The sequence below is a fragment of the Niallia sp. FSL W8-0954 genome (genome assembly GCF_038005605.1).
GTDB lineage: Bacteria > Bacillota > Bacilli > Bacillales > Cytobacillaceae > Niallia > Niallia circulans_A.
Window position 1 is genome coordinate 115344 of the sequence record NZ_JBBOTN010000002.1, and the last position, 57671, is coordinate 173014.

The 57671-nt window shown below is 31.3% G+C and carries 61 protein-coding genes (1 of these 61 only partly in view); 7 read left to right on the plus strand and 54 right to left on the minus strand.

Annotation, left to right across the window (positions count from 1 at the left end):
* The first annotated feature begins 118 nt into the window (after window positions 1-118).
* Complete coding sequence (locus NX902_RS25040) at window positions 119-304, plus strand: hypothetical protein (protein ID WP_341123898.1); 186 nt, start codon at window positions 119-121, stop codon at window positions 302-304.
* Between the two features lie 589 nt (window positions 305-893).
* On the opposite strand, the gene NX902_RS25045 is transcribed toward NX902_RS25040, so the two are convergent.
* The 14 genes from NX902_RS25045 to NX902_RS25110 all read right to left on the minus strand — a co-directional run bounded on the left by NX902_RS25045 (window position 894) and on the right by NX902_RS25110 (window position 7930).
* A complete protein-coding gene (locus tag NX902_RS25045; RefSeq protein ID WP_341123882.1) occupies window positions 894-1208 on the minus strand; it encodes a hypothetical protein in 315 nt (104 codons plus the stop codon).
* A gap of 21 nt (window positions 1209-1229) precedes the next feature.
* Window positions 1230-2825, minus strand: coding sequence for an NlpC/P60 family protein (locus tag NX902_RS25050; RefSeq protein ID WP_341153316.1), 1596 nt, complete (start codon window positions 2823-2825; stop codon window positions 1230-1232).
* Window positions 2826-3086: 261 nt separating this feature from the next.
* Window positions 3087-3368 (minus strand): hypothetical protein, encoded by a 282-nt coding sequence (locus tag NX902_RS25055; protein ID WP_144545662.1) that lies wholly within the window; start codon window positions 3366-3368, stop codon window positions 3087-3089.
* A 15-nt stretch (window positions 3369-3383) separates the two neighbouring features.
* The gene (locus NX902_RS25060) at window positions 3384-3839 is read right to left on the minus strand and encodes a hypothetical protein (RefSeq protein WP_152112338.1); all 456 of its coding nucleotides are present in this window, start codon (window positions 3837-3839) and stop codon (window positions 3384-3386) included.
* A gap of 265 nt (window positions 3840-4104) precedes the next feature.
* A complete protein-coding gene (locus tag NX902_RS25065; protein WP_016204214.1) occupies window positions 4105-4359 on the minus strand; it encodes a hypothetical protein in 255 nt (84 codons plus the stop codon).
* Window positions 4360-4474: 115 nt separating this feature from the next.
* Window positions 4475-4801 (minus strand): DUF4257 domain-containing protein, encoded by a 327-nt coding sequence (locus NX902_RS25070; protein WP_016204213.1) that lies wholly within the window; start codon window positions 4799-4801, stop codon window positions 4475-4477.
* A 295-nt stretch (window positions 4802-5096) separates the two neighbouring features.
* A complete protein-coding gene (locus NX902_RS25075) occupies window positions 5097-5342 on the minus strand; it encodes a hypothetical protein (RefSeq protein ID WP_328283185.1) in 246 nt (81 codons plus the stop codon).
* Between the two features lie 30 nt (window positions 5343-5372).
* Window positions 5373-5546, minus strand: a complete 174-nt coding sequence (locus NX902_RS25080; protein ID WP_016204211.1) for an aspartyl-phosphate phosphatase Spo0E family protein — start codon at window positions 5544-5546, stop codon at window positions 5373-5375.
* Between the two features lie 40 nt (window positions 5547-5586).
* On the minus strand, window positions 5587-6207 hold the full coding sequence (locus NX902_RS25085; RefSeq protein WP_144545656.1) for a thermonuclease family protein: 621 nt from the start codon (window positions 6205-6207) through the stop codon (window positions 5587-5589).
* A 185-nt stretch (window positions 6208-6392) separates the two neighbouring features.
* Window positions 6393-6566: a hypothetical protein gene (locus tag NX902_RS25090; RefSeq protein ID WP_186325669.1), complete on the minus strand. Its 174-nt coding sequence runs from the start codon at window positions 6564-6566 to the stop codon at window positions 6393-6395.
* Window positions 6567-6578: 12 nt separating this feature from the next.
* Entirely contained in the window at window positions 6579-6767 is a 189-nt protein-coding gene (locus NX902_RS25095; protein WP_047944802.1) for a hypothetical protein, read from the minus strand.
* A 65-nt stretch (window positions 6768-6832) separates the two neighbouring features.
* A complete protein-coding gene (locus tag NX902_RS25100) occupies window positions 6833-7132 on the minus strand; it encodes a hypothetical protein (protein WP_047944801.1) in 300 nt (99 codons plus the stop codon).
* 55 nt (window positions 7133-7187) lie between these two features.
* Window positions 7188-7415 carry a hypothetical protein gene (locus NX902_RS25105; protein WP_341123879.1) on the minus strand — a complete coding sequence of 76 codons (228 nt, stop codon included), beginning with the start codon at window positions 7413-7415 and terminating at the stop codon, window positions 7188-7190.
* Window positions 7416-7627: 212 nt separating this feature from the next.
* The gene (locus NX902_RS25110) at window positions 7628-7930 is read right to left on the minus strand and encodes a hypothetical protein (protein ID WP_016204207.1); all 303 of its coding nucleotides are present in this window, start codon (window positions 7928-7930) and stop codon (window positions 7628-7630) included.
* A gap of 147 nt (window positions 7931-8077) precedes the next feature.
* Between NX902_RS25110 and NX902_RS25115 the strand changes: the two genes are divergently transcribed.
* A complete protein-coding gene (locus tag NX902_RS25115; protein ID WP_171510432.1) occupies window positions 8078-8422 on the plus strand; it encodes a helix-turn-helix domain-containing protein in 345 nt (114 codons plus the stop codon).
* Window positions 8423-8560: 138 nt separating this feature from the next.
* Entirely contained in the window at window positions 8561-8692 is a 132-nt protein-coding gene (locus NX902_RS25120; protein WP_341161092.1) for a hypothetical protein, read from the plus strand.
* A 4-nt stretch (window positions 8693-8696) separates the two neighbouring features.
* On the opposite strand, the gene NX902_RS25125 is transcribed toward NX902_RS25120, so the two are convergent.
* On the minus strand, window positions 8697-9506 hold the full coding sequence (locus NX902_RS25125) for a Shedu immune nuclease family protein (RefSeq protein WP_341123878.1): 810 nt from the start codon (window positions 9504-9506) through the stop codon (window positions 8697-8699).
* 114 nt (window positions 9507-9620) lie between these two features.
* Here NX902_RS25125 and NX902_RS25130 point away from each other — a divergent pair, with 114 nt between their 5' ends.
* Window positions 9621-10094 (plus strand): hypothetical protein, encoded by a 474-nt coding sequence (locus NX902_RS25130; protein ID WP_341153315.1) that lies wholly within the window; start codon window positions 9621-9623, stop codon window positions 10092-10094.
* Between the two features lie 311 nt (window positions 10095-10405).
* Window positions 10406-11047: a hypothetical protein gene (locus NX902_RS25135; protein WP_341123876.1), complete on the plus strand. Its 642-nt coding sequence runs from the start codon at window positions 10406-10408 to the stop codon at window positions 11045-11047.
* Window positions 11048-11411: 364 nt separating this feature from the next.
* Here the strand turns inward: NX902_RS25135 and NX902_RS25140 are convergent, their stop codons facing one another.
* Entirely contained in the window at window positions 11412-12392 is a 981-nt protein-coding gene (locus NX902_RS25140; protein ID WP_341123875.1) for a helix-turn-helix domain-containing protein, read from the minus strand.
* A 134-nt stretch (window positions 12393-12526) separates the two neighbouring features.
* Window positions 12527-12850, minus strand: coding sequence for a hypothetical protein (locus tag NX902_RS25145; protein WP_341123874.1), 324 nt, complete (start codon window positions 12848-12850; stop codon window positions 12527-12529).
* Between the two features lie 283 nt (window positions 12851-13133).
* Here NX902_RS25145 and NX902_RS25150 point away from each other — a divergent pair, with 283 nt between their 5' ends.
* Entirely contained in the window at window positions 13134-14297 is a 1164-nt protein-coding gene (locus tag NX902_RS25150) for a tyrosine-type recombinase/integrase (protein WP_341123873.1), read from the plus strand.
* Between the two features lie 526 nt (window positions 14298-14823).
* On the opposite strand, the gene NX902_RS25155 is transcribed toward NX902_RS25150, so the two are convergent.
* The 29 genes from NX902_RS25155 to NX902_RS25295 form a co-directional block, all read right to left on the minus strand.
* Window positions 14824-17787: an SIR2 family protein gene (locus tag NX902_RS25155; protein ID WP_341123872.1), complete on the minus strand. Its 2964-nt coding sequence runs from the start codon at window positions 17785-17787 to the stop codon at window positions 14824-14826.
* Between the two features lie 262 nt (window positions 17788-18049).
* Complete coding sequence (locus NX902_RS25160; RefSeq protein WP_341123871.1) at window positions 18050-18289, minus strand: hypothetical protein; 240 nt, start codon at window positions 18287-18289, stop codon at window positions 18050-18052.
* A 139-nt stretch (window positions 18290-18428) separates the two neighbouring features.
* A complete protein-coding gene (locus NX902_RS25165; protein ID WP_341123870.1) occupies window positions 18429-18596 on the minus strand; it encodes a hypothetical protein in 168 nt (55 codons plus the stop codon).
* 396 nt (window positions 18597-18992) lie between these two features.
* Window positions 18993-19640 (minus strand): hypothetical protein, encoded by a 648-nt coding sequence (locus NX902_RS25170; protein ID WP_341123869.1) that lies wholly within the window; start codon window positions 19638-19640, stop codon window positions 18993-18995.
* A 4-nt stretch (window positions 19641-19644) separates the two neighbouring features.
* Complete coding sequence (locus tag NX902_RS25175) at window positions 19645-20991, minus strand: hypothetical protein (RefSeq protein ID WP_341123867.1); 1347 nt, start codon at window positions 20989-20991, stop codon at window positions 19645-19647.
* A gap of 13 nt (window positions 20992-21004) precedes the next feature.
* Entirely contained in the window at window positions 21005-21340 is a 336-nt protein-coding gene (locus tag NX902_RS25180; protein ID WP_341123866.1) for a hypothetical protein, read from the minus strand.
* A 71-nt stretch (window positions 21341-21411) separates the two neighbouring features.
* Entirely contained in the window at window positions 21412-21942 is a 531-nt protein-coding gene (lepB, locus tag NX902_RS25185; protein WP_047944161.1) for a signal peptidase I, read from the minus strand.
* A 22-nt stretch (window positions 21943-21964) separates the two neighbouring features.
* Window positions 21965-22258 (minus strand): hypothetical protein, encoded by a 294-nt coding sequence (locus NX902_RS25190; RefSeq protein ID WP_047944123.1) that lies wholly within the window; start codon window positions 22256-22258, stop codon window positions 21965-21967.
* Between the two features lie 213 nt (window positions 22259-22471).
* Window positions 22472-23305 carry a hypothetical protein gene (locus NX902_RS25195; protein ID WP_341161093.1) on the minus strand — a complete coding sequence of 278 codons (834 nt, stop codon included), beginning with the start codon at window positions 23303-23305 and terminating at the stop codon, window positions 22472-22474.
* A 26-nt stretch (window positions 23306-23331) separates the two neighbouring features.
* Window positions 23332-23739, minus strand: a complete 408-nt coding sequence (locus tag NX902_RS25200) for a hypothetical protein (protein ID WP_341123864.1) — start codon at window positions 23737-23739, stop codon at window positions 23332-23334.
* A gap of 15 nt (window positions 23740-23754) precedes the next feature.
* Window positions 23755-24066 (minus strand): DUF2325 domain-containing protein, encoded by a 312-nt coding sequence (locus NX902_RS25205; protein ID WP_047944126.1) that lies wholly within the window; start codon window positions 24064-24066, stop codon window positions 23755-23757.
* A 96-nt stretch (window positions 24067-24162) separates the two neighbouring features.
* Window positions 24163-24609, minus strand: coding sequence for a response regulator transcription factor (locus tag NX902_RS25210; protein WP_047944127.1), 447 nt, complete (start codon window positions 24607-24609; stop codon window positions 24163-24165).
* A gap of 164 nt (window positions 24610-24773) precedes the next feature.
* Window positions 24774-25322 carry a hypothetical protein gene (locus NX902_RS25215; protein ID WP_341123863.1) on the minus strand — a complete coding sequence of 183 codons (549 nt, stop codon included), beginning with the start codon at window positions 25320-25322 and terminating at the stop codon, window positions 24774-24776.
* A 20-nt stretch (window positions 25323-25342) separates the two neighbouring features.
* Window positions 25343-25900 carry a hypothetical protein gene (locus NX902_RS25220; RefSeq protein ID WP_047944130.1) on the minus strand — a complete coding sequence of 186 codons (558 nt, stop codon included), beginning with the start codon at window positions 25898-25900 and terminating at the stop codon, window positions 25343-25345.
* Window positions 25893-26573 carry a hypothetical protein gene (locus tag NX902_RS25225; protein ID WP_047944131.1) on the minus strand — a complete coding sequence of 227 codons (681 nt, stop codon included), beginning with the start codon at window positions 26571-26573 and terminating at the stop codon, window positions 25893-25895. The genes NX902_RS25220 and NX902_RS25225 overlap by 8 nt, the downstream gene beginning before the upstream one ends.
* Window positions 26561-27211: a hypothetical protein gene (locus NX902_RS25230; protein ID WP_341123862.1), complete on the minus strand. Its 651-nt coding sequence runs from the start codon at window positions 27209-27211 to the stop codon at window positions 26561-26563. The genes NX902_RS25225 and NX902_RS25230 overlap by 13 nt, the downstream gene beginning before the upstream one ends.
* 285 nt (window positions 27212-27496) lie before the next feature.
* Window positions 27497-28225, minus strand: coding sequence for a hypothetical protein (locus NX902_RS25235; RefSeq protein WP_341118253.1), 729 nt, complete (start codon window positions 28223-28225; stop codon window positions 27497-27499).
* A gap of 10 nt (window positions 28226-28235) precedes the next feature.
* The gene (locus tag NX902_RS25240; protein ID WP_341161094.1) at window positions 28236-28802 is read right to left on the minus strand and encodes a hypothetical protein; all 567 of its coding nucleotides are present in this window, start codon (window positions 28800-28802) and stop codon (window positions 28236-28238) included.
* Between the two features lie 262 nt (window positions 28803-29064).
* Window positions 29065-30879, minus strand: a complete 1815-nt coding sequence (ltrA, locus tag NX902_RS25245; protein WP_144545618.1) for a group II intron reverse transcriptase/maturase — start codon at window positions 30877-30879, stop codon at window positions 29065-29067.
* A 573-nt stretch (window positions 30880-31452) separates the two neighbouring features.
* A complete protein-coding gene (locus NX902_RS25250) occupies window positions 31453-32370 on the minus strand; it encodes a hypothetical protein (RefSeq protein ID WP_341123859.1) in 918 nt (305 codons plus the stop codon).
* Between the two features lie 93 nt (window positions 32371-32463).
* Window positions 32464-34263 (minus strand): group II intron reverse transcriptase/maturase, encoded by a 1800-nt coding sequence (gene ltrA, locus NX902_RS25255; RefSeq protein WP_341123858.1) that lies wholly within the window; start codon window positions 34261-34263, stop codon window positions 32464-32466.
* Between the two features lie 692 nt (window positions 34264-34955).
* Entirely contained in the window at window positions 34956-35756 is an 801-nt protein-coding gene (locus tag NX902_RS25260; RefSeq protein ID WP_341153313.1) for a hypothetical protein, read from the minus strand.
* Between the two features lie 277 nt (window positions 35757-36033).
* Window positions 36034-37899, minus strand: coding sequence for a group II intron reverse transcriptase/maturase (ltrA, locus tag NX902_RS25265; RefSeq protein ID WP_171510404.1), 1866 nt, complete (start codon window positions 37897-37899; stop codon window positions 36034-36036).
* A 748-nt stretch (window positions 37900-38647) separates the two neighbouring features.
* Window positions 38648-39586 (minus strand): hypothetical protein, encoded by a 939-nt coding sequence (locus tag NX902_RS25270; RefSeq protein ID WP_213086491.1) that lies wholly within the window; start codon window positions 39584-39586, stop codon window positions 38648-38650.
* Window positions 39587-39922: 336 nt separating this feature from the next.
* Window positions 39923-40246, minus strand: coding sequence for a hypothetical protein (locus NX902_RS25275; protein WP_152116068.1), 324 nt, complete (start codon window positions 40244-40246; stop codon window positions 39923-39925).
* A 1272-nt stretch (window positions 40247-41518) separates the two neighbouring features.
* Window positions 41519-42334 (minus strand): hypothetical protein, encoded by an 816-nt coding sequence (locus NX902_RS25280; RefSeq protein ID WP_341118258.1) that lies wholly within the window; start codon window positions 42332-42334, stop codon window positions 41519-41521.
* Window positions 42335-42353: 19 nt separating this feature from the next.
* Window positions 42354-42911, minus strand: coding sequence for a hypothetical protein (locus tag NX902_RS25285; protein ID WP_341118259.1), 558 nt, complete (start codon window positions 42909-42911; stop codon window positions 42354-42356).
* Window positions 42912-44856: 1945 nt separating this feature from the next.
* Window positions 44857-45948 carry a DnaA N-terminal domain-containing protein gene (locus tag NX902_RS25290; RefSeq protein WP_144545608.1) on the minus strand — a complete coding sequence of 364 codons (1092 nt, stop codon included), beginning with the start codon at window positions 45946-45948 and terminating at the stop codon, window positions 44857-44859.
* 355 nt (window positions 45949-46303) lie between these two features.
* Window positions 46304-46573, minus strand: a complete 270-nt coding sequence (locus tag NX902_RS25295; RefSeq protein WP_016205235.1) for a hypothetical protein — start codon at window positions 46571-46573, stop codon at window positions 46304-46306.
* A 564-nt stretch (window positions 46574-47137) separates the two neighbouring features.
* Between NX902_RS25295 and NX902_RS25300 the strand changes: the two genes are divergently transcribed.
* Window positions 47138-48300 (plus strand): IS3 family transposase gene (locus tag NX902_RS25300; protein WP_341161095.1). Its coding sequence is split into 2 segments (ribosomal slippage): window positions 47138-47414 and window positions 47414-48300, totalling 1164 coding nucleotides; the frame shifts between segments, so codons are not numbered across the junction.
* A gap of 68 nt (window positions 48301-48368) precedes the next feature.
* On the opposite strand, the gene NX902_RS25305 is transcribed toward NX902_RS25300, so the two are convergent.
* The 8 genes from NX902_RS25305 to NX902_RS25340 all read right to left on the minus strand — a co-directional run.
* Window positions 48369-50087, minus strand: coding sequence for an LPD1 domain-containing protein (locus NX902_RS25305; RefSeq protein WP_341123855.1), 1719 nt, complete (start codon window positions 50085-50087; stop codon window positions 48369-48371).
* A gap of 60 nt (window positions 50088-50147) precedes the next feature.
* Complete coding sequence (locus tag NX902_RS25310) at window positions 50148-51152, minus strand: DNA cytosine methyltransferase (protein ID WP_341123897.1); 1005 nt, start codon at window positions 51150-51152, stop codon at window positions 50148-50150.
* Window positions 51153-51163: 11 nt separating this feature from the next.
* Window positions 51164-52246: a DUF6094 domain-containing protein gene (locus NX902_RS25315; protein ID WP_341161098.1), complete on the minus strand. Its 1083-nt coding sequence runs from the start codon at window positions 52244-52246 to the stop codon at window positions 51164-51166.
* Window positions 52247-52326: 80 nt separating this feature from the next.
* Complete coding sequence (gene ltrA, locus NX902_RS25320) at window positions 52327-54126, minus strand: group II intron reverse transcriptase/maturase (RefSeq protein WP_341123854.1); 1800 nt, start codon at window positions 54124-54126, stop codon at window positions 52327-52329.
* Between the two features lie 798 nt (window positions 54127-54924).
* Window positions 54925-55329 carry a single-stranded DNA-binding protein gene (locus tag NX902_RS25325; protein ID WP_016205240.1) on the minus strand — a complete coding sequence of 135 codons (405 nt, stop codon included), beginning with the start codon at window positions 55327-55329 and terminating at the stop codon, window positions 54925-54927.
* Window positions 55326-55985 (minus strand): JAB domain-containing protein, encoded by a 660-nt coding sequence (locus tag NX902_RS25330; RefSeq protein WP_341123853.1) that lies wholly within the window; start codon window positions 55983-55985, stop codon window positions 55326-55328. The genes NX902_RS25325 and NX902_RS25330 overlap by 4 nt, the downstream gene beginning before the upstream one ends.
* Before the next feature lie 46 nt (window positions 55986-56031).
* Entirely contained in the window at window positions 56032-56391 is a 360-nt protein-coding gene (locus tag NX902_RS25335) for a DUF6018 family natural product bioysynthesis protein (protein ID WP_144545596.1), read from the minus strand.
* 201 nt (window positions 56392-56592) lie between these two features.
* On the minus strand, window positions 56593-57671 hold the 3' portion of the coding sequence (locus NX902_RS25340; RefSeq protein WP_144545594.1) for a DUF418 domain-containing protein. The gene runs 58 nt beyond the window's last position; the window shows 1079 of its 1137 coding nt (coding positions 59-1137); the start codon falls outside the window, past its right edge — the gene reads right to left on this strand; the stop codon is at window positions 56593-56595.

The window sequence follows — 57671 nt, forward strand, 5'->3', positions numbered from 1 at the left end:
AAACATAAGAAATAAAGAAATGAGGTTATAAATGATGAAGATAGAATGGAAAAAAGAAACTATTATTTTTTAAACTTGAAGAGAATCAGAGGTATGGGCTGATACTTTAGCAAACGAAATACATGGTAGAACAATAAATGGATATATAACACCAGATTATAAAATAGCATATGCTCTTTCATTTTTTCTAGCTTCTAATCCTGATTATGTTGTTCATACAGAAAAGAGTTTCAATATTCATCCAGGATTAAAGGTAGAGGATTCATTTATTTATAAAGTTTGGGTAACTTTTAATAGTAAATAAATCATATATGAGGTGAATCTATATGATTAATACCTACTGAAAGCTTCTACATGTCAGCAAAAAATTTAGATTTTCTTTCATTCATTTATTTTTTGACGCTTTAACTTTTTTCAATTTAGTTTACTTCATTGGAAAATACATTGAAAAAACTTCTTGGATAATTAAAGGAAATTACTACTTAAATTCTCCATATTGAACATGGATTTGTAATATCGTATGTTGAAAAGAAACTCAAAAATGGAATTTTTATCTGTTTTCGAGTTTCTTCTCTTTAAAGCATCTAAATTTCCTCGTTCGTAGTAACATTTAGTTTTTTTAATAGTTAGTGTTACTTCTTTTACAAACGATATTTAGTTATTCAACACTTAGAAAAAACAATGAAAAGTTAAGTAATAAAATTTATGCAAATTTTGTTGCTTCCCAAGTACTTCTCACTGTAATTATAAATTTATAGATGAATGATTAAACAAAATCATTAGTAATTAAAATAGTCTTTTATTAATTATTTTTTTATGGGTGGAGGGTAGAAATATAATGAGATTTATCAACCTCATTGTATTTAAAAATTTTTAGAATTCATAGCTATCTTCTATGTTTGCATTTCATATATGTCTTCGCTACAAGTTAAACAGCTTCCATAAGCATCAGGTTTCACCCCTTTAAATGTCAGTCTTGCAGAGACTTCAATAGCAGAGATTTTAGATTTGCAAGGAATGTAATTAACTATACATCCTCCAATTTGACAATAGGAAGTTTGAACAATCCATCCTAATTCCCCATCATATAAAACATCAAAGACATATTGTTTTGATTCAATTATCAACTGAATTTGATTCTCTATTCTTACTATTTCATTTGCTAATTTCTTTGCATTATCTATCATTTTGCTATTTTTACTATCCATTTCCCATTCCTCCTCATATAATTAATGGGAAATTCTTTTAACTCTTCCATTAAACTTTTGATTCCAATAGCCATTAGACATATCTGCAATTGCAACTCCGGTAGAGCTTTGGGCGCCGATGAATTTCCCTTCTCCTAAATAAATCCCAACATGCCCATCTTTTTTATAAGTATCAAAGAATACGAGATCTCCTGGTTTAGCAGCTTCATAATTAACCGCATTCCCCATTTCTTTAAGAGTGTCTGTTGTCACTCCGGTTCTATTGCCTAAGGTTACTCCAACTTGTTCAAATGCCCAATGAACAAAGCTAGAACAATCAAAATACCCTCTACTTATATCCTCTTTGCTCCTTCCTCCTCCAAATACGTAATAAGAATTATTTATCCACTTATATCCTACTGTTGTAACATCAATCCCACTATTATTATTGATATTTAGATCGATTGTAGATATGTCCTTTTGGAACTTAAAGCTCTCTGCTAACTTTATAACTTTATCAACATACCAATCTGCATGGTTATAGGCCCATATTGCCTTCTCTTTGTTATTTTCAAATCCATGAGAAGCTAAGTAATACGCTGCGCTTGCAATGCTGTCCGCTGGATTCCACGGGTCTGCTTTTCCATCATTATTAGCATCAATTCCAAACCCGTTTCCTCTTTTTATGGTTTCTAAATCGGTGATGTCTATATCTTCAGCTACTAATCCTCCACCAATATCGTACTTAGATCCTACCCATGAAGAAGGCATAAATTGCATAGGTCCTATGGCTCCAACACTGGATTCCATGGAAATATGAGTGGAAAAGGAGGTTTCTACAGCATGTATAGCCGCTAAGTAATACCATGGTATGTTATATGTCTGTTCACCATAAAGATAATATGGCATATATTCTTCTGGTACCTCTTTAGATGATGTAATGCTTTTTTGGTAAAAATCACTTTCAAATCGTTCTCCATTTACCCTGGCATTTTCATTAGTAATAGCGGCTTCAATCATCTCTTTATCCTTTGATAAAGTTTTGCTTTTTAATTCTAATTTTTCTTTTTTTTCTTTATAAGTATCCTCTTTTTCCTTCAATGCATCTATTAACTTACTGGAAGCTTCCTGTTGTTGTTGCAATTGTTCATTCAAATCGCTAAATTCATTGAGTAATGTTTGTTTTTCCATTAAATACGTAAAATCTCTGTTCAAATCTTCTACGAAATTAAAGTTCTTTACGTTCTTCTTTATAATAATATCTTCATTTATCCCGGCAAAATTATCCGAAAGAAAGGGTAGATCATTCACCGAACTTTTCTTTTTTTCCCGATATTCATGTTCTTTCGCGGCCAGTTCATCTTTAACTTTTTTTACCTGCTTTTTATTTAAGTCTATTGCTGTTTTTAAATGATTTAGTTGCCTTTTTTTTAAAACTAATTCATTTTGGGTTATATTTATAGCCTTATCCATCTTTACAATTTGTTCTTTCAAATTTTTATTATATTCATCAATCGAATCAATCGTTGTTATTTCTTTTTCACTCTCATTTGCAGCAACATGGATTGGTCCATTTATCAACCCTATGGATAACCCAATAGCAGAAAGAAAAGTGATACTTTTAATTTTACTACTCATTTTAACCCTCCCCAAAAAATAACCCCAAGAATACATAGAAATGAATGTCTCTCTATGAATCTTGGGGTTATCCCATTTGAATTTTCAATTTGTTCAACATATTCATGTATTAACACTTTAAATAATCAATTAAAATTAGGATTAATTGAGGTAATGCTAGCACAATGCCCATATTCAGACCAAAAAGTACTTTTCCTATACACATTTACTTCTCACTCTCTATCAAACCTTTGTTAAATCAAGTGATTACTTTCTCAAACATTACTCTTTGGTAGATAAAGCTACTGCTAGAATCCCCAAATACCCTTTTGTCGAGCTATTTCTTTTTTGAATACGGTTTATCATCTCAACAAGCGTTTTTTTCTCTTCTCTACTACTTTTTTCTATAATTAATTCTGCTAATTCTTTACTCTCAATTTTTTTTTTAATAAAGGGTATTTCAATATATTCATATTTACTTAATTCATATCTAATTACCATATCTGTATAATCTGTAGGAAATTGAATAAAGTCGTTTTTAACTAATTCTGAAGATAGAGACATTTGTTTCTAAGCCCCCTATTCTACTTCAGCAATTGTGTCATTAATCGCATTTGCAAATTCTTGTAAATTCCCTCTTTCCAGTATAGAAATCTCAATAGGTAAAGCTACCCCTCCATTATTCGATACATTTAACGAACAAGTATAACTGTTAAACAAGGGAACAATACCGATAAGAATAAGGACTAATCCTATGAAAAAATCACCATTAACAAAAGAAGGAAGTCCTAATATGAATGTAAAAAACAGACCAAACAAAAATCTCTTTAGATGAAATTTTGTTGATGTTGAAACACTAGCTATGTTCTTTAAGGACATAGTAACTTCATTTTTTCCTATAGGCATTAAACCTAAAACGGTATTGCGATCATACCCTTTAAACCGTTTATTAGTTAATAATAAATCTGTTGTTAACCATCTTAATAAAACATTCGTACAGTATGTGCCTTCTTTCAGTTTTTTCTCTCTTTCCATGACGCTTTTTCTCCTTTCAACAAAAAAATCCCCCTAGAATAAGACATACAGTTTATATGTCTTCATCTAGGGGGATTCCCTCTTCGTTATTTATATAGGTAAATTATAGCAACCATATAACGAAAAGTCTAGTTGTTATTAATTTTCATTAATTAAATGTTCCTTTATCCTATAAGCACTTTTATTTTCTTATTTTCATAAGAATCGTGCTTATGTACTTATCAAAAACAAAACAAAAAGAAGAGATTATTAATCTCTTCTCTGTTCAGTAAGATGATACTTTTCTTAATCGCTTAGGGGATCTTCTATGAAATATCCTTCTATCTTCCTGTAAGGAAGCTGCTTGCTCTTTATTTGAACCTATTGATTCATAATATCTTTTTTTAGCTTCATTAAAAATCTCTTCTATAGCCTTAGTTATCTTATCCATTTGGCGTTCAGTAATACAATCGTCTAACTCTACCATTAAATCATTAACTTGTTTTTTTTCTTCTTCCGTTAGGATATCATTCAGTTTCATGATTTCTCTCCTCTCGTCTATCTTACCTCGACTATATTCTATGCTCTTCTGCACTATACTACGATTATTGTTATAAATATTATAACATATCGAAATCATGTTGAAAAAATAAACACTACAGATCCTGATTTATCTTTCTGTTTATTTCCTCTATTCTGCTTTCCTTCTTTGATTGAAGTGATTCTTCAACTTTAATAATTGCATTTTCACCTACATATCCACCTAAGATTGATGTTAAAATTACTCGTTCCGTTCCATTTGGATCACTGAATAAAATCGTAACAATAGCTCCAACAGCTCCAAAACAACCATCCAATAAGAAACCCGGATAGAATGTAAGTTTATTATTCCTCGGTTTTTTTATTGTCCCATACCTCTTTGCGTGAGTTAAAACTCCCATACCAAATCCAATACAACCAGCCAAAATTATTTTATTTAACATGCCTATTCACCTCTCTTGAAAAATTTGCGCAAACACAAAAAAGCCTTTGAGGCAATAGACAATAAATACATGCGTTACATGTATTATGCCTATTAGCCCAAAGGCTGCGTGTTTATTAGTTAAGACGCTAATCCTAAATAGGATTGCCAAAAAAGAAAAAAGAAAAAAAGGTTATACATTTATTATACGATTTTCTTTCTTATAACACTACACAATTTAAAAAGAGATAGTAAACCTATCCCTTTTACTAGATATAAATTTTCAAGTCTAAGAATTTTTATTATTTGATCACTTCTCACCATAAATTAAAATCCACATAATTTTTTGCTGACTTTAATGTAGAAAATATTAGTCGTACGTCTCCCGCTTCTTCTAATGGAACGTACTCTCCTCCTATAAATGGATAAAACATACCAATTATCCAACCGTCCCCATCTGGATTTTCTAGAACCAGATACTTAGGTATTTCATCACCATAATAAGTAATTGTTTTATGATAGCTAAAGAATCTATTAACGTCTTCTTCTCTCCAATCTATCATTATGTCCCCTCCTAAACTATTCTTACCCTCTTAACAAATTCTAACTTCTACCGATTCATTTTGGTTCATTTGCTGATATCTTAGTATTAATTCATCTAACTCTTTACTCTTCTTTATTGCTTCGGGAGAATTAAATCCCTCTGAGAATGCAATTTTTAACATTTCTTCTCTTACCCGCTCTATTTGATCTCTTAGTTTATACATGAGTATTCCTCCAATTTTATTGTTTTAGAATATCTTTGTATTACTTAACAAAACCATTTAAGTCAGTATCTGCATAACCAGGGATGCTCCAAATATTTAATTGTTTTTCTTTTGCTATATTTTCTGCATCCTTATAGACATCAATAAATTCATATTCATCAAATAAGTAAGCTAATTTAACATATCCCTCTTTTAATAAATATGACTGAATACTAATTTGATCTAAAAAGACATGCGCCAAAATTCTTCCGTACTTATCCTTTTCATCAGCATTAGGATCCAATTGATAGGTAATTTCCTTTCCTTCTATAAGGTTAGCCAGATATTCCTTACCTTCTTGTCCAAATGGCTCATTCTTCCCTTTTGTAATTTCAGGTCCATTTATTCCGATTAACCTCAAAGCGGTATACTTATCTGCTTCCAAAACTAAAGTGTCAGCATCTATCACTTTTTTTACTATAGCTTTGTGTTTTTCTGTTTTAATATCAGCTGCCTTTTCACTAGAACGATTGACATCATTAAAGTACTTCTTAAACGAAATCTCCTTTTCTACCTGATTATCAGTCTTGTAGTTCTCTTTAGACTGGTATGTAACTAGGCTATCTGTTGAACATCCACTTAATAAAAATAAAATAAATAAAGTGGAAATAATCTTTTTCATCTAAACCCCTCATTTCCAAAAAAGAGAGCACTCCAATATACTAAGACTTTACTTAGTAATTGGGGTGCTCCCATTTCTCAATATATTATATTCACTCTTCTAATTTCCTATATATTTATAATAAGGATAAAAATAGAAAAATTCAACCCAAAAAAAACTAAACTCTCCTTTCAGAAAAGGCAAAGCTAAATTGCTTCTATATCCTCCATGATTTTCTTAGTTTTTTCATTATTATTGATTCCACTGGCCATGGAATACCACCAAACTAAATCTTTTCTTCTTTTCTTATTATCTATTCTTGCTAACTCCATAACTAATTTAGTCACAACTTCTTTTTCTTCTTCAGTATAACTAATCATTAAATAATCCTCCTATATAGATACTTTTTTGGTATTTATATCTGCTAGTAATTCATTTTCCATTAAAGTTAATGACAAAAGTGTTAAATCATCTATTTTTTCATCATCTTTATTTCGTGTGATCCCCTTTTCTTTTAGGAATTCGATTATTCTTTTTCTCTCTCTTTCCACTCTTATATGTATTTCACGATCGTAATACATCTCAGTTCCTCCATTTCACCTGTACCAATTATTACTAATATGATTTCAAAAAAATATCAGAATTTTTAATTTTCTTCATAGTAATCATCAGAGAAATCTGGTACATCCTTTTGGTTTTCACAAATATTTTTAATCTTTTCGATATCAAATAAATAAGAAACCTCTTCGCTAATATCATAATCAAACTCATTTGCAACAAATATAGCCGCTTCTTCATTTTTATAGATCATTAAACGAAATGAACTAAACTCCGATTGTGCCTCTTCAACATATAATCCATTATGCGTGGAAAATTCATATGTTTTAAAACATGAAGTTTCAACTTTAAAGTTCACCTGTTCTACAGTATTTATTAAAGTTTCCATTCTTTTGCCTCCCTTTTTATTAAAAAAACCAATGATAAATGCCAACTGATCTCTTTTAGAAAAATGAAATCTGTCCTGAAATACTTACTTTAAATGTAACCTCACTTTTCTCCCTTGTTTCCTCATTAATTTCAAAAGGTGTTTTTTCGTAGCAACCAAAATGAGCCTTCTTATTGTTAAAACGAGAAACATAAAAATAATCCTTACCATTTTCAAATAAGTAATAACTCATTCCAGGCACTAAGTTAGCACTATCTGCTTTTCCTAAATATTTCCCCTTCATTAATTACATACCGCTCCTTTCAGTGATAAACACAAAAAAGCCTTTGGTCCTTTTATTAACCTAACAAAAATATTGTTAAGTAAAAATCAAAGGCCCAAAGGCTTCGTGTCTATTAGAATATGCTTATCATAAAGATAGCTAAAAATAAAAATTACAAAAAAATGTATATATAAATTCTAGTTGATTATTTTGAAAAAAGCAATAATTACTGATTATTTACCACTTAATTTCTTATATTGGTGGGAATTTACACAGAACTCTTTTATTATCTTTTCTAGTTGCTCCTTTGTAGGATGAACAATACTCTTAGTTGTATAAATTTTTTCAATAATTAGTCCCCCACCATACACTAGCCTCACTTCAACAGTTCCGGTTAGACTAAATCTTGTGACTTCAACTCTTAATCCATACTCATTATCCTGAAGATAGTATGTAGTTTTCTTAATTTTATATTTACCATGCGAAAATGGTATAATGGTTTCTTTTTTCTTAATATAGTAGTTTTCTTCATTCATGGGAAATCCTTTCTGTTACTTATTATAGTAATGTAGAAATTCACCTGTCTTTTAATACTTATAAATATTATTCTACTTATTTTTTTGAATATAAACTACTGTATAGTATTTCCATTGTTTTTTACCCTTATAGAAAGAGGTGAAAAAATGAATAACTTAGTAAAAACCATTGGAGAAAGAGTCCGTTATTTCAGATTATATAGAGGTTTTACACAAGAGGAACTAGCTGAAAAGGCAAATATTCACTATACATATATTGGTGGTATTGAAAGAGGAGAAAGAAATATCTCCCTGGAAACGCTTAACAAAATTACGGAAGCTCTTGAAATTTCACCTACTGATTTATTTGCACAAAACTACTTAAAAAAAGAAACTGATAAGACATTACTATTAAAGCTTCATCAGGAATTATTAAGTACAAGAAGTACAGAAGAGATAATAATTGTCCATCAATTAACCCAAAACATTTTGCAATTAATAGATAGAAAATGATATTTATAAAACATTTGTAGTTAATCCATATTTCTTTATGTAAGCAGACATAACCGTTTAAATAGATGAAATGGTTTTAAAAAGTAGTTGTCCTGTAAAAAGGATAAAACAAAAGTATAAGAGCCTCGATACATTTCAATGTCCAGCAAGGCTCTTACAGTTAATTTTATTGATTTCTATACTTTAAAAGGTATTTCAGCAGCAGATTTATATCATAAAGAGTACCAAGAATGTGGATATTTATTTAAAAGTTTAATAGTAATTTCATGAAGTATTATAACTTTGTTTTATTGGACTTAAACCTCTGCCTAGTTTCTTCGGTATATTTGTTATTATGACTTAGAATATTTCCTACTTCCCATTTTTCTATTTCGTAACCTTGTTCAATTAGTATTTTTTTTTGTTCTGCCTCTAATTTTAAATTTGCTGGCGTTAAATAAGCAAATATACTTGTTTCTAAATTAGAAGGAATCGATTTCACTTGATACCCTTCACGCCAATGGGATAGAATCATTTTCCCATAGTTATACCATGCTGATGTATATTCTGAAATTAACGAATCAAAAGTCATTACTCTTATGTCATCATTTGTCTTTTGTGCAAACATCCTTGTTCTTCTAATATCATTTTCCTTTTCAGAGTTTCTACCATATATTAATACATATTTAAACCTAATTGGTCGATCTTCTAAGGGTTTTTTTAGAGGGGCTATTCTGTTTAATATTTGTGTAGGATTTTGTTCAATATACGCTTTCCATTCGGTTATTTGATCCATTGCATTATTAAATTTGGCACTAAACTTGATTTGTTCGTTATTATTTGTAAATATTTTTTTCTTGGGGTCTTCTAATTCCACCAAGACTAAATGCCAGAAATCTGTCGATTTAGTTAGAAAAGCAAAATCTGAGATAAGTCCATCACTTATCTTAAATTTTGTTATTATACTATTAAAGTGCAAGTGATGGTTTAATAAAAAAGGGGTCGAAATAAGTTCTGTATTTTCTTCAAGAAAATTTTGTATATGATTTTCGTTTAATGAAATGTCATCTAATTTATGTTTAAAACGTTCAATCAAATCACTCAATATTTTCTCCTCTTTCCATTTTAATATATTCTAATTATACAATAACCTATATACAATATAGTAACTTCAAGAATGACTAAAATAAAGGCAAATGAAAACAAGGAGGAGCTAAATATGGATCTAGAAAAATTATTTAAAATGTGGGTAAATCATCCAAAAGAAGGCTTTGGAAGAACTAATTTAGATTTTACAGATGAATGTTGGAAAAAAGTTATAAAAGATATTCAGATTTGGGAGAGTAGTGACAATAAAGTAGCAAACGAGTTTGCAAAATATTTGAAGTATACCGGCACATTAAGAAGAGTTCACCTAAATCTTGAAAAAGTGAATTTTAATAATCATTATGTTTCATGGACAGCAGCTGAAAGACTAGAAGATATATACTGGTTTAAATCATCGATTCCTCATACAATAATTACAGCAGAAGCAACAAAAGAGAATCCAGGGATTAGTGTTAAGGGGTTTATATCAGCTATGAAATTGGAGATTCCAAATTTTGAGTTAAACTCATCGGCTATCAGAGAAGAGCATGAAGTGATTTTTCCATTACAAGAAAAAACAATATTAAGAATAGAAAAAATAAAATAGAGGTTATATTAATAAAATTGATAGGAGAAATTCATGCTATAAAAAGTCGTTTTCCTATATTATTAATGTATCGACTTTTTTATTAGCATATTAGGGCAATAGATTTATGAACCAAAACAAATTTTCATTGGATCACTCCCTATCATATCGTAATTTATCATTAGAATTACTTGTTCCACTAACCTTCTTTTAGTGGATGAAAGATTTCTAAACCACTGGTTTGATTCTTTTTAACTAACTCCCTTCATTTACGATATTTAGTATTATTTTAAAGTTTTCATAAACAAACACTTGAAATGAGGTATTTCAATATGAATAAATATAATTTAGTTTGGTTACTTTCTGAATATAGACTAGAGTTAATTACACTATATTCTAACGAAGTAGAAAATTTTATAGAATCAAAATTTGATGAATTTATACAACAAGCAGATGAAGCAACAAAGGGGCTAAGCGAAGATGAGAAACAAAATTATTATGAATATTATTATGATGACTTGGCATTAGTACGGGATGAATATCCAAGTATTCTAAGATACTCAATTATTACTGCAACATATTCTAGCCTTGAGCGAGCATTATTTAGAATACATTATCAGCAATCAAAGGATAGACATGGTTTCAAGAAATACAAAAAAAACAATTCCGATCTAGATGCCATATTAGAATATATAACAATAGAAATGGAAATAAATATCCTTCATTTAGCAGATGAATTAAATTTTATACAAAGCTTAAATAAAGTTAGAAATAATATCGTTCATAGTAATGGAAGAATATTTGATGATAATAATCCTAAGCGAATTGAAAAAATTATTAATAAAAGTTCTAACCTAGAAATAAACTCAGGACAACTTGTGGTTAAGAAAGAATATATAGATGAAATGTTATTTCACGTTAATAATTTTCTGACGTCAATTTATAAAGAATTAGAAACAAAACATCCCTTCTAAAAAATAGGAGGGTTAATTCTCACCTTTCTAGATTCATGCATTTTGGTGTAATATGAATTCACCCTACATTTTCTTCTTATTTTCCCTCCAGATAAATTTATCTAAGTAACCAAAAATATTTTTTTATAAATGTTATATTTAGTGGTAATTCTCTGAGGTTTATTTCAATTTAACATGCTCCTTTAGTGCTATAAAAAAACTGCATATGGCAGCTTTTTTAAGTCTGGGGTGATTGTATATTATGTATATGAACGTTAAAATTAAGATTAAATTCATGGAACCCCAAATGGTTTCAATTTGTTCATTTTAAATCTCAATATATCAATTACCGCTGCCTATAAATATGTTTATCCAGAAAAAGATATTAGTTATTTTCATTAACATATTCTACAAGAATTTTAGAAACCAACTCTTCCAAAGTCAAATTTCTCTCAGACGCAATTTGTTTCAAAGAATCTTTAACATGAGATGGTATCTCTATAGATAACACGTCATATTCAGAATCTATAAAAATCCCTTTAATCGTTGAGATTATGGAACCTTCCACCATATATTCCTTAATAATTTTTATCGTATCTTCATCTAAAGTATCGTAAGGGAAACAATATGGTTTAATTTCTAACTCTATCTTTTCTTTATTTATGTTCATCTTCATATTTGTTGGAGTGATATATTCATAACATTTATCTAAGAAAGAGTATATATTAGATTCAACATTATTTTCGTAAGGGAACTCAAATTTAGCAAATTTCCTTTTGGAAATTATCGAACCTCTTTCAATTAAATAAACCGGTTTAAAACCATATTGCTCAATTTTCGTATATGGAATCTTATTTCCACTAGCAGTTAGTAAAAAGTAATCTTCATCTTCCCCAACCATCAATCTGCCATGTTCTTCACTTCTTTCATGAATAAACAATTGAAACCAACCTTGTTTATTTGGTTTGGAATAAAACTCTTTGTTATTTCTACTTCTAACATTTTTATAATTTTTTTGAAAACGTTCAAGCTCCGTTTGTTTAATAAAATATAATTCCCTACCTCTATAAACTTTTTTCTCTGCAGTAAGTTTACCATCCTTTATATAGTTAAATACCGTTACAGTAGATACACCTAATTGTGTAGCAACTTCACCGGTGCTAAGTCCTGGCTTTTTTAATTTGTCTTTTACCTCTTCTACATCATCAATATAAAAGTACTTCGTATTGTCAATTTGCCAACTTTTTTCATTCACTGCAGTTAATATGCCTTGTCTGGAATATGATAAAACTGTGTTCTCAGCAACACCTAATAATTCCGCAGCCTGTTTTGTAGTAATTTGCTTTTTCTTATCTTCTTGGCACATTTTATTCTCCCCAACTAATCATTATTAAAATAGTGTATACATATCATTTAATATTAACACAATATTATAATCTATTTATATGTTACCATTTACTATAGTCAATATTCAATTGGGGAATAATTCTAATTTATGTATTAATTCTCACTTTGTTTACAATACTCACTAGCATTCTCTAAAAAATCTGTAATACATTCTTCTACCTTTTTTCTTGTTGGTTTTTCTAATGTAATACTTTTAATAGTTTTATCAATAACTACCCCTCCTCCCCCTATCAATAATTTAATCTCCACTGTATCTTTTTCTCGACTCAAACTTCCTCTTTTATCTACAAATCTACTAACTTGCACTCTAAGACCATATTTGGATTTTTGTAAGAAATAAGTTTTCACTTGCACTTCATATTTACTTACAAAAAAAGTACTTTCATCTAATGCTCGGTATAAACTTTCGCTAATCAAAAAATCCACCTCTTCCTTTTATCATTAAACAGATTATAATATATATCTTAATATTAAACAAAGGTTTAATGTATATTTTATATAAAGAATATGATACCTACTATTTTATATTAAAACGTATTTTAAGTATTATCTTTATTTATATGTATATATAGTAGACAAATAAATGATTTTTCTACTAATATAGGAGTAGATATTAAATGTATTTAAATTTACTTAATAATGAATTACCTACAACCAGATAATTACTATACTTTTAAAAAATGACAAAAGGGGTGTGAAAATGCTAGAAAAGGAAATTTCTTTCCATTCGAATAAAAATTCGTTAGAATTTACAGGAAGTCAGTCATCCATCGCATCGTTTTCAAAAACACTAAAAGATCCATCAGTATTTCAAAATTTACCTGACGAGTTAATCATTATGGAGGATGTATCTAAAAATAAGGAAATAAATGACTTGGAAATGATGTATTTATTTTTACACCAAAAGAAAGATATGGATATACGAAAGAATAAAATGGAGAACACCATCGAAGAGTACAGCAGAGATTTACTTATCATGTATAAACAGATAATAGAAAATGCTTTTTCCATTGGATTAGATTTAAACGCACAGCAAAATCCTTATCAGATATTCAAACTACTCAATCATGTACATATTAGAAAATTTCAAGAGTGGTTAGCTGCAGCTCCGTTAGGGAAGGGGAAGAAGCCATACGCAGTTTCTACACTGAGTCGTAAAATGGTAGTTCTTAAAGGATTTCTTTCTTTTTTGTATAAAACAAAGTATATAGAAGTTCCGCTGCATGAAAAAATGTTGAGTAGTAATGTGCGGGATATTGATCGGCCAGATAGGGATTTAGGAAAAAATGAGGTAGTGCAGATATTGGACTATTATAAAGACCATCCCATTGTTCATTGTTTACTAGCAACCTTAATTACAACAGGGCTTAGAATAAACGAATTATGTCATAGTAAAATATCGGATATTTCTTATGTGGATGGAGATTACTGGTTATATGTATTAGGAAAAGGGAGACATGAAAGAGAGGTACTCTTACATCCATATATAATAGAAGAAATACGGAAATTTCGACGAACAAGACGGTTAGATTTTATATTAGATGGTAGTGATAATTCGTATATTTTTATGACGAACAAAGGGAAACCATACAATTATAAGTATTTATCTAATTATTTAACAAAAAAAATTAATGAAGCGGATTTACCTTTCATCAAAACAAGGAAAAATCCAATTACACCACATACACTAAGACATGCTTTTGCACAAATTAGTTCTGATCAAGGGGCGAGTTTGGATCAAATTAAAATTGCATTGGGGCACAAATCGATTCAAACAACATCTATTTATCTGCAGAAGAAATCAAGAAGAGAAAACAATGCGGGGCATGCTTGGAAAAATTCAAGAATAATTAACTCATTGTAACTAAATTAATTATTTTTACATTAGCTCTGGTAAACTTAAATGTTGAAAATATAAAAAAGGGAAGCCTATTCAGAAAGGTTTCCTTTTTTATATTTTCAAACTTACTCTAAAAAAAAGTTTCTATATAATGCTTTGATTAGATAACCCACTGTTCCAATTTTTTGACTCCGTAATTATAATAAAGTTCCTCAATCTCAATTGAAAAAATTTTCATGCCAAACCCCTTTCGGTCTCTTGGCCAGTTTTGTTAAACCATATTGCTCGAAGTCAAAGAAGATGGCTCACATTTCTTGTGATTGTCTTTTAAAAGCAACAGCTTCTAAATCCAAGTGTAATCTATCATAAGTAACTATCATGAGATTCTAGTAGGGAGTATCCCTTTATCATGCCAAATGTAATCCATGTTGCCTTTTAGACTGTACTAGTGGTATTGGTAAAATTTTTCTGCAAAACTTGCAACGATAACGTTAACGCCCATTATATTTACCTAATCGAACTACATGATTTCATTAAAAGAAGGGCCTTTTCAAAATCTTCTTACATACAGTTCATTAAAAATATCCTTATATTTTTCAAACGTTTGATTTCCCAATCTCTTTTCGAATAAGTTATATACAGATTCCTTGAATCCTTCTCTCTTCATTAAAGTTTCTATTTCTTCTTCTTTTAAATATAGAAGTAAATCTATATCAGTTAATTTAGGATTTTCCATATTAAACACTAAATCGAAATATTCTGAGTAGCCATCAAAGGAATGCACATACTCTTCAACTTCTTCTTTTTTAAGGCAATCATTTCTATATAAATCTGTTAATATATTTAGGTTTCTTTCTACAGGATCTGGATGTAACTTTATATTCTTATCTTGAGTACGAATTTTTTCTACTGTATCTTCTATTATAATTTTATTAATATCTTTGTCTGCAATAACAACATTGTTAATCAAAATGACATAGTAAAAATATAATTCATTAAAATCTAACGAACTTTGCTTAGTCTTTATTTCTTCTAATAAACTTTTTATTACTTCTATTATTAATAGTTTATGATCCTCATTTAAAGCATTAACTATCGGAACCAGTAGTTTTCCTAAAATTTCATATAAAAAATTATAATGGTTTTCTTTATAGGATTTCTTTACTAAATCTATAATATTAGATATTACATCTCTTTTTATAGGATATTCATTATAATCGGTATATATATTAGTCAAATTTCTATAAAATCCATTTCTATCAAATTCAACTATTCTCTTATTCTGTAAGTATGTTTTTAAATATTTCTCCAAATAATCTGATACAGTCTTTTGGAACAATACTTTTTTATTTGCTACCGAAACTATAAATTTATTTAGATATTTAAATTCATTTAGATAAATTTTTTCATTTATAAGTAACACTAATTTATTTGCGATATCATTTGCCTTTTGAATACTTAGGTTCGATTTCGAAATTAATGTTAATAAATTAAAAAGATATACCTCGCTTTTTTCTTTGTTTTTATTGTTTAATATATTTTCAATTACTGTATCTAAAACTTTCATAATATACTCAAAAGCTTTAATATTAAAGTTTATTTCTTTAATATTATAGTCTATCAAAATATTTTCTAAATCACTTGTCTTTAATTTTGTTACTATTATATACACTTCAAAAAGATCCAATTCTTCTATTTTATTTGCAGAAATTCCGCTGAAGAAACCTTTCGTGTTAGGGTTATTTTGAGTGCTATAACTCGCAAAAACACCTTCTATAAAACTTAAATATAAATATTTGATCTCTGTATATTTATTTATGCATAAATAGTTAGACTCTATAAACATCCAAATATTACTTATTATATGGAAATTTTTATCTATCGAACTATTAAAAGAAAAACCGCCTTTCTCAACAGTACGTTTAGTCTTCTTTAACGTATCTACTTCTTTATTTAACTTATTTTGTACTTTATATATTAAATTAAAGTCTTGGATTTCCTTCAAAAATTCTATACTCTTTCTTTCTTTGTATGGAAGATTGTTGTAAATATCTTCGAGGTCTATTTCTTTAATTTCTATTTCTAAATCATCATTTACTTTATGTGAATTAACTAAAAAATGTCCTACATGTTTTCTATTAAATTCAGAAATAAAATAAATTAAATATTCCTTGTCTTTAAAAGTCTTCAATGAAATAGTCTTATAATATTTATACGCATCAAGAAAATGATCATGTTCATAATATGTATATGCTTGATTTAACATAAGAAAATAATCTTCTCCCTCGATAAGACTCGTAAAACTATTTATATCTATAGGACTTATTAAACTATCTTTCTCTATAATTTTAATCATCAAATCATCTAAAAACTTATCTTCACTCTCAATACTAAATAATATCTTTTTTTCTATAGAAACTCCCTGAATATTTGCCTTTTCGAATATTTTTATAATTTTATCAAACATCCAGTTATCTTTATATTGGTCAGCATTTGAAAATATCTTTAATAAGGAATTTTCACCATTTATAATTGTTAAAGTTCTATCACCAAATAAATCATAACCCACTGACTTTAACCCTAAACTTTTCACAATTTGATCTGGCATAATAAAATTCAAATTCTCAAAACAACTGAGTTTTTCATAAATACCTTCTAAGTCACTCATCTTCATTGATTTATCAAACGAATTAAAATAAGTTAATATATCAAATAATCTATTTCCTCTCCAATTAGATTTATCAAACACATTATTATTTGGCAAATTATTGACTTCATCATCATACAAAATATTAATACCACGATTTTTATAGTATGCATGCTCTATACGGGAATATCTTTTACTACTTTCAATTAGATATGCTGGTTGGAAATGATTTCTCAGTATATTTTTAACCCATTGAAAAATCAAATTAAAGTTTGAATCATTCACTGAATATCCTATAAAGAGAACAGTATTTGTAGCTATTAAAGATTTAATATAACTTTCTATTAATGTAAAATTTGATGAATAATTTAAGTAGTCATCTTCCTTTAAAACAATATTTCGATTTTCAAAATCACCATGCATTTTAATAATAGTTTTATTAAAATTGTCATACGGGAGGTCTAAATCATGTTTTACAGTATGAAAAAATTGGCCTTCTTCTATTGCAGCTTCTTCTAGCAAAGTATCGTAATTGGTAGTAATAATATGAGTAGGCTTAAGCTTAAATATCTCCTTATGTATTGGATTTGATTTATATTTCTTTTTTCGAAAAATTTGATTTAATTTTTCGAAATACTCTTTTTCTCCCCTTTCATTAAAATAGTATTGAGGGATCTTCATATATAAATCCGGTGATTTATCCACCTCAAAATCCCCTAAATCTTTTGCAAATTCTTTAATTAATTCATTCCAAGTTGGCATTCCTGAATTCGCCGAAACTCCTGCTCCTACGAAAATTACTAATTTATTATTTTCACTCGCTTCTTTAATTTTTTTTATACTAGTGTCTAAAAAATAGTCAGCCATATATTTTTACTCCTTTAATTAAAGTTAGATTCTAACCGTATTTTCCATTCATAATTACTTTGCTTTACATGTTTTAACCTTTTAAAATTTAGTCTTGATAAGTCTTTAGTATATTCAAACTACTACTATTATAAATAAGATCCCTAATAGTTTTTAAAATAAGATGCTCTGTTTCATTATTATCTATACTTAAAATCAATGTGGATAAACTCTTGTCGCAGGTGTTGCAATTTCTATTACATAGAATTCTTTATTGCTTATCCTATTTTATATATAAAACTATACAGCACGATTTTCTTGTTCCATCTAATAACAATGAAAACTTTCTACCTAATGGCAAATAAACTATTTTCATTGCAAGATGATAATTACAGGCATCTTTAGATAACAATTGAATCATCTTTATAAAACTTTCTAACCCTTGGCTCTTAATATCCTTAGCAATCTGTAATGTGTTAAATTCAATCGGTCGAATCATACCACCATAAACCGATTCATCCACCCACGATTTATTGCTTCTTATTTAGAACGCCACCACCTTGAACTTAAATTTAGATATAAATATCACCCTAATTCACTTCTTGTATATCGCAAGACTCTTTCTGTACTATTGTATCATTGCCAAAGTCAAATTGTGTAACCTACACAGGCTGATTGGTATCCTGCTTTAAATGTTCGGCAGGATTGTCATTTAAAATAATTTCAGATCCGCCTTGATGTTGTGAATTTCTATATTTACGGTTACTTGGTGTAAAAATTCTTTTCTTAATTTGTGAAGCATGTTCAAGAGTATCTAATTTTCTTACCAAGTAACTAAGTATTTTTGGTTGTCCGTTTTCGTTTTCTACATATATGTTATAATCGTCTTTTGATAAAAAGAGCTTGTTTTTTTATCTTCATATTGTATGAAATGATATTATAATTCTCGAATTGATAATTATAATCGCCCTCATCACGAACATCAAAGAAAAACATTTTAGTATTTGTAACAAAAAAATAACTAATCCAACTATTCCTATTAATGTTAGGAGTGCCCCTACATCATCCTATGTCCATTTCCAATTTTCTTTTTTCTCTGTAATATCCATAATAACTTCCCCTTTTACTAACCTATCATTTCTATCAATGATTTAATCCAACCAAGTATCTTCAGAATGGCACCCAATACATCAATATAGAACAACATACCTGATCTCCTTCTCTATTTATTTGATCTTGTTGATCAATTGCACCTTTTTTATATTTTGTTCCATAGCTAAATGATGTTTCTCCAATAAATCTTTCATCTTTTCATCTTGATAGATTTTTACTTTTTGACTAGCCTGCTTTTCAATTCCATTAGCATATTCAGAAATTTCCTTAATAAAACCTATAACTCTCTCTATCTCTTTTTTTAAATCCTGCTCAGAAAGTTTTTTAGAGAGGTCTTCCAATGACGAAATCGAATAAATAATTTCTTCATTAAAATGAATCACAAAATATTCTTCTTTAATTTTTGATAAAGGAATCAAAATTTCATTTCTGAATAAGTAATAATTGCTATTGTCCAGCTTGAAAGCAAATCTCCTTTTATTTACTTCGTAATAACGGTTACTTACCCTCAGATTTTCTTTTCTCATGGACCAAATCAGATTCCATTTCGGATTCAGAGGGACATATTCATTAATAGGAAAAGAAAACTCAATAACTTTCCCTATGCTCTTCCCATAAGGAATATCAATTTCATTTATAAAACTTACCTTTTTATGATTTTTTAATTGGTCCAAATATTTACGAGAATAATGAATCTTAAATAATAATGAACCAATAAGAAAAACCAACAGTATTTTTTCTATCCATAATATTATTTGCATGTTATTACCTTCTCCCTTTTATAATGGTCATTTTAAGCTTCTTCCGATCTTTTAAACCATTGCTTAACATTATCGCTATTGAAATACATAAAGCACCTATAAAGACGATATGCAGCAGGATCTTTAAATCATCTAGTGATAAAAAGGGGGATTCGTTTTTGCTACTTGCCTTTTTCTCATCATCAAAGTTAAGCTTCCACATTCCTCCCTCATATAAAGCTTTAATTTCAACCTCAGTTGTTTTCTCTATATAATCCTCAAAAAATCCAGGATATAGATGAGTTAGATTAACTGTGAAAGAATACATTTGATCATTTTCTTTTTTCTCTTTAAGTATATCTATTGATGATAACGGGTTTTCGTTTTCACTAAATGCTTCAATCATTTCAGTTTTAATTTCTTCATCTGTCTTCCCCTTTGTAAAGCTTTGATTTTTAGAGACCAAAGTGCTTGCAGCCCCATAGTTTGCATTTATTACTTCTTTATAATATTTAGTAACTACTTCCCTTGGGGTTAAATCATGTTCATCGATCACTTGGTTAACAGCATCATCTACTAGATCAAAAGTTAAATACCATTGATTTTCAAACTTAATAGCGACGATTCTTTCTTGATAGGTATATTTTTTGGAGTCAGTTAACGAAGCAGTAAACAAAATACTTCTTCCATCGATTTCCTTAGCATCTTCTATGCTAAAAGTAGCAACAGAATTACCTTTGCTAGTATAAAATTGGGATATTTGTTTTATTACTTGTTGAATATCAGAGGTATTTCTCTTATCTTCAGGCACTAATTGACTTTCAATTTCCGGTTTAGATAGTAACAGCTCTTTAATTGCTGTTCCATAATTCCCTTGTCTTATTAATTCATAATAACTATTTACCTTTTTGCTCGCCTCTTCCTTTTCTTCTTCAGTAATCGGTTCAGTATCCTCAACAGGTTTTACATCTTTCAATTCTTCAACTTTAACTGGTTCGCCTGTTTCAGCAGAAACGTATATCGGATCTCCTTCATTGGTCACAGAATCTAAAATCAAATACACACCAGCAGTGGTTAATAATGTTTTGCTAAAATTATTCCCCTTATAATAAGCTTGTCCTTTATATTTATTTTTTCCTTTAGTTGCATTTGCTGCAGCATTTTTACTTTTAATATTACTAGGACTAGTTTTTGCATTGGTTTTTGTATTATTTTTTGATTTCACTGAGCTAACCTTACCGCTATTAATAGAAGAACTTTTCACACTAGAACCTCCGGTTTTCCCTAAAGATACCTTTGCAGAGGCTGTACTATATGCTGTGAAAAATAATAAAATAATACTGAGGGTCATTATTGCTATTTTTTGTTTCATTACATTTTCCTCCTTAATCAAAAGATGAAGAACTATCACTTGAAGAGTCATTACTATAATCACTAGATGAATAATCATAAGAATTATTGTTTGTATAATCAGAACTACTTGATGACTCGTTTGAATTTTCAATCATTTCCCTTAGGACATTTCCATTTTCAAAATAAAAATTATTATTGAAAAACTCATTAGAGTTTTTGTTAGTTTCATAACTGCTTTTATTAGAGTAACCTTTCAATTGCCCATTTTTCATTCCACTTCGTTCTCTTATTTCAGTACCATTACTTACGTTTATGAATTGTTGGATTTTTCTATGTTCCAAACTGTCTCTTCGTTGTTCTTTTTTCAACTCCGTTATATTTCTTTTCAAGTAGTCAATAACAAACATTAACGATATAACACATATTAGAAGAAAAATAATCATTTAAAACTATCCTTTCCGATTGAAATAGACACTTTGTTTAAAGGCCAATAACGCATTCCAATGCAGCCTTCTACACTTTCAATAGGAATTGTTCCTATTTCTCTACTATCCGTACTAAATTGTCTATTATCCCCTAATACAAATAAATGATCAGCTGGTACTTTCCCCACTAAAGCATAATCTTCCGTATAAATATCTTTGTTTTTAGGTATAAACACCTCATCAATAGCTTCATTATTTATAAACAATTGATTGTTCTTGTATTGGACCGTTTCACCTGGCAACCCAATTACTCGCTTTACTATTTTCTCTCCTGATGGAAGACGGGCAATTATGATTGAAAATCTATCCGGTGTATTAAATTTATTTATTAGAACTAAATCACCATTCTGTAGTGTAGGCTTCATAGATTCTCCATCTACCTTTAAAGGAACAAAAATAAATGATCTTACGATGAACAATACTATAAAAAAAATAAGAATTTTCCTTACATATGTTTTCATTTTTGTTCTCTCTTCTTGACTCATCATCTTATATCTATACTCCTATCTATTTTCGAAAACAGCCTATATCAAATAACCTTCCACTTTTTGTTACACCTGTTTCTAAAGTTAATATCCAATCATAGACATCATCTAGATTAAATCCATTTATCTTCAATTCTTTTGGGAATTCTATTTCTTCCTCAAAAATTTTATATAGCTTTTCTTTGGCCGTTTCAATTGGTCCAAATCCATATATATATTGATGTTTTACCTTCTTCCCCTCTCTATAAGATTTACGAATATACAAATACACCTTTCCTTTAGAGGTTTTCTTAGTTAAGTAACCCACCCTTTTCATGTACAACCTCACCTTTTTGTTTCTCCTACAAGTTGAAATTTTCTATATGTAGGGGAAACCCGTTTCAAAAAAATATTCCATTATAGATATAAATAGCTTTATCCAACCTATCAAACAAATCCATAACGGAATGGAGAAACATCCCCCTAAAAATACCCCTTTTATTAGGTTGCCTTCTAAGGTTTCTATTACTTCTTGTCTGATCAAATTAATTCATCCTTTTTTAATGATTTCTATATATTCGTCCGATTTAATTAGTAGATTGGTAAAACTCTTATCGTTAAATGTATTTTTATGTAGGTGTCCCCAACAAAGAATGTACTTTCCGATTAATTCTTCATCCGTATAAGTGAAATATTTAAAGTATTTTTCAAAGATAACGATTGAAAAAGGGATATTATTAATTTTTTTAAAGTTCAAGTAAATAACTTTTTCTCTTCTATTTATTGCTTCTATCTCTCCATGAACTAAATAAGGAAGGTTAAGTACAGCCATATCAGACCATAACTTCTCATGAGCTACCTCTTGGGACAAAATCAAATTGGAAATAGGGATTTTGTGGCCTTTCACTTGAATTAAAATACTACTAAGAATATCTGGTTCATAAGTGGAAAACAATTTAACAATAGATTTCAGTGAGCTTATGCTGTTAGGAGGAGCGGTTTCGTTTTTTATTTTAATAGTTTCCTTATTCTTTTTTTCTTCATCTTTGTCTTCTCTTTGGATTTTTCTAGGTTCATAATCAGGGTCTAATTTATTAAAACTTAATTTAATCACTGTTTCACTTAACCCTTGATCTATAAAATCACTTTGATAGTCATTAATTTTCGAAAGGCTCTCTTCAAACGATAGAGGTCTGTAAAATCCACAGGAAGAAGTGTGCTTAGATTCATTTTTACCTGTAGTTTTAAAATATGGTGTTGTTCTTTCGTTACCTTTTACATGAACCAATGGTGCCTTGCAGCTTTTATCGATACAATAAATTTGTTGACTGTGTAGTTCATCATTATATTCATTAATAGAGATAATTCTTCCATCACGAATCATAGCTGATATCATTTAATGTCTTCCTTTCATAACATAAATTTAGCTTTAACATATGTGCTCCAATTAACTTGGCGGCACTTCCATTTATACTTCTTCTCTTGCTTTCTCAAATAAGATATAGTTGCTTTTCTAATATTTTTTGCAAACTCTAATGCCTCTTCCATCTCAGAAAAGGAGAATGTCGTTCCGCTCAAAATATAGTCCTCTAAACAGTCCTGATCCTTTGTTAGCAAACTATCAGAGAAAATGATTTTTGCTCCTTTATTTCTACTAAACAAATGAAAATGTTGCTTTTTAATTTCTAAATGTATGGTTACCTTTTGGTAAGCTAATTCTAATAAATACTTTTCAAATTTTTCATCTGAAAAAGAAATTTTATAAAATACGCAAATCTTACCTTTTACACCTTTAATGTCCGTAGTAATGAAGAACATTATCTTAGCTCCTTTTTATGCAGACAATCCTTCAAAATAAGCAAGTGATGATTGAATTGCTCCAGTTACTCCGCGTCCTTGATGATAAACAATTGTTTTGTTTTGCTCTTTGCAAATCTCCTTAACCATAATCATAGATTTACGATTTATTGCCCCTTTTAACACAACTACACAATCCGCCTTATTGATTAACGTTTGGTATTCTTTTTTATTTCCTGACTTTTTCGATTCTCCAGGATGATGTAGCACTTTAAGCTCAAATCTGTCGCCCATTTTTTTGAACGTTTTATCTTGATTTCCACCAACAACCAACAATGTATTTGCCATTATGATCACTCCAATTACTTAATTTAAAATAATCATAACACAAAATACCACAAATACAACTATTTTTTTAATAAAACAAAACTTTCATTACATCATTCACAACCGAATCTCTTCTTTTGTTTTTAAGACATTAACAAATCGGTTATATTTTGATAAGATATATGCACCTATATCAGGGTGAACATAGATTGTTCCATGTAACAATACGTTTTCTATCGCTTCAGTCATTTCTTTAGTAGGCATTCGTTTGGATAAAAAACCGTTAAACATATTTAATTCAAAAGGAAACCCATTATCATTTTCCTTAATCAAAATGAACTTAGTACCATACTCGTACAAAGTCTTTATCTTATCCATAGCTTTTACTTCTTTTAAAGCCTCTTGTGTGAGAATTATAAGTTTTGGCTCACCACGTAAAGTATCTTGTAGACTATCTTTTGTCGAGACTATATAATCTTTACCGAATTTCACCTCCAATAGATCTTTAAAGCCTTTGCGAAAAGTAATATTCTCATTTTCAACAATAAAAATACATTCCTTCATAGCTGGTCCTCCCTAAGAAATCAAAAAAACCCTATCTTAAGTAAGACACCATAAAAGTGTCTAACTCAGATAGGGTTTTTCCCTTTAGATATTCAATTAATTGATATTATTATATCCTTTGAATCGCTAGATATCAACGTTTACTTCAAACTTTGATGGCTTTGTTAGTTTAGAATATGTCCATTGAGTAAGGTTACATATCGCCCTATACCATTTTCATCAATATACCAAGCTATTCGTGATGCTAAACCTATTGATGCATTATGATTATGAAGTGGTACTGCCGACTTATAGACTTTTTCTCCAGGATTAGGACTAACTAATACAATTGGCTTCTTATAATCATTAACTATCCAACAACCGTATTCTTGACAAGGAGAAACATACCAATTGGCATCCGTTCTTCCAGCTGGAAAATCCGGTTTAAAAGGATAGCACGATTTTTCTAAGGTTTCAATTTGTCCTTGTATCTCAGGATAAGAGATTTCCTCTTCTGCTAATCCATCCAATTCTTTTTGATTTATTTTTATATCCAGTTCCAAACTACTTATGGGTAAATATCTACTACATTTTGAAACAACGAACGGATTATCTACATCTACCTTATTCTTAATTGAACAGGATTCTGTTAAAACATCATAAAGATCACAAGAATTCCGGCATGTATAAGATATTTCTTTCGCATTTTTTGTATTATCTACTACTAAAGACAACAAGATATCACCTTCTTTATTTATGCTGCACCAAATGCATATGGGATTATAAAGCTAATAATCAATAGAAATCCCGCAGATGCCCATAGTCTCTTACTCCATCTACCAAATTCAGGGTGTTTCAAAAGTTTATAGAATAGAAACATCACTAATCCAACTAATGTCATTCCCACTACTGTATAAAAACCAGATAACTGTAATAAGTTTATTACATCAGTTGCAAACAGTGTAACATTTGTTGTGTTTATTGTAAATAATACAATTAAAAAAATACGAATTATAAAGAAAGAAATTGGAGCCCAAATTAGTACACCGGTAGCCCCTTTCATAACTTGCCCAGTTTTTGTAACAATTGAATACCCTAGCCTAACAACTCCAACCAGGAACATTATCGTAAAAAGAGATGAGAATAAACTAGAAACTATCGGTGCAGAATCATTTATGGAATTTCCCCAATTTGTAATCATATCATCCATAGATGGAGCATCACTAAAGGGATTTGCCATTGCTTTTGTAGGAATCAATAAAATTGTGATTATTATTAATGACATAATCGTTTTGACTTGGCTTCTAATCATTAAAGATCCCTCTTCGTTGATGAACTTTAAAAGTGAATTTGGACTCAAAAGTAGTGGATTGCATTCTACCATCAACAGCATAAACCTTATGTGAATAACTGAAATTATTGGCATTCTGATCCATGATATTTTCTACTGTAGCTAACCACTGAGAAATAATTTGTTTATTCACAGGTTTTGTTTTTGCCTCTTTTAAAAGAGGCGTAATTTTATTACCAGGAATTTTTAAACTTACATGGATGAGATTTGTCATGTATTTAAAACCACTTACATCAAAAAATTGGATGAAATTCCGATATTTTTCTAACACCTTAAATTGCTCATATAATGTACTCATTATTTTTGCCTTTTCTAGGCTTCCAGATAGTGGGATACTGATTGTTAAATCAATATTATGATGGTTCATTTCTCCTGAAGGTAAGACTTCTAAATGTCCTTGAAATGGACAATTTAAATCATCGCATAATGGTGAAAGCCAGCTATAATTAGCAAATATAAGATTTTCTTTTACATTTTCATAATAGTCATCTTCTTGCTTTATTTTCTCTGTACCAATTGGCCCTATTAAAACAAACTTATCTCTCGTTTTAAATTCTAATCTCGATAAGTTTAATTGTTTTTCCTTAATTGTTACCATAATCTCATTTATACTTTTTTCTCCTATACGAACCATTTCCATTTCTCCTTTTCATTTTTAAATTGTATTGGTTTTATCATTCCATTTTGGACTTTAATTTTTGTATAGAACGGTGTTTCTGGAAGATTGTCTATAAAATTATCAAAACTTGCTATCCATTGTCCTAAAACATCCGTTTTATTTTCATTTATTAAATAGGATTTTTCCTTAGGGTTAAGGTAAATTCGAATTTGATTTAACTGTTTTCTTTCTCCTTGAACCTCTATCGAATTAATTATGGGAAAAAGAGGGATGAGCTTTTTAAATTTGCTATATAATTGGGATAAAGTTGATAATTTATCAACTGCTTCTACAGGGATAATAATCTCTATATATTGCTCTTCCCGTATAAATTCACCTCTATCATTAATTTCTAAATTTACTGTAAAATCATGAACTTTAAGAGTGCTTAAAGGCAATAAGCTTCTCTCGTACATATTAATTACTTCTTGAGATAGCACCTCTAAGTAATTTTTCTTGAGTGACGTATTAAATGTATCTCCATATAAACAACCAATATAGAATTTATTATCTTTTATCCTATAATCTAAATTTAGTTTTTGAATATAACGATTGTCATCCTCAATCACAGACAATATAGATTCTAAACCAGCTGTGTTGATTTCAGATCTCATTCCACTGCCCCCTTTAGATGGCTTTTTATAATTTCTTTCATTTTTTTTATCATTGATGTACATTAGTATAGTATTAATATATATAGTAAAACTGTCGAAGTTTGTCGATTACAGGGATATTTTTACTAATTTTCATGAAAAATTCACCAAAAACTAGTTAAATAGACCTTTACTGGTGGATTTGTACCCGAGAGGATTCCCCCTTCACTAAATGAACAAATCCTAATTTGTTCATTTAGTGAAGGAGGTGAACTAAATTCACTTCCTCCGAATAGCAAATAACCCTTAAATTGCAGCTGCCTCATATTCGATTTTTTCATCCGGGATAATATAATCTGATGAAACAGCATGTTCTAAAATTTCTATCTTTAAAACTCTTATATTTTTTCCTTCTCTTTCAATTTCTAAAGACAAGGAATCCTTTCTATTTATTCGATACACACTTTCGCCAATATTTATCCACGCTCTTTTACCATCTGAAACATGAATATATTCCTCTTCCATACCTAGAACAGATACAAGCCAACGCTGCTTCCCTTGTAAATTATCAGCTATTTTTGTAGTGGGTATATCATCCACTTGATCCTCTATTTCTGAATTTACTTGTTTATTTCTACATTCTCGAGAAGTTGTGGTATTTAAATCTGTAAGGTTAAGTTCCTCTTCAAGAGGTCCACTTTGCTCGTCACATAGTTCCTCAAAATTAATTTCTTTAGTCAAATTCGATAAGTATTCTATTGTTCTATCATCTAATTCTGAAACAGTCGGAGTAATATGATAAATATTAGTTGGGCGCATAACTTCTTCCCAATCATCTTCCTGTATATTTAGATTTTGAGTTTCTTCTAAATAAATAATTTCATCTTTCGATTTAGGTTCTGTCTCTGTTGGAATTAATCCATTCTCTAAATAATACTGTTTCATCTTTAAATCCATACAGACTGCATGGAAAAAATATTCTATTAGAAAATACATATATACAAACCAATCTAAATTTATCGTAATAGTATGCATTTTTATCCTCCTAAAATAATTCGAATGCCAGCTGACCACTGACTACTCTAAGTTTATTTTTCTTTTCTGGTTTTTCCTCCACTAAATCAAACAAGGAAATTTGTGAACTATCATTATTTGTTTTAGACTCCCTCTCACTTCGAGTTAAATAGTCTACTATTTCACCATCAAGAGCTGAATCACTTCCAAAAGCAGCATATAAATCTACTTCCAATATCATTTCGTTAAAATGAAAACCAGGAATTTTACCTTTCTCTATATTGCTAGCGATAGTTTTAGATTTTCTTATAAGAACATTTCTTGAACTGTCAGTTTTAATGTACTTATTAGCCCATTCTTCGAAATATTCTTTGTTTGATTTTAATGAGAAATTCTTTGGTTTTCCAATATTAGAAAGAATTTCTCTAGCTCTATCAGACGCTTCTGCAACCCATTCTTCCGTACTTCCTTGAAGCACATTTCCTTTCTTTATCGACTGTATTAACATGGATTGTAAATCGCCAGTATCCCCTAACATAGCATTCAATCCATCACTTGAAACATCACCGTTAATAGCACCAGCAGCTTTATTCTTCATGGCTATCAATGTTGCCATTTGTTCTTGGTACATATTTTTATACGCTAAATAATACAGTCTACACTCCTCAGTTTGTTTTATTCTCCACGCTCTTCGTGCAGCTTGATTAATTGTAAATAAAGACCAACTAAATTGATAAAATATCAATGTTGGAGTACATAATAGTCGGGTAGGTCGGAGATGTTACCACCTCTTTCCCCCCTAAGAACCGTACTTGTACCTTTCAGCACATACGGCTCAAGCCATCTATCATCCTCTCAACTTAATAACGGAACTTCTTGAATGCTCTTTTCATAAGATTAATAGCCTTTTTACTATTCACGTCTTTGATACCATTGCTTTCTAGGTAGTTTACGACTTTTGGTAATTTCTTACCTTCGCCATAATTCTCTAACAATACATGGTGTGTTTTATGACATGATTTGTGTAGTAGTTCGAGGTTATCATAACTATCAACTCCGCCAATTACTACAGGCACTATATGATTGCTTTCAATTGGTTCTATTCCTTGTAAGGATTCACCACAAATTCTGCATTTGTATCTGCTCTTTTTCGCAAGTTTCCTTTTAGCATTAGTATTTTCCCTATTGAATATTTTCTCGTCACGTTTATCAAAGTAAGCTTTAAGCGATGCGTCAAATGGACTATTATATTGTTTGATCTTTACGTGTCTTTCAATCTTAGTCCAACTCATGCGAATAAGCTGTTTCGTATTATCTTTTGGACACGTTAGGAGCCACTTGTCTTTGCTTACGCCTGTATTGTCTGGTTTAAAGTACATTTTCATCAGTTTTCTAAATGAAGTTCTATGATGTCTGTGTTTAAGGTAAATTACGACTTTTTCATTAACATAAGTATCAATGTCTCTGAAAATTACTTTGGCTACTGTTGGTGACCAATAGTTTGCAATCCCTTGTAATACACGATTCAGTTTTTCAATTAGATATGCTGTTTCTCTGCCTTTTCCCCAGTCGAATACTTCCTTGATTTTCTGTTTAGCATTTTTGACACTTTCAAGTGATGGTTTAATGAATAATTTATTTCCATCCTTAGTTGGGTATTGTTTGAAGTTAAATCCGAGGAAATCGAATCCTTCACTAATATGAACAACTCTTGTTTTCTCCTTTGCTAACTTCAATCCACGTTTGTCTAGATATGGTTGTAATTTTTCGTACATCCCAACGGCTTGTTCTTTCGTAGGGCAGACGATAACGAAATCATCTGCATATCTAACAACGCCAACTGACGAGGTATACAATGTATCTCCCTGTCTTTTAGAGTGGATATATCTTACTCCAATTTCTTCTTCCATCCCATGTAATGCTATGTTCGCTAACAGTGGTGAGATGATTCCGCCTTGTGGTGTTCCCTTGTCTGTTTTATGGAATGTAGCATTGTCAACGTATCCACTTTCCAACCATTCTCTAACGATTTTGTTATTTGGGAAGTTTTTAATTCTTTCCATAATAAGGTCGTGGTTTAAGTTGTCAAAGCAGCCTTCAAAATCACCTTCGAAAATCCACCCCTTAGCGCTTCCTCTGCTTAATTTCACGAATAAATCGCTCATAGCGTCATGTGCGCCACGTTTAGGTCTAAATCCATACGATGTCATTTCAAATTTTGCTTCCCACTGTGGTTCTAGAGCAGTTTTAAATACGTTTTGGTACACTCTATCAACAATTACAGGAATGCCTAACGGACGTTTCTTTCCATTCTTTTTAGGGATATATGTTCTTCTAGCCGGTTTAACCTTAATATTTCTTATACTGTACATTTTAAGTTTGTTGTATAATTCAACTCGCTCTTGCGGAGTGTTAGAAATATATCCGTCTATACCAGCTGTCTTTTTGCCTCTATTTTCTTGCGTTACGCGCTTAATACTTAACAGTAAATTCGCTTTACTTCTAAGTAGAAGTCTTTGTAATTTCCTTACTTTTCTCGTTTGTTTAAGTTGTTCGGCACGATAGATTCGTTGTTGAAGTTTCCTTACATAGCGATTAACTTTCATCCAATTAATTGAGTGCCAGTTATCCACCAGTGGGGAAACAGCCGACGCAACGTACTCGTTGGTTTTCATAACATATCTCCCTCTCTTTAAGGATTATTCTTTTCGCTTTCTATTCGTGTTGATGACCACGTGGAAGTCTGCAATCTTTCGATTTGGGTATTGCCCTATTCGACGGCTTATACAAATGAGTTTTCACCTTAACTTTCGTTATGTCGACATTCGCTTTCTCCACGTTCCTTTACCCTCTACATATTGTGGTTTCCTTACGGTCACCCTACCTTAGATGAGAGGAATGTATAGGGCTTACCAAGTTTCACTAATAATAGATACGTTAGGTTAGGCATCCTTCTTTACTCCGGTGGATCTATGGGTCATTTCGCAGTTCCTCGACCGTAGAACTTTTCCTATCCACATCTACAAGCTTGTTCAATCACAGTACGCTTGTTGTCGGTAACGAAGACTACAAAGGTTCAGCTTACGCTTATACCTTCCTAACTTTCCCTAGCTCTTTTGGAATTCTGTGTAAATTCCTCCATTAAGCATTTAACCCTCATGCAACCCAACAATTCGATTACTCGAAAAGCAGTGTCGGGCGGGAACGTCCTCAATGACTAAGACGGTTTCTTATGGAAACACTATTATTTAGCAACTTCTTGTCGCACGGTCTAATCCTACTTTCACTAATTCTTGAGATACAATACAAACATCATAATTTTCTTTTTTTATCTTTTTTTCTAACCATTCACTTCGTCTATTTGTACTTGTTGAAGAAGTATCCAGGATACAGACCTTAGCACCAATCATTTCTAAAATATGCTTTAATCGTGGTCTAACATCCCTACCTTCAACGCTTGACCCGGTATCTCGAACATAAACAATAGATTTTCTTCCTTCAGATATCTCGCCCTTAATTATTTCCTGTAACTTCTTCTCTTTACTAAGAATTCTTTCTTGTTCAAATGGTTCTGGCTTCCAAATAAGTTCACCATTCATATAAAATGCCGGATAAGTAAATGGATTATCTGGGTATGAAATTCCAGTCTGAGTTAACGGCATATATAATTTAAACCCATCTTCTAACTCCTCAATGGATCTTTCAAAAGTGTTGACCATTCTCAGATAATTTTGTTGAAGATCTTCATCTGGTTTCACTAGTATAGTTGGCACATTCACGAATTCAACTGGATCTGGCCAAACATCAACTAATCTAACAAGTACTGTATTTTGTACAAGAAATTTTGAAAAAACAAACGGTGAAATACCTGGTAGTATTTTCTCGTTTCTTTTTGTCCCACCTCTTGATTGCTTGTTTGTATATTCAGCATTGGAATCTTGATTATAAGTGGTAGTTTCAATTACCCCATATTCTTCGTTCCATTTTCTAACTTCAGAATATTTATAACCATTTTCCACCATCAAAGAAGGAAACAGCCTCCATAAGGTATAATAAATATCTTCCGCTTTTCCACCAAATAATGTTCCCGTTCCTCCAACCACTTTCTTAGCTGCAGCTGCAATACTTCCAAGTGCATTTCCTTGAGCACTAGTCGATGCTTTCAATATCCATAGGTAAGAATTTGATGTTATCTCCAACTTTTCCCCGGATCCACACCGTACGTGAACCTTTCAGCTCATACGGCGCTCCATCTAGATTTATCTAATAATAATCCTTTCGAGTTTACATAGCTTCCTGAGTTGGTTTAGTTTCTCGATTTGTTTAGTGTGAAGGTTGAATCTATTAACATACTTTAATATGGTTTCTTCCTTAGTAGCGTGTATCGCTATGTGTATATCCTTATGAACAACAACAAGGTTTTGAAATTCGTCTGTTCCACCAAGAGAGGTAGGCATTTTATGATGACAATGAACGTCAGCTGCTTTGAGAGGTACTCCAGTAACATGACATCTTCCTTTTTGTGCGGAGTATTTAGATAATCTATTATCCATATACTCTACACTTCTATTAGGAAGTCTGGATTTCATTAGTTCAGCTAGTTCTTTATCCCAATCAAAGACTTTTTCATCAGTGTATGGGTTAATTGCCTGCGAATAATTTAAATTATTCTTGGTCTTCACTTGACTTATTGGAAATAGGTACACACCAGCAATTCTGTATGTTTTACGAGTATTTTCGTAAAACTTTAGATATGCTCCTATTTCTGGAAGATTAATAGGTTTACCATACCATGCTATCTTTTTAAGTCGGCTTTTGAGAGTTCGAAGAACTCTGTATTCAATATCGCTCATATCATTAACAATGTGAGTAGCGTATTGGAAGTTATTTTGAACTCCTAATACTACGGAATTGTAAAGATTGGCGTTACCGGCCGTAGGATGTTTGTGTATGTTATGAATTCTATCCTTCAATTTCGCGATGATTTGTTTTTGTTTGTCGTCATCAATATGAGAATAAAAGACTCTTTTGTTTCCTTTTCTAACGGCTTTAAATATATAACCTAAGAATGAAGAAGATTTCTTTCTAAGATTTATAATTTTTGATTTGTTAGGTGATATTTCAAGTTTTAGCCTTTTGTTTAAAAAGTCCACGACTGCATGAAACCACTTAACTGCTGATTCATAACTATTGGTCATGATTCGAAAATCATCAGCGTATCTCACTAAGAATCCCTCTTTAAGTTTGGAATTTCTTCTAAGGTTTGTATATTTCGAGTGATTTACAGAGTATTTATACCTTGTTTCAAAGCTTTCCCACTGGTCTGCTACCCATTGGTCTAAATCATTTAGAACTATATTGGATAGAAGAGGTGATAAAATTCCACCTTGAGGTACTCCTTTTGATGGTATGCCTTCTCCTTTAATCGGCGCTTTAAGCATTTTACTTATGACCGAAATTACTCTCTTATCCCTTATGCCAATATTCCATAATTGTTTGAGTAGAATGGAGTGATTCACGTTATCAAAGAATCCTTTTATGTCAATATCAACCGTGAAGTGGTATTTATTGATATTTACTAGCGTTTGAACTCTTGCAACAGCATGTCTTGTTGTACGTGTTGGTCTAAAACCATATGAGTGATTGTAGAACTTTCCTTCACATATGGGCTCAAGTATATTTAAGAACATATGCTGTACTATGCGGTCTCTTATACTCGGAATACCTAAAGGTCTTTTCCCTTTTGAATAATTTTTAGGTATCCATACACGTCTGACTGATTTGGGTTTGTAGTTCAATACTAGTTTTCTCAAATGATGAATAAACTTATCTTGATCAACTTTAGCAAGGTCTAGAATGGTTTGGTCATCCGTTCCCGGAGTCTTTGCACCCATATTAGATTTAACTTGCCGATATGCTAGCAAGATATTTTCATCGGAAATAATAATCTCTAACAAATCCTTAAAGTTTTTAGTACCTTCGCGGCTCCTCTGAAACAAATCATTTTGTATTCCCGTGAAATCGTAATATTGTTTATGTCGATTTGCTATTGCGCTCATTGGTGTAGAAATCATCTCCTTAAAGTGATTTCCAACTCACCTTCTTACCCGAAAGATGAGCTACAACTCTAACTCGGATTTTAATTAGAATTCTAGACTTGGGTCTATCCCTCCACTATGTTTCCATAGCTTCAGCGGTACTGTGACCCTACTTTCACAACCATAAACACACTTCAATTCGTAAGAATCTTATAGTGACCTCCCCACTGATAGGTGTTTAATTAGGAGTTGGTTGCTTACCACGTTCCGATATACCTAGCTTTGCATATACCCTTAGATGGTCGCTTTACACCTGTGAGCCTTATAGCCTCATCGTTGGCTATCCCGATTTTCATAACGAACAATTTTACTCATCGGTATCTCACCCTACATTTAGTAGTACGAAGGGTTTCCCAATCGTCAATCCTCTAGGCGCGTACATTCGCAATCTTCGTCAGTTCCCCACGGAACATTCTCATCATAGGTATTTTATAGCGTCCCGGCCTATCTCCAACCATACCTTCTCTATAAGAGTGGCTTCAGATTTGAATTCAGCCGACTTCACCTAGTTCCATACAGAATGCTTGTATTTCTATCAAATACTTGCATGTAGGAGTATCAGACTGTCGGTTTCAGCTCAACGTGACGGCTTTCATTTCCGACATCGGTATATCAGTTGTATCTAAGATTATTCTTAGACCACCTATTTCGTATCAAACGACACTTATAAGGTAACGTGTCACACGTTCATGAATCTCATCCACAATTGCAATATCAAAAAAATTTTTCATTTTTCTTCGAATGTATTCAATACTAGCAACTCTTCGTGGTTGACCCTGCTTTTTTGGTACCTCTTTTTGGTTACTTTGAATATGCTCTAATAAGTTCTTATTTCCCTCTTTAATGGCATGAATCAATTTCTTTTCATATACATACCATTCTTTTATTGATGAATAACGAGTTGCTACCTTCTTGGTCCATAAGCTTTCTCCACATTCTGAACAAAAGGCATTTGCGGGCTTTTGTGTATTTTGGAGCCTTCTTCCAGTTCCGAATTCGTCTTTATCCATGGTTCTTGTAGAACGCACTTCTATTTCTTTAGAAGGTTCATCCGTATCAGGAATCATTTTTATATCTTCAATTACCTGGTGAGCCTTTCCACAAGAAGGACAATAATAACCATATCGATAAGGTAATCTATCTTCACTTTGCTGTTTACTAGTTTTTTTCTGACTAAATTGAACAGCCGGAACGATAGATGAATCTCCTCTCATGGTCGTAAAAGATATAACGAAAAAAACTGGTTTTTTTGGTTTCTTTCTTCCACTCATTAACCAATCACGATGATAATTAATTAATTGACTCGTTCTTTCAATTACTCTCACTTCAGCATGAGGAATTATTTCTTTAATCTCTTCTGGCCACTTTTTAGTTAAAGAAGGTGGGCACATTAAAACACTATGATATCCTTCTTTATTTTTCATATCCGATAGTACATCAGCCACAGCAGTCATAATGGTACTTTATGTGTGGCATCCCAATCCGTAAGGATTGAGGTAGCCACTACCCATTTCGGGTGCGATAGGTAAGAATTTGAAGTAATCTCCATCTTTTCCCCCGCCTCACACCGTACGTGCGATTTTCACCGCATACGGCGTTCCATCGGGAAGCCATATTTTAAACTGTTGTCTCAGTTCTCCATAAAGCCTGTTATAGCATTGCGACTATAACTGACATCACACTAATTTGTTCAAATACGAATAAGAGTTAATTAATCCTCGAAAGCCGTACTTATTTAGCCTCTTTAAGCAACTTTCTAAGTTGCTCTATTTTCTTTCCACCTTTGGTATGGGTAACAGGATTTTCATTGTGAACCAGCTTGTGGCATGTTTTGCATAAGGAAACTAGATTTATCACCTTATTGACTTTATTGAGCGGTAGTTTAGGGTTTTTGTGATGTGTATTAAGATTCCATTCATATAGTGAAACCTTACAGCAGTTACATTTCCCCCTATCTCTGTTAAATGCGTACTCTCTATTTAGATAGAATTCGAAATTATATATCGGATAACGGTTATTGAGTTGATAGAAAGGAATATCCTCTTGGAAGAAATTCGGTCTTTCTAGTGCCTCACGTTTGCCAGTTGTCCGTTTATAAATATTTCTACCTTCTTCTGTGTAGGGAGACATTAAGAGATTCACTTTCATTGCATTACGTTTAGGAGTAAATGCAAATTTGGTTATTCCTACTTTGGCTCCATGCTCTTCAACGAAGAACACCTTGCTTTTTTGCTCTTTATGTCTATCTCTTCTATTTATAAGGGTGTCCGCTGGAGTAGTTAGTTGATGATATCGTCCTCGACGATTGTTCATAAACAACCATGTTCTCCATTGGGCATAATGAATACGTTTATCAAACCCTTGAAATATAGTAGATACGTTGGCGATTTTATAATAATTTGCTATACCGACAATCTTTGAGTTGATACTCTCGATTATGGCAACCTGTTTGGATTTAGTACCGCGATGGTCATAAAGGGTTTTAATATCTTTATTAATTTCCTTTATTTTCAATTTGGCTTTATCCATATTAGGAATAGCTTTTCCTTGTATGCTGCCTTTTCTAAGCCGATGTTCTTCTGCAAAAATCCAGAATCCTAAGAAATTGACCCTATTAGTTCTCACATCAGTAATTAAGGTCTTTTCCTTGGATAGCTCCAGTTTCAATTGGTGGTTAAAATATTTCTCCACTTTTTTGAGAATCCTTTTGGCATTTTCCTCACTTTTACAGAGTATAACCCAGTCGTCTGCGTATCTGATTAGAAATGTATCTTCGTGTCTTTGACGAACACGTTGTAACCCATTTCGAGAAACGTCTTTGACCTTATACCTAGCTGGATGCTCTTGGAACATTCTAGCAATCTCCCAATCAAAGTAATTAAGATAAATGTTAGCCAGAAGAGGTGAGATGATACCGCCTTGTGGTGAACCACTAACGCTGTCTCTGAAGTTACCTTCTTCCATAATTCCTGCTTTTAGCATCTTCTTAATCATCATAAGCACTCTTTTGTCTCGGATTCCTAATGTCCACATTATTTCAATCAACTTATTGTGATTGATATTATCGAAATATCCTTTAATATCGCCCTCTATTACCCAATAGGTTTTGCTTCTCCTAATACGTTCTAGTGTTTCAGCAATGGCTTGTTCAGCTGAACGCATTGGTCTGAAACCAAAGCTGTAATGGTAAAACTTAGCTTCTGCTATGGGTTCAATGACAATTTTGGCTATTTCTTGTATGATGCGGTCTATCATGTTAGGAATACCCAAGGGACGTTGCTTACCATCTGATTTGGGAATGTACTTTCTTCTTACTGGACTAGGTTGATAATTATTGATATTCCTACGAATTAGGGACATCAACTTATCTCTGTCCATTTGAAGATAGTAATCAATAGTCTTACCATCAATACCAGCAGTTTTGCTTCCTTTATTACCCTTGATATTATGAATGGCGGTCAGTATAGTCTGCTCGTTCTTCATAAGTTCAATAAGGTTATAGAAAGGTTTATTGCTTTCTTTGGCTAATCGGTACATACTATCAAGTGCTAGTTTTAGCTCTTTTTCGTTTTGTGGAAATTGTTTATTATCCTTCATTTCTATGTGGATCGCCCCCTTGATTAGAGAAAATGGACTATCCGAAATGAATTAACTCTTTTACTCTCACATGGTTCGTTTGAACATTTTCCTCAATTAGTGCAATACTTCTCGACTAACACCCTTCCCTAGAATAGTTTCTACCCTCTCTTACATTTCGTTGCAGAAGCAACTTATAGCAAGATACAAACGGCTATTCATTATTGGTACTATGGTGTCGCTGACTTCCAATAAGTTTCATAAGTTCCAATACCTCCACTTATTGGCTCTCGCACGTTCCCTTTAAACCAGCCCTTCTTTTACATTCCTTAGATGCCCTCTATACTCCGGCGCAACTTGTTCATGAGTAGACTATTCCTAACTCTCATGAATCTTATATAGGCACTGGAAAGACCTATATAAGCAATTTCTCTACTGGCAAAAGGGAAATACCTTCACGCAAATCCCAACCATATATCTCGTTATTAGGTTGGGGAATGAGTAACGGAGCGTACATACGAGGGTTCGATTTCGCTCATCATAGAATGTTTTTAAAGCCTACCGCCCTATATCCACGTTCAACGAGTTCGCTTCAAGGACGACTTCACCTAGCTTCAGACCTCTATCACATTGGAATGATAGACGCATGTAGGAGTCTCATAGACATGACTTGACTTGGAATATTAGCCATGACAGGGAAATTTCACCCTGTAAATCGTTTAAAGAGTTGTAACCAATCTTATAAAGATTCGGCCCCCGCTTTTCGTGTTTAAGCTACACTTATAGCGGAACGTGCCGCACTACCTGTCGACATTTCGCCTTGGATGATTACAGCCTTACTCTTAGCAAGTTTTTTCGCTACAGCAGTACTTACATGAGCTTGAACTGGAAACAATTCACGTTTATAAGTACTAATTTTAGGACTAATATGATCCACTAAAGGATTATGAATTGGTGATACCTCTCTGCTAACTTTATTAATCATTCCCTCAACATTTTGTTGCATATACTCTGTCAAATCTGATACCATTTCTACTTCAGTTCCAGTACCCTCTTTGCGGAATCTTAACTTTTTCTCTTTAATCATTTTAGAGATTAAATTATCAACCTCTTCTTCTGTAGCTTGTAACTTAAATAAGGAAAATCCTTTTGGAAATAATTTAGAATCAAAGTAAATATCTACAGATTGTAAAATTCCTATATTTAAAAATTCATGAAAAATAATATCTTTCCATTCGGGTAGGATATGTAGTCCAAATTTGCCTCCGCCTAAAACTGTACGTAAGTCATCTGCTGGATCCCCAGTAAAAGATAAAATATAATCATCATTTCCCATTAATTCATCATGAACAACAACAATTGCTTTTCTATTATTAATAATAGTCATTGGAAATTTTTCGTATTTCCCTTTTTCTGTATAGAGTTCCAATTCTTTTGTATAAGTATAATCTGTTAAGCCTTTCTCTCCGTTTCCGAAAGACAAACCACTTGATCCTATATCAATAGCAGCCTTCATAGCTTGTACAGTAGAATCATTACCAGCAATAATAGTTAAAAGCAGTTTTGCTCTTTGCCAATTTTGCTTTGGTTTTTCATAGGCTAATCCATAGCAAAAAGCAGTCTGCCATGCATCATCAAGATATACTTCAATCATTTTTGGTGTTTCTATTAACTCTTCTGTTATACTTATCGTTTTAGTTTCCTTCATGCTTTCTACCTAATAAGAATAGAAAGCATCGATGCCTCTATCTAATTAGGTAGGGCACCTCCCTTTTATTATTTCATTTTTTTATCAATATACATATTAGATATATAAGACATTGCTGTATCAAAAGATGGACAAAGCTCATTAGATATAGACACTACTTCGGATCTTTTTGAATTATGAATCAAAAACCAATATTGGTTGTATTGATAACCGCAATATTCTATATATCTATCTTTGTATTTGAAATACGAGAACTGAACAGTTTCTATGTTCATATTTTCACCTTTGTGTGTGGTTATAATCTCATTTCCCATTACATTGTGCTTCCTGATTGGTTTAATCTTTAACAAGCGGCACAAGGGATACGCTTCCTTCTAATCCTGCTACTATATCTAGTAGATTCTGTCGATTTTCGATATTGATATCTTTTATTTCTTTAACCTTGTTAGCTGCTACGTCATATTCTCCAATCATTAATTCTATTTCCATCCACCACCAAATTTTATGGTAAGTTTCATTCCCATGATGAATCTGCTTTAAAATGCAATATCCATCCTGTTCTACTTTCTTTTCGATTTGTTTTACTAGTTCCTTGGTGGTCCTAGAATTCTTGGTACCCTCTTTTAATTTTCTCTTTTTAGATTGCTTTTTCGTCGTCATACCTCTCTCAATCCTTTCTGTTATGAATTCATCTATACAAGTGCTTCATTAAAATAACGCAAAAAAGCCTTTGTGATTTAATGTAGATAAATAGCTTATAAGCTATTTATTTTCATCAACCACAAAGGCTGTTAACGTTATATTAAGACTGCTAATCCCTTAAGGGATTGCAAATAAAAAATAAAAGTACGAAACATTTGTATAGTGGTATTATATCCCTACTTTTCTTTTAAGACAAGTAGATAACAAAATTGGTTTTCCCTTATATAATATATATTTTTAAAAGAATTGTTTTTATTAACTTAGTATTTATTTGCTTGCAAAAATTACAACCGCCCCTTGGAAATTTTTCAACCTATAAATACCTTAAAAAATTCACAATAGGGGTTGAAAATTTTACAAAGCGAAAATTATTAGATAATTGCGCCTTGTAATTTTTACAACCCCATGTTATATTTCCGCTTTGTAAATTTTGCAAGGGGGGATGTAAAAAATTCAAAACGCATTGGAAAATTTACAACCCTCCCTTACAATTTTGATAATGCGGAAAATATTAGTGGGTAACTCTAACATTATTTGTAGTTTTGAATAAAGATTGCTTAAGACATTTTAATGACTCTTTATTATTTTTAAGAATACAAAAATTTGAGGAAAGATTGTTCAAAATGTATTTTCTTTTAATAACACTAAAGAAAAAGAATTATAAGATATAAGCATATTAAAGATACAGGAAGAATGACGAAAATGTTTTTTGGCAATTAAATAATAACAAATAGAAGTTAATCTTTATGCTATATAGACCAAAATCATATAAAGCAATCCAATATCTTATAGCATTATAGATAAATTTAATATATTATTTGATTTATTTTTTACGCCGAAAGGTATTGTATGATAAATATTTGGTCTCTATATATTAACCGGTATAAATTTCCGTTCAACAGTGCAACTGGTCCTAGAAAGCGCTGGTGATTTTGCAATGGAGAATGTAGCTCCGTTAAAGGTATACTTTGTATAAACAAGCAATTTATCGCCGTTACCACTTCCTGTGAAAGTTACTTTTAACGTTCGCCTTTTGACACACCAAGAGTTTCTTGGTGCAGTGAGTCCGTCAACTCCTTATCCTACCTTCGGTCCGTTACCGTTGCCAGACGCCATATAAGGCTCTCTCGCCTTCGTGGGATTTTCCTTTGGTAATCCCCTTGGGTTAAAGTAAAAGAAAAAAGGACGCTCAGAAGCGCCCTCAATACGGAATAGAACTGTTTTGTTTTTTTAATTAATAATTTTTTTTATTTTATCAATATCATTATCAAGAACTCCATAAACAACACCGGGCATATTATACACATACTTACTATTTCCGAAGGTATATGAGAGGATAGGTGTAATGGTCATGAAATCATGATTCCCTTCACTTTTTTTATTAAGATTATTAATTTTTATTTGCTTTTTTTCTTGTGAATGAATGTTGAAAGACTGGTCAAACTCGTATGAAATGTCTTTCGTAAGGTCGTGAATTTCAGAAAAATTAATATCCTTGTCTGTTTTATTTTTAACACTAACATCTAAAGATAAAGAAGGATAACCAACATTATATTTACCCGAGGGTTCAATATGTTGATCTTGATAAGAAACATCACTTTGGATAGCTAAATTCCCAAAATTATATGCTTTTACATCCTCATTACCAAATTGAATAAGAACTTGATCTGCTGTTTCAACTTTATCGGTTAAGACCTTAGTAGTAACAATGATGTTAATCAACTTATAGTTTTGGTATATAATTCCTTCATCCACTTGGTAATCTATAACATCAATATTTGGATTGTTAAACTCAATAGATGACACCAAGTCTTTAATTGAAGAATTGGTGTTTTGGACATCTTGAACACCAAAAATATTAAAGGCCATACCATCTTTATTCTCAACGATATAACTTATAAAGTTATCACCGAATTTGAGATTTATATAGTTATGTTGATTACCTTCGACACGTTTGTTGTTTGTTTGAAATATCAAAAAGAAAACAACAAAGGCCAAAGCAACAATTGTTACTAAACTAAATACTTTTTTTCGGCTTTGTATCATGAAATTTTTCCTCGCTCAATTATTGATATACGACCTGTAAATAAGTATCTTTACGCGGAGCATAATGGTAAGTTTTTTTATCAGAATATAACAGACCTTGTGTATTATACAATCTTACTCTGACATACCTCTTATTATAATCACTATAAAAAGCAAGTTTACTATATTTACTGTTGCTTGCTGGAATAGTGATGGCAACACTATAAGTGGTTGTCACAGAATTTGAAACCCCTAATGAATTTGAAATACCTTTTGCAGTTACCCCAACATTAGAAGATATAGTTGAACTTGCTGATTGACTTTTACTCCAAGTATATGAGCTTGCTTTTGCCCATGATCCTGTTAAGTACCTAACAAATTTTTTCACAGTTGTTGGTCCTGAAAGCGTAGTTACTGCTGTATGTGCAGCCATTGTAGTGAATTCCGGTTCTGATAACTGACCTTCAACCTTAACACTTTCTCCTAGTTCTACATTTTCTTCTTCCTCACCACTGTAACCTAAACTTACTTGTGGAACCATTAATAAAAAAATCAACGCGAAAATCGTCCCCTTCAGAATACCCTTTAATCCTTTCATAGTTCCCCTCCTAATGATTGAATTTTCAAATAATTACATGTTTTTCAAAAGCACCTGCATACCTTCTTAAAACTACAAAAACAGGTAAAAATAACCATTACATTACTACCCCATCATTAACTCTAATTACCTCTGCATTAATTCCGGCAAAGTTTCCACATTGATTACAATCGCTTACATTCCAGTTAACTTATTTTTTTCATCATTTTTTCTCCTCCCTAAATTTTTTGTTGTTTATATCAATTTAATTGATACCTTTGTTTAACACTTATTTTAAATTAGTAATTTAAATATGAGTTGCTTATTTGTGAGGTTTATTCTAAATTCAATTGACTTAAAAAAATTATATACTAGAGTATGTTGTTAAAATATCAGATTTTTCGTTAGATTGGCTATATAATGGATAACCTCCATCTTGATTTTCTAATTCGGTAATTTTTTTATATCTCAATTGGAACAATATCTTTATCTAATTGTTGATTAATATCCATTATTGATTCCATTAATTGTATGTCCTATTTTGTATCCGAGATAGATTTCTGAAAATTAAGAAGATTTAGTTGTTTAATAATTGACGGATTTTCAATTCCTTGTTTTTTCAATGTTATTTCTATTGAAGAAAATAAATTTAAAACCCAGAAAATGAAACAATTTCATATTTATTGGTATCTAATTTAAACTCAGAATACTTTACTATAAGCCAATTACTTATAGTAAAGTAAATTTGATCTGATAACTCATAAGAGAGTTTATCTATTATTTCCAGAGCCATTTTGGTAGAAATTAAATAGTTCACTAGTTCTTGTTTGCTATCTCTCCGTGAAAAGATAAAAGTAATCGTTTGTTGATAGTAAATTGTTTGGTAATAATTGAATCTCTAGAAGGGGTTGAAAGTTGAGGTTTTTTAAAATTTTTGAATAAAGCCATATATCATATAAATTACCCATTTTATAATCTTGCAAAAAAAGGTTCAAAATCATGAGTATTAGTTAATAATTTTGCTTCCAGGAATAATATAGAGTATATAAATCAATATTTGACTCTGCTTTTATGGGGATTCCATTTTGTTGAACAATTGAGTATGATATTTTTCTTTAACATTGGTTATATTACCTCTTATGTAATACTCTAACACATTTTTGGGATTATTTGTATTCAAAATTAAATAAAAAGATAATGCACACAAATTATTTACACGTATTTATAACTAACTTAAGCATAACACTTCTTGTTAAACTATATATTGGAAAATTTATTATATTTCTTTTGAATCATTGTTAATTAAAGTGGTTTTATATTAAAAGAAATTTTATTAAAAAAGAAAAAATATCCTCCTTATAACTTATATATATAGAAGCTACCTACAATATTATTTCACATACTTCATGGTGTAATGTTGTACCAGCTGCAAGAATTCTCCCCTATTAATTTTTTATATTGTGGTTATTTTGGATACTGCCAATTTTTCTCTCGTTCTTAAAAACTGTTATTATTAAATGCTCTTCATCCAATTTACATAAATAATTGCTAGTCTTATATTCAAATTCTTCCATAGATCTCACCTTACTTGTTTGATTGCGTTTGATTAATCATAACTACCTCTAATTCTCATCTCCTTTTCTTTTTACATTTTTACTGTTCCCCTGTAATGATCCCTTCTCGAACCTTCGAAAAGACACTGAAAAAGAGTTAGAAGCAAATAATGCAATGACAATAGGAGAAGGGTCGAAACCTTTTATTCAAAGAGAGGCCGCTCACCTACAATTATTCCATCTCAATAAACAAACACTATTTTCTTGAATACATAGTTATTATCAATATTGCTTATTAAGAGATTTGCAACCTTCAAAATAATATTGTGCGCTTAGCAGCTAGATTAATATGAAGAAAAGGACCAAAAATGGTCCTTACTAAAATTGTTATAGTTAGCTTCTCTACATTATTATTAAACTTGCTTATAAAATTCATAATGGGAGAAATTTATGTCAGTGATCCAACTACCTGTTTTATTCACCCATTCTACTATATTATCTTTATATCTTTCTTCTAGCCAATCCATAGCAAATTCGTTCGGTGCATAAATAGTTAAAATATTATTTTGAACTTTTATTAGGATATCTTTAAACCAAGTATCGAAAGAGGGTTTAGAAATATTTGCTTGTGCAGATTCTAGAACAACAGCTAAAAGCAGTTTTTCATCTTGTGTCATATTCTTTTTTAAATGTACCTCTGTTTCAGAATAGGTAATAGATGAGTCAACTTCTTCACTTTTATCTTTTTTATGAATATTTTTAAGTATATCTTTATATTGTAAGTATTTATTGTAAATCTCCTCATAATCTAATTGTTCTGGAAGGATATCCGCTTTGTTTTTTAAATGCTTCCTGGTAAAAACTTCGTGCTCTTTGCGTAATCTAGGAGGTAATCCTTCACGTTCTTTTTTTAGCATTTTCTTTACATGAGCAGGTGCATTTTCAGGGATAATTATATTATTATCTCCCTCTATTAGCTTTTTAGATAATAAAGGAGTTTGTTTCCTGACTTTAAAAATAGGACTCTCTTCCATATTATTCCGAGACTCATTTATTACATTAAACTTATAGACAAAGCCGTAATGCTCTAGTATATCTAAATAGGTATGTAATGTTTTTCTTGATTTATCCATTTTCTCTGAAATCAATTCAAAATTGGGATACACATAGTCTTTTTCCCCATAAGCATGTCTTTTTAAATATGCATATAATCGTGTGGCGTCTCCCAGATAAAATCCCCAAAAGTCAAAAAAATAGTTATTAAAAATAGTAAGCTCACCATCAATTGCTGGAATAGACTCTCCGTGCTCGTCTAAACTAAAATTTCTAACTTGATTTTCCTCAAAGATCAATTTATCTTGCTCTGGGTAAAAATAGGTTTTATATTCTTGAGTATCCTCTATATTTATCAATTTACTTCTTTGCGTAAACATACCTGTATCTTTTAATCGAAAATACTTTAGTTTATCCTTTTTACCTTTTAAATTATAATACTCTTCTTCCACTATTGTTCCTCCTAAGTAAACCCAAGTAAACAAATTAAAGAAGGAGTTTTACTTGCTAAAACATATATTTATGTTAAAATATTTTCAAGAATATAAGTTTAGAAAACTCCCGCTTTCACTCAATTAAACTACTATCAGTTTAGCGCCTGATAGTTTAATTGTATCTAGGTGGGTTTTTTTATTTTATCATACAAGCTTTTGTTTATGGATTAAACAAAAAGGGAAAAACCCTATGACAAAATACCAAATCGAAATTTGGCCTTTTCATAGGGTTTTTCCCTTTGTATTTAATATTGAATTTATTAAAACATACTTTTTGGAATTATTCAATAGGATTAATTTCCAAAGATATTAATTATTTCAATATGATGGAATTTATTTCTCTTATTAACTCTTTTTCTTCATTAATTTTTAATAAGTAATCGGCTTGTTCCTTAGAAATTAGCAATTTTACTTCTTGGACTTTTTTACATCTATTTTTAGGTTTTTCTTGAATTATAGAAAGTAAAACACTAGATCTTATATTTTCATTACAATTTGTAAAATTTTCCTTTAACAAAGAATATAAAATCACATAATTATCTTCAGATGTAAAACCTATCCGTTTTAATAAGTAATTTTCCATCTTAATATCCCTCATTCTTATATCATCTTCTATTTATTTTAACTTATATATACAAACATTTTATAAATTTCTATAGATATCTCTCAATAAAGTATATAATTCACCAAAAAAAAGCTAACTAAACCAACGTTTACTTAGCTGTTATTATACTTTAGATATTAAGTAATAAAGTTCCAGTATACAGTGAATTTCTTTATAAATTTCCTATTCTTTTGTAACGTTAATGACATATTACCTATATTATAACCATTTTGAGGAAGAAAACAACTTTATTTTTAAAGTCCTTTGGACACTCCATTTATTTATTCACTCTTCAATTAAATTGGCTATTAGTTATCATTTTACCATCATCATAATAAAACTATAGTATAAAGTATATATAAAAAATAAACAAAATGTTAGGGTCTAAAGTTAGAGTTATAAAGAAGTTAATAGTAATTTTTATATAAAAAAGAAACCCAAGGTATCTTGAGCTAGATATTAGACTAACCTAAATAAATGAGACACTATAAAACACCTTCGAATGGTACACTTAAACAAAGTACTAACTCGGAGGTGTTTTGCGTGGGCAAAAACATATATTCAAGTGAGGTTAAATGGGCAGTTGTTAAAGATAAGATGAGTGGTCAGTTTACGAATCAAGAAATCATGCAGAAATATGGAATTAAAAATGTTTCTCAAATCAAAACGTGGATGAAATGGTATCGGGAAAATCAAGTTCATCGATTCGATCAACCTATAGGAAAACAGTATTCATACGGGCATGGTCCAGATAATTCAAGTGATGAAGATAAAAAAGAACGTCAAATGAATCACTTAAAGCAGGAAAATGAAATCTTAAAAAAGTATTTGGAAATCGAAAAGGAGTTGAAAAGGAAATTGTCCTCCAATTAGTACAGACATTACGAAAAAAATATACTGTATCAGCTATTTTATCTGCTTTACATGTTCCAAGATCTACGTATTATCGCTGGGCATCTTCGCAACCAATGGAGTTATCTAAGGAGGAGGAAACAATTATTTCCCTCTGCAAAGAAACAAAGTACCGATATGGACACCGGAAGATCAAAGAGCTGTTAAAGCGTAATTATCAAATTAAATTAAACCGTAATACTGTTCAACGGATTATGCAAAAATATCATCTTCAGTGTAGAATAAAGCAAAAGAGAAGGTGGAAATCACAGGGGGAATCGGTCATTGTTGCGCCCAATTTATTACAGCGAGAATTTTATGCAAGCAATCCTAACGAAAAATGGGTAACGGATATTACCTATATTCAATATGGTCCAGATACTTTATATTTATCTACCATCATGGATTTGTATAACAATCAAATCGTTGCCTATAAGCTTTATCCCCATCAACAAACTTCTTTAGTAATGGATACCTTGGATGAAGCACTAGAAAAACGAGGGAATCCTGAAGGAATAATCATCCACTCCGATCAAGGCAGTGTCTATGCTTCTTATGCGTATCAAAGTCGGGTCAGAGAGCAGAATTTAGTCAGTAGTATGTCACGCAGAGGAAACTGTTGGGACAATGCCGTCATTGAGTCCTTTCATTCGAATCTAAAATCAGAGGAATTTCAGTATGTTAAATTCCATTCTTTATCTTTAAAAGAAGTAAAAGAGCGTGTAGATCAATTTATGAGATATTATAACGAAGAACGTATTCAAGAAAAATTAGGCTACCACACACCAATAGAGTTTGGTAATATGGCAGCCTAAGAAGGTGTTTTATTACTGTCCCATATTGCTAGGTCAGTCTATATCTTGGGTTTCTTATATTTTTTTATTTATAATATGTCATTGATCTTTAATGTATCAAATAATATATCAAAAGCTTTATTTATTTTTTCTCGCTCTTTTCCTTGAGGAAAAGCAATCTCCTCTGATGTCCCATACACTAGATAGTCATTACGTCTATTAGTTGCTGATAGTTTATCTGCAATGTAAGCTTCAAACGCCCTTGCAGCCATTTCAATAATATTACTCCAATATTTAGATTCATTTCCATTGTCTAACTCGATTGCATTTAGGTAATATTGTGATTTATCAGTTGGATAAGGTATTCTTTCAACTCTTTCTCCAGTAATTTTTTCATGATACCAAGCCATAGCCAATGCATATTTTTTAACTTCTCTTTTTGCCCTTCTTTTGAGTTTTTCTTTTTCTTTCTTTAGTGAAATTTCTGATGCTCCATAATACTGAGAAAAATCAAGTCTTCTATTTATGCTTTCTCGCTGAATAGTACATTCTTTTTTTATACCTAATGCTATATCTCCGTTAAAACGTTCATAATCTCTTTTTAAAGCAACTCCTCTATAAGTTACATCATCTTTGTTTGTGTTTATGAAATATGCTGTTCCATTTCCTTCTCTTAAACTCTCAGATAAATATTCTAAGGCACTTTTTATTTGAGAAGGTATTTGTTCACCTAGTGTATTACATTCTGTTCCATATCCTCTACTACTTGTATTTTTATGACTTTTAATGTAAATGTAGTGATCAATGCTATGAAATAGCTCATGGGCGAGAATTCCTAAACAACCTTTATTTTTTGTCATATTAATAACTCTTGATAGAGCCTCATAAGTACCTAATGCATTTCCGCCTCTTCCTCTTGCTCCAAAAGCTAGTCCAAGTGTTCCATCTAAAGATAAAGAAGTAACATCAATTTCAAGTACATCTGCTAAATCCAAAATTGCTTCTGAAGCTCGAACTAAATGCTCCATGCCTTTTTCATCATCCATATAATGGCCAAATTGCACTCCTCGAAATCCAAACAACTCCACCAAATCTTCAGGTTTTTTTACCGGGCTTGGTTTCCCACCTCTTCTATCAGGTCTTTCTGGTAATACTCTTTCCCATTTACTATTTTTCTTTTTTGTACCTTTTACGCCATTTTCCTTTTTCCCAAAGATATCGTCCCATGTATTTATTTTTGATGCTGTATTAATAGATGATTTATATCCTGCCCTCAGAAAAAATTTTAAGAAGCTTTTCCCTAAAATAAAGAAATTTGTATCTGATTCTTTATTTCTTTCTAATATAAGCGTTTTGGAAAAACCAACAATAAAGTCTGAAACATCGTCCCACTTTTTCACTTTATTAATAAGTTCTAAGAAACTTTGGATTGCTAACATAAAGTCTCTTCTTCCCTCTTTTGTTTGAACAGCGGGAACCTTATCTATTCTATTAATAATTAATTGCTTCAATTTAGCAACTCCTGGTTCTACACCATTTTCCTTTTCAAGCTTCAGAGAAAAAGATTTTGTTAATTCTCTTTTGGTTATTAATTCCTCTGAAAGAAGCGGATTAAGCTTTTCTATGTTTTCTAATTCTTCCTCAGAATGATTTTCCTGAAATCTTCTTTTTATTTTATCTAGTTCTTTTCTAGAACCAGTAATAAAGTCTCCAACGTCATATGCAACATTCTTATCAATTTGCTTTTCTGTTCTTATTTCTTTAACTTTCTTAATATTAAGATCAAAAATACTTAATTGTGAGTTCATGTTTATATCCTCCTAAAAAACGGATTAGAATATTAGATCTAATCCGTTTTTTCCATTTAATTAAATAATCAACTCTAATTGCCCTTTTGTATTTGTTAGTAAATCTTCTGCAAAATCCTCTTTTAGAATAACTTTAAAAATTGCTTCTAAAATTGGGACGACTATACTATTTCCTGCTAGTTCGTAAAGAGTAGCATTTCTACAACCCTTTCTAGAAGGGAATTGTTCCAAGATTAATTCAAAATCCCTATCATCAAAACCCATTAATCTCCATACTTCTCTTTCAGTTAGATATCTATATCCCTCTTTATCTTTTAATCTAATAATTCCAGCGTTAGGACATCGATCTTGTCTTTCTGTTATAGTCCAACAATAATCTTCTATTACGGATAATCTACGTTTATACTTATCCGTTTCCTTAACTGGGTTAAATTCTTCTATTCTACTCAACATACTTGGAACATTAACCAAATACTGAGAACCAGTTACTTTATTCTCTAAGAATCCACTAATATGACGCATTGGGGTTCTTTCTAATTTATTGAAGTCAAATGCCTCTTTTCCAAAAATGGATATACAAAACACTCTTTCTCTTTGCTGTGGAATACCAAAGTCAACAGCATTTAAAACATCGAAAGAATTTGTGTATCCTAGTTTACGCATTTGTTGAATATAAGAGTTAAACGGGCCAATTAGGTCTCTATCTAAAACGCCTTTTACATTTTCCCAAATTACAACTTTTGGTTTCCACTTCCCCATATTTTCTATAATTTTAAGCGTTTCAAACATTAATGAACTGCGAGTCTTAGTCTTTATATTTCCACCTTTTCTATATCCTGACCTTGAAAAATCTTGGCAGGGAGATCCGTGGATAAGGATATCCGGCTTCAGATTCCATCCAACAACGGATTGTGGTTTATGAGCATGGTCATATAGAGCATTATAAGCACGTACTCTATTTTCTTTTATCTCTACATAATCTATAGCTTTATGATCAACCCCCAGATTTAATAAAGCTTTTCTTGGGGCCCCAATACCTCCGAATAATTCTAAAATTTTTATCATATCAATCACCGTCACACTAATTTTTTTATCATCCCATTTGGAGTTATTATCTTTACAGATACATCCCTCTTTGTTCTGGTTTTAGTTATTACAGTCTTGCTGCCATTGTCGTGATGTTTTACCTCTTCATCCACAATTTTAGAAACGGATTCAAGACCTTGTACTAAATGATAATTTTCGCCTTCACCTAGCTCACCATTAATCGCTCCGCTTGCTAATAATAAAGACAATTGCCCTTGATTAAGCGGCAGAATAGGTTCTCCACCTATACTTAATTGACGTGGCTTGGTTCTATTCATAAAAGCTTCGAATCCTTTACTCTCTCTAATACTTTCAACAAAATCGTCTTTATTTGCCAATTTTGTATAAAATGTAGATAAGTTTTTATAACCGCTTGGTACATTCCATTTAAATTCTCTAGTTACAATCTGATCAATCGTATTTACATTCTTTAATATAAATTCCTCGGAATCCATTCTTAATAAAAAATCAAATAATTTTTCATTAATTCCTTTATATTTTCCTGCCTTTTTTCTTCCAATAAAAATACACTGTTTATAGTCTTCATAATCCTCTTTGGAAAATCGCATAATGCCAACTTCATTAAAGTTAGTTGCTAAAAACCTAGAAATTTTTTGATCTGCAAAACGATATGAAGGAATAATATATATCAATATTCCATTCTCTTTTAGATATCTATAATTCCTTTCTAATTCAACCCATTCTTTTCTTTTGGCTGAAGAATCATCCATCCCCTTTAATGCAAAATCATATGGTGGATTAAGAAATAAGAATGACACAGCTTCAATTTGTATTACCATAGATTCTATAGGGGCATTTATACAATGATTCAAAAGCTTTGAAGCGCGTTCAGCACGTCTTCTATCAAGTTCGACTCCATAAGTATTAATAATAGTCTCTTCATTATTAAAGGCAGCTGCAAGTTGATTTAGAATCTCTCCCTCTCCGCAAGTGGGATCAAACCAAACACCACTACCTTCGACATTTAGTAATTTAATGATATATTCACCTTGTGTTTCAGGTGTTGCAAAAAAACCTGCTTTTAGTTCCGATAGGTAAGTCTTTGATGTAATCTCCGACTTTTCCCCCGGTTAGCACCGTACGTGAGACTTTCACCTCATACGGCGCCCCATCTAACTGGTTATACAGTTTACTAGTCTTTAATAGGTTGAAGTTTGCAAGCTTTACGAAGCTTGTTTAATTTCTTTAGTTGATATTCGTTTATATTCAACAACCTCATATATTTTTCTATAGTTTCCTCTTTCGTAGCATGAACCAAGATATGAGCAAATTTATGAAGTACAGCCAAATTTTCGTATTCGTCAGTTCCACCTAAATATATAGGTGTAATATGGTGGCAATGATAGTTGTGAATGTCTATAGTTAGGTCCACACCTGTAACAAAACATTTGCCTTTACTGGCACTGAACTTTGAGACACGATTATCATTGTATTGAATGCTTCTTTTCTCAATGTAAGTTTTAGCTAGTTGTTGCACAGCTTTTTGAATGTTATACATGAGATTGACTTTACTATTTAGCTCTCTACCTTTCGGACTGTAGTCATTAATATCCTGTTGAAATTGTTTCACCACGATAGATTTCACCGCTGAAACAGGAATTAAAGGTACTTCTTTGATGGAAAAGGTAGTGTAATTGTATTTTTCATATCCTTTCACTTCACATTTGCCTGATCCACTAATTTTTGAAAGATTATTCCATATAGTTCGGTAAGTTTTGTAGGCAATTTCTTTCATATCAACGCTAACGTGCGATGCAGCAGAAAAGTAGTTATGAATTCCTCTAATATAAGAGTTGTATTCATATGCTTCTTTTCGGGTGTTAGAACGATATAGTGTTCTAGCTCTTTGGCGTAAGGATTGTATAATATCTTGTTTCTTTTTATCGCTGATGAAACTATGTGCTACGATTCTTTTTCCTTTCCTAACCCCTTTAATTTTGAATCCAAGAAATTCGGATTTTCTTTTGCGGAGATTTGTTATCTTCGATTTTTCTTTCGAGATATTTAAACCTAGTCTCTTTTCAAGGAAATTTTGTACTGCAAAATACCATCTTTTCGCTTCATTATATGAAGTTGTGATGATTTTAAAGTCGTCTGCGTACCTAACAATAAAGCCTTGCTTCATGTTTGTTTTGGTCTGCAAAAAGCGGTATTTACGAGTATCTTTACTTCCTAGTTTGCTAATGTCGAAGGTTTCAAATTGGTCACTTACCCAATGGTCGAGTTCGTTAAGAACGACATTTGAGAGTAAAGGGGAAAGTATTCCACCTTGTGGAACACCTTTGTTTGGTATCCCTTCACCTTCAATATTGGCTTTTAACATCTTTTTAATAATTGCCAGGAGCCTTTTGTCCTTAATACCTAAAGAAAATAGTTGTTTAATCAATTTGTTGTGATTGACGTTATCGAAGAATCCTTCAATGTCAATATCAACAACATAATGATTTTTCCCTACGTTTATAAGGTTTAGCATCCTTGCAAGAGCGTGATGTGTTGAGCGGTTTGGTCTAAAACCGTAGGAATGTTCAAAGAATTTCGCTTCACATATTGGTTCAAGTATCTGTTTTATGGATTGTTGGATAAGTCTATCTTCCATTGTAGGTATGCCAAGCGGTCTTTCCTTTCCATTAGCTTTAGGAATGAAAACTCGACGTACACTATTAGGGTGGAAGTTGGCTAACCTTTCTCGGATATTATTGATAAAGGTAGCTTCATCCATTATTTTATAATCTTTGATACTTAATCCGTCTGTTCCAACAGTTTTACTCCCCGTATTAGATTTGATATTTCTATATGCTAAAAGTAGATTGTCTCTACTAATAATTAGTTCATAGAGATTAGAAAATGAAAAATTTTCTTTTGATTTTGCGTATAGATTATCAAAAATTGGTTGCATTAAATAATATTCGGAATATCTTACACTATCATTCATTGGTAAGTTCGCTACTCTCCTTTAAAAGGATTTTGCCTACTTGTCCTAACCGATTGCTTACCCTAGTAATTTTCTGTTTAATTCCGTTAGACTAGTGGCCTTCCCTCCACAGTTTGTTATCCCTGTTTCTTCGGTACCATGCCACCACCATCACGAGTATTAACACACGTTATAGATTTGCTCTTTTCCGTATGAACGCTTCAAAAGTCTCCGAACCTCCACGTTACTCGCTTTCCACGTTCCAATCATTCCTATCTGTTCATATATACTTAGGTGCTTTCTTTACAACTACTTGCTGGAGCAACCCTTCTTTGTTGCTAAGGATTTTCATAACAAACATTCTTACTCATCCTCACAAGTACCGCTTTATACGGCGATGATTATTCCTAATCATCTAGGTTATAGTTGTGTACATTCGAAAGTTCGTCAGTTACAAGGACATTCTCACCATATATATTTTATAGACACCCGATTTATCGTTGAACCATTACAATAACAGCATTGGGACCAACTTCAATCGACTTTACCTAGCTTCACACCTCAAATCCTTCGGAGGGAGTTGACGCATGTAGGAGTCTTAGTGACTATGCTTCGGGGTGGTTAGTTCCCTCATTCATAGTTTGGAATGACAGTTAGATATGAATTTGCAATCCCATATCCGAGCTTTTCACGACTTTTTTTAATGTCATTTATAGCTCAACGTGTCGCACGTTTGTTACCTATATGAGACATGTTATTTCCTCCTATTTTTAATCATGAAAAAACGCCCATTCTATTAGAATGAACGTTTACTCAATATTATCTTTCCCAAGGCATTATATCCTCTTGATGATAATTCTCCTCATATGAATATTTGTGATTATTCTCTCCATCATCCTCAGTCTTCAGTCTCCTTTTACCTGAATCTAAAAAGACTATATCTTCTGCAATGATTTCAATTTCTGTTTTATTATCCTTAAATTTTGCTTGCAAACGTGCTGTAACAGCAATTAAACTACCTTTTTGTAAATTATTATGACAAGTGGTAGCTAACTTTTTCTCTTTAAATGCTTTAATTGGAATAAAGTCTGCCTCTCTTTCTCCATGCTGATTTCTATAGTTTCGATTTACAGCAAGTGTCATAAAACAGACTGGATTTTCCTCTGTACCTGCTAAATAAGGATCTCTACTCAATCGGCCTATTAGGTTACATTGGTTTTTCATGCTAATTCTCCTTTGGACTTATTCGTAATCTCTTCCGCAATAGAAACGCACATTTTTTTACCCAAAATAATATGATCAAGTACCTCAACATTCATTAGATTGGATATAGATAAAAAATAGTCGAATAAAGAATAGTCTTCATCTTTTAAAACTGCATAACCTGCAGGTTCATTACTACAGACTACTATTTTTGAAGCGTTTCTTTTAATTGCTTGTCGAAATGCCAAATGAACTAAGTCTTTATTGAGTGTTCTAGTCCCTTTAACAATATTTTGTCTGCCTATAACCACATTATTCTTATTTAAAAATAAAAGATCTAATTGTGAATCCTGCTTATAACGAATATCTCTCACACATTCAATTACATCAAATTTAGAAGATATTTTAAATTCCGATTGCCAATCAAATTTTGGTACCATATTTAAGATTCCATTTAGTGCTTTTATTCTAAATAAAGTTTCCGTAGTTATTCCTTCGAACTTCAATAGCTCCTCTTCAGATAATTGAGAAATCCCACTTAAACCTAACTCACCTAAAGTATCGATCGTTGAGTCACATACGGTTTCACCGACAATAATAGCCAGTAAATGTGGAAGACTAGTGTCATTCTCCCCAAAATACTTAATATATTCCTTTGCGTCGTTGTATCTACTCATAATAAATCTACCTCTCTTAATTAAATGTAAATGTCCTCATAGCTCTTTATTCAATATCAAAAAAATATCCCATTATCGCTTTCTTTAAGCGTGTAATTGTAGAAGGTTTTTCGTAGATAGTTGTACTAAAATGATAAACCTTATCGCCTTTATACCTCCACATTACTTTTGAGTTAATTCCTTGCTCTAAACACTCAATAAATACTAAGAATTCATTAAATGCATGTTCTTTTGACACTGACTTAGCTTTAAATATTCTTCGTTCCCCATCTGGCAAAATGATCTCGATACTATGACGAGAATGTAAGATTGGTTTACTAGCAATAATTTTTTCTGCTTTTCTTTTACTTTCCTCAAATACATTTCCTTGTAAAACTGGCCCCTTACTAATTGTTTCTTTCATCATTTTTCTTCATCCTCTCAATATATTATTTATATAAAACGCAAAAAGCGCCCTGAGAGATGGTTTAATGAATTACACATAAAGTGTAATACTCAATAAATCATCCCAAAGGACGCTGCGTTTAATATCTAAACTGCTAGCCAATAAAAGGCTGCTAAAATGTTAAAAATATAAAATAGTTACATTTTCATTCTACTATTATATCTATTTCTTATCAACCCTATTATAGGAAGGAGTCCTTTTATAGTAAGTTAACTTACGCCATACCGATTCAATGGGTCCTTGCTTATGTTTTTTTAACCACCAATTACTTAATAATATTTGTATGAATATTAAAGCTATAGAAAGAAAAACTAAATGACCAGGTGAAACTTGTGCATATAACTTAAATACTTTAAACATGAAAAAACAACATGTTGTTTGGAATAAATAATTACTCATAGATGTTTTTCCTATATTAGCAATTAATTTGAAATGCTTTCCTGTTTTTTTTAGTAATAACAGAATAGATAAACCATAAAATATGGACATGCTTATATTACCAAAAATTTCGGAAAGTCTTATTAAAAAGTAGGAGTCAGAATATATTATTGCTAATGTTTTTATTGCAATACCAATACTACCACTTATCACCCACATTAATTTGTGGATTTCCTTAATATTAGTAATCAATGCTTTATTTTTTCCTAATATCATCCCTAACAAAAACATTGGATAAATACTGCAGAACAAAGATGGAAGATTTTCTATAGAGTAAATCGTTAACCAATCAACAGTATTTTGTAATAATGCAATTCTTCCCCCTGTTTGATAATTAATAATCACATTTTGTAATAAGTTATAATCAACAGCTGCAATTTGATAATCAAATAACAGTATCTTAATTAATTCAAACAACATTGGAATCATAAATATACCAATCAGCAGCATCATAACACGACCAGGAACTTTATAAACAGGAAGTAAGAACAAACCTATTACTGCGTATATCATGAGTATATCTCCATAAAAAATGAAAAAGGCATGTAAGAATCCAATTGCAAACAGTATCCATAATCTCTTTGAGAATAAATAGTAAGGATTATATCCTTTGTCTTCTGCGTTCTCCATAAAAATAATTGCGCTAAAACCAAAAAGGATAGAGAAGAGGGAATAAAAATTACCTTCAGCGAAGATAAATAAAATCGATTCTACTAGTTTATCAATAGGATCCATCCAAATACTGCTTGGAGAGGATTCATATAAATGAGGACCACTTAGGGGTAATATATTTGCAAAAGCTA

Bases quoted from the DNA above. Each gene is read 5' to 3' on its own strand.
- NX902_RS25070 (WP_016204213.1), bottom strand. From the start codon at position 4,801: ATGTTAAATAAAATAATTTTGGCTGGTTGTATTGGATTTGGTATGGGA.
- NX902_RS25170 (WP_341123869.1), bottom strand. From the start codon at position 19,640: ATGCAAATAATATTATGGATAGAAAAAATACTGTTGGTTTTTCTTATT.
- NX902_RS25175 (WP_341123867.1), bottom strand. From the start codon at position 20,991: ATGAAACAAAAAATAGCAATAATGACCCTCAGTATTATTTTATTATTT.
- NX902_RS25150 (WP_341123873.1), top strand. From the start codon at position 13,134: ATGCTAGAAAAGGAAATTTCTTTCCATTCGAATAAAAATTCGTTAGAA.
- NX902_RS25065 (WP_016204214.1), bottom strand. From the start codon at position 4,359: ATGAAACTGAATGATATCCTAACGGAAGAAGAAAAAAAACAAGTTAAT.
- NX902_RS25120 (WP_341161092.1), top strand. From the start codon at position 8,561: ATGTCCAGCAAGGCTCTTACAGTTAATTTTATTGATTTCTATACTTTA.
- NX902_RS25105 (WP_341123879.1), bottom strand. From the start codon at position 7,415: ATGAAGGGGAAATATTTAGGAAAAGCAGATAGTGCTAACTTAGTGCCT.
- NX902_RS25220 (WP_047944130.1), bottom strand. From the start codon at position 25,900: ATGATTAGAAGCCAAGTCAAAACGATTATGTCATTAATAATAATCACA.
- NX902_RS25325 (WP_016205240.1), bottom strand. From the start codon at position 55,329: ATGAAAAACCAATGTAACCTAATAGGCCGATTGAGTAGAGATCCTTAT.
- NX902_RS25310 (WP_341123897.1), bottom strand. From the start codon at position 51,152: ATGATAAAAATTTTAGAATTATTCGGAGGTATTGGGGCCCCAAGAAAA.
- NX902_RS25080 (WP_016204211.1), bottom strand. From the start codon at position 5,546: ATGTATAAACTAAGAGATCAAATAGAGCGGGTAAGAGAAGAAATGTTA.
- ltrA (WP_341123858.1), bottom strand. From the start codon at position 34,263: ATGAGCGCAATAGCAAATCGACATAAACAATATTACGATTTCACGGGA.
- NX902_RS25230 (WP_341123862.1), bottom strand. From the start codon at position 27,211: ATGAGATCTGAAATCAACACAGCTGGTTTAGAATCTATATTGTCTGTG.
- NX902_RS25205 (WP_047944126.1), bottom strand. From the start codon at position 24,066: ATGGCAAATACATTGTTGGTTGTTGGTGGAAATCAAGATAAAACGTTC.
- NX902_RS25140 (WP_341123875.1), bottom strand. From the start codon at position 12,392: ATGTGCCAAGAAGATAAGAAAAAGCAAATTACTACAAAACAGGCTGCG.
- NX902_RS25330 (WP_341123853.1), bottom strand. From the start codon at position 55,985: ATGAGTAGATACAACGACGCAAAGGAATATATTAAGTATTTTGGGGAG.
- NX902_RS25130 (WP_341153315.1), top strand. From the start codon at position 9,621: ATGGATCTAGAAAAATTATTTAAAATGTGGGTAAATCATCCAAAAGAA.
- NX902_RS25275 (WP_152116068.1), bottom strand. From the start codon at position 40,246: ATGACGACGAAAAAGCAATCTAAAAAGAGAAAATTAAAAGAGGGTACC.
- NX902_RS25210 (WP_047944127.1), bottom strand. From the start codon at position 24,609: ATGAAGGAATGTATTTTTATTGTTGAAAATGAGAATATTACTTTTCGC.
- NX902_RS25240 (WP_341161094.1), bottom strand. From the start codon at position 28,802: ATGAAGAATAAAGCTGCTGGTGCTATTAACGGTGATGTTTCAAGTGAT.
- NX902_RS25045 (WP_341123882.1), bottom strand. From the start codon at position 1,208: ATGGATAGTAAAAATAGCAAAATGATAGATAATGCAAAGAAATTAGCA.
- lepB (WP_047944161.1), bottom strand. From the start codon at position 21,942: ATGAGTCAAGAAGAGAGAACAAAAATGAAAACATATGTAAGGAAAATT.
- NX902_RS25135 (WP_341123876.1), top strand. From the start codon at position 10,406: ATGAATAAATATAATTTAGTTTGGTTACTTTCTGAATATAGACTAGAG.
- NX902_RS25195 (WP_341161093.1), bottom strand. From the start codon at position 23,305: ATGATTCGTGATGGAAGAATTATCTCTATTAATGAATATAATGATGAA.
- NX902_RS25260 (WP_341153313.1), bottom strand. From the start codon at position 35,756: ATGACTGCTGTGGCTGATGTACTATCGGATATGAAAAATAAAGAAGGA.
- NX902_RS25285 (WP_341118259.1), bottom strand. From the start codon at position 42,911: ATGAAAGGATTAAAGGGTATTCTGAAGGGGACGATTTTCGCGTTGATT.
- NX902_RS25190 (WP_047944123.1), bottom strand. From the start codon at position 22,258: ATGAAAAGGGTGGGTTACTTAACTAAGAAAACCTCTAAAGGAAAGGTG.
- NX902_RS25115 (WP_171510432.1), top strand. From the start codon at position 8,078: ATGAATAACTTAGTAAAAACCATTGGAGAAAGAGTCCGTTATTTCAGA.
- ltrA (WP_144545618.1), bottom strand. From the start codon at position 30,879: ATGAAAACCAACGAGTACGTTGCGTCGGCTGTTTCCCCACTGGTGGAT.
- NX902_RS25200 (WP_341123864.1), bottom strand. From the start codon at position 23,739: ATGTTCTTCATTACTACGGACATTAAAGGTGTAAAAGGTAAGATTTGC.
- NX902_RS25060 (WP_152112338.1), bottom strand. From the start codon at position 3,839: ATGGAAAGAGAGAAAAAACTGAAAGAAGGCACATACTGTACGAATGTT.
- ltrA (WP_341123854.1), bottom strand. From the start codon at position 54,126: ATGAATGATAGTGTAAGATATTCCGAATATTATTTAATGCAACCAATT.
- NX902_RS25305 (WP_341123855.1), bottom strand. From the start codon at position 50,087: ATGAACTCACAATTAAGTATTTTTGATCTTAATATTAAGAAAGTTAAA.
- NX902_RS25235 (WP_341118253.1), bottom strand. From the start codon at position 28,225: ATGCATACTATTACGATAAATTTAGATTGGTTTGTATATATGTATTTT.
- NX902_RS25075 (WP_328283185.1), bottom strand. From the start codon at position 5,342: ATGATAGATTGGAGAGAAGAAGACGTTAATAGATTCTTTAGCTATCAT.
- NX902_RS25110 (WP_016204207.1), bottom strand. From the start codon at position 7,930: ATGAATGAAGAAAACTACTATATTAAGAAAAAAGAAACCATTATACCA.
- NX902_RS25280 (WP_341118258.1), bottom strand. From the start codon at position 42,334: ATGATACAAAGCCGAAAAAAAGTATTTAGTTTAGTAACAATTGTTGCT.
- NX902_RS25055 (WP_144545662.1), bottom strand. From the start codon at position 3,368: ATGTCTCTATCTTCAGAATTAGTTAAAAACGACTTTATTCAATTTCCT.
- ltrA (WP_171510404.1), bottom strand. From the start codon at position 37,899: ATGAAGGATAATAAACAATTTCCACAAAACGAAAAAGAGCTAAAACTA.
- NX902_RS25095 (WP_047944802.1), bottom strand. From the start codon at position 6,767: ATGTATTACGATCGTGAAATACATATAAGAGTGGAAAGAGAGAGAAAA.
- NX902_RS25335 (WP_144545596.1), bottom strand. From the start codon at position 56,391: ATGATGAAAGAAACAATTAGTAAGGGGCCAGTTTTACAAGGAAATGTA.
- NX902_RS25090 (WP_186325669.1), bottom strand. From the start codon at position 6,566: ATGATTAGTTATACTGAAGAAGAAAAAGAAGTTGTGACTAAATTAGTT.
- NX902_RS25270 (WP_213086491.1), bottom strand. From the start codon at position 39,586: ATGAAGGAAACTAAAACGATAAGTATAACAGAAGAGTTAATAGAAACA.
- NX902_RS25295 (WP_016205235.1), bottom strand. From the start codon at position 46,573: ATGGAAAATTACTTATTAAAACGGATAGGTTTTACATCTGAAGATAAT.
- NX902_RS25155 (WP_341123872.1), bottom strand. From the start codon at position 17,787: ATGGCTGACTATTTTTTAGACACTAGTATAAAAAAAATTAAAGAAGCG.
- NX902_RS25050 (WP_341153316.1), bottom strand. From the start codon at position 2,825: ATGAGTAGTAAAATTAAAAGTATCACTTTTCTTTCTGCTATTGGGTTA.
- NX902_RS25085 (WP_144545656.1), bottom strand. From the start codon at position 6,207: ATGAAAAAGATTATTTCCACTTTATTTATTTTATTTTTATTAAGTGGA.
- NX902_RS25225 (WP_047944131.1), bottom strand. From the start codon at position 26,573: ATGGTTCGTATAGGAGAAAAAAGTATAAATGAGATTATGGTAACAATT.
- NX902_RS25100 (WP_047944801.1), bottom strand. From the start codon at position 7,132: ATGGAAACTTTAATAAATACTGTAGAACAGGTGAACTTTAAAGTTGAA.